Here is a 57,671-nt window from a genome sequence, read left to right as displayed (position 1 = left end):
ATATACTTCTCTCATAGTCTCTAGATTGTTTAAAATTCCTTTTATAAAATCTGAACTTATGCTGACAGAATCATGGTCATTTCCCCATATTACTTGAAAGTGTTCAGAAGAACTACGATTAATTGATGTATCATCTAAAGAATAGAAAAAATCTCTAGTTTTAAAAGAAACATTTTCAGTTTTAGAAGAATTAATATTATAAGTGGAAGTATTATTGTTAATAGTGTTATTAGCGATATTATTATTGCTAGAATTATTATTTAAAGAATTTTTTGTTTTTTCAATTTTTGTGGATATAATAGGTTTTTTATTAATAATAATTATAGAAAGCTTATAACTAAGAAGTATGTTGGATATTAATGCAATAGAAATTAATAGGTATTTTAATTTTCTCATAAATAAGCTCCTTTCTAATATACTGTTAAGTATTATATTCTACATTATATTACAAAATTCTTGCAATAAAGAGATGTATTTCCTAAAAGTATAATAATTTAATCATAAAATATGGAAAAATTCTTTTTCATAGATTAAAATATAAGTGGGGGGATATGGAATGATTAAAAAACTATGTATAATTATTGCTGTGATTTTATCATTTATTACAGGAAGATATATTGCTATTAATTATTTTAATAATAGTAATGATGAAAAAGTTAGTAATGTACATAAAGATAAAAAAGATGAATTTGAAACTAAGGTAGATAAGATGTCTTTATATGAAAAAATAGGACAACTTATTATTGCTGGTTTTGATGGTACAACAGCTGATGATGAAGTAAAGTCATTAATATCAGAAGTGAAAGTAGGGGGAGTAATACTTTTTAGTAGAAATGTTGAAAATGCTTCACAGGTTGTTAAACTTAATAATGATATAAAGGAAATGAATAAGGAAAATAAATATCCTATTTTTATATCGGTAGATGAAGAAGGTGGATTAGTATCTAGAATGCCATCGGAATTTAAGGATATTCCAACTAGTATGGATATTGCAAAGTTTAATGATGAAGATTTAAGTTATGATATAGGAAAAGTTATTGGAAAGGAAATAACTTCTTTAGGATTTAATATGGATTTTGCACCGGTTCTTGATATAAATAGCAATCCTGATAATCCTGTAATAGGGAAGAGATCTTTTGGTGATAATGAGGAGATAGTTTCAAAATTAGGTATTGCAACAATGCGTGGGTTAAAGGACAGCGATGTTATTGCAACAGTAAAACATTTTCCAGGTCATGGTGATACTGATGTGGATTCTCATGTAGGATTGCCAGTGGTAAAAAATGATTTAAAGAGACTAAAGTCGTTTGAGTTAGTACCTTTTAAAAAAGCAATAGATGCTGGTGTTGATATGGTAATGGTGTCCCATATTATGCTTCCTAAAGTAGATGAAAAGAATCCAGCGACATTATCAAAAACAATAGTTACTGATATATTACGTAAAGATATGAATTATGATGGGGTAGTTGTTACTGATGATATGACTATGGGTGCCATAATTAATAATTATGATATAGGCGATGCAGCAGTAAAATCTATAAATGCAGGGGCAGATATAGTTATGGTATGTCATAAGTTAGACAACGTAACAGTGGTTAGAGATGCTATAAAGGAAGCTGTGAAAAATGGCACTATTACAGAAAAAAGATTAAATAAAAGTGTTGAGAGAATATTGAAGTTAAAGAATAAGTATAATATACAAGATGGTGTAACAGAAGAACCAAATGTAAATGAAATAAATGATAAGATTTCTTCTGTATTAGAAAAAATGAAATAGCTAATAAAGATTGAGGTAAAAATTACTATTGATTAATTTTTACCTCTGTTGTACAATGATAATTGTCTAATAAAACTTAATATTTTAAAGGTGAATGCGTAAAGAACATACCACTAGTCAATGTCCTTATAATATGGGGGCGCAATGGTTTCGACGGGGGTATGGGATTCATGAGAAGCGAGCCGAGGGCCCTGGACCCGCGTTAAAAAACTGGGAATTAAAATTAATTGACGAAAATTACGCTTTAGCTGCTTAATTAACAGCAGCCGTCTTACCTGGAAGGCCTACGGTCCGGGATAAGGCGTCGATTTTGTAGGGAAACGAGCCGCTGAAAGCTTTGACAGCGGAACGGGATTTTATGAAGCTACTAAGGTAGAAGCCTGTTGATAGGCGCCTACTGAGGGAAATTTAAAATATCAACTGCGCTCGGAGATGCTTATGGGTGTCAGCTTTCGGACACGGGTTCGATTCCCGTCGCCTCCACCATTGATATGTACAATAAGAAGGTTAACTTCAACCTTCTCATCGTACACTAAAACAGATTCAACATAAGTGTTAATGATATTTTTGATGTCATCAACACTTTTATTTTTTAGTAGAGAAGCATCTTTTAATAGATATTGTCTAATTAGGTTTTCATCAAGTACTTTAGAATCTAGGCTACATTGTAGTTCACTTTTAAGAGTACTTAGGTGAATTTTCTTTTCTTCAAGATTATTAAGTTTATCTTTTATAGAAATGCTACTTATACCACTTGCAATAGCAGTAATCAGATTATCTATTTCTTTATTAATTTGTATAAGTTGCTTATCGATATTCTTAATTTCAGATTTATTATTTTGAAGTGATTTGTTATAACATTTTGTAAGTTCTTTTGTAAGCTTTTCTATTGATTTAGGAGAGAAGATATTTTTAGATAATTGTTTTATGACAATATCATCAATATAATCTCTGTTTATTGGTTTCATAGAACAGTCTTTATATCTATACCTTCTTCCACATCTGTAGGTAGAGTATTTGTTCTTACTTCTTCCACATTTACTAGTATGGCCAACCATTGCAGAACCACAGAGACCACATTTGATTTTGCCAGAAAGTACGTAAGGTTCTTTAGCTTTATTACAGGCATTACGTTTATTATTAGCAAGTCTTTCTTTAACTTTAAGGAATGTTTCATCATCAATAATTCTAGGCATTCCATCTTTTATTCTAATAATTTCTTCTTCAGGTTTAGTTACATGAGAATTTCTTTTCCCATTTATCTTTTTAGGTGTTTTATTAAAAACATATACACCGGTATACTTTTCATTTCTGATAATCTCTGAAATACTATTTCTACTGAATGAGTTGCCTAATTTAGTTTTAAAGTTTAAAGTATTCAGTTTGTCAACAATAGCCATATAGCCATTACCATTAGCATACATTTCAAATATTAATTTAACGGCTTTAGCTTCTGTTTCATTGATAAGATACTTTTTCGTTAGAGGATCTACATCATATCCAAGAGGAGGTTTTCCTCCTGTGTGCATAGCTTTATAGGCATTTTCTTTCATACCTTTCATAGTTTCACGAGCAAGGTTTTTTGAATAGTATTCGGACATTCCTTCAAGTAGTGACTCCATAATAGAACTTTCAGGACTATCGTCAAGCTTTTCAAGAACAGAAAATAAAGAAACGTTATTATTTCGTAGTTTTCTCTTATAAGTTACACTATCGTATTTATCTCTTGAGAATCTATCAAGTTTATGAACTATAACACAATCGAAAAGGTTAAGTTCACTATCTTTAATCATATTTTTAAAATTTGGTCTATTATCTGTAGTTGCAGATCTAGCTTCATCAATGTAAGTTTTGACAATAGAGTATCCATTACTATCGCAGTAATCTTTAATAGCTCTTATTTGAGCATCTATTGATTCCTCTCTTTGATTATTAGAACTGTATCTAGCATATATTGCAGCACGCATTTAACTCACTCTCCTAAGTATATTTAGTAAATACTAAGGTTAATTCTATACGTTAATTCCAAGGTTATATGTTAAGGTAGCGGTTGTTAAAATGCTGTTTTACAATGTGTTATCTTACCTATTATATGAACATCTTGTTTTTTAAAATCACTATTTAGATAAGCAAATGAATCAAAATTAGGATCATCAGATATAAATGATATTATATTATTGATTTTGCGATATCTTCTTATATAGCTTTCAGAGTTAATAAGGACAATGACTAAATCATTGTTTTCAGCATAATCTTGAGTAATAAAATGAACAATACTATCAGCAGTAATACCTGAATGAATCATACTATTATCTTTAGAGTATAGGTAATATGTTTTATTAGTATCATCATTTAAAGCAGCTGTATACTCATAATAAGCTAAGTATTCACCTATGTTTAAGTCCATCTTAGTGCTTTTTATATCAGATAAGACTGGAATCTTTTTAGGTGATATATTTGATATTAGCTCTTTATGGTTATTGCTTATATTTTCTTTAAAGTTAATTGTGGTATTAAACAAATCACCACCTTCGCTAAAGTTTTCTAAAGTAGACTCTATATAGTCATCATATGTTGTGTAACCAGCAGCAACTAGTAAATCGCATTCGCTAATGTTATTTCTGGCTTTAGAGGCAATTTTTGCAATTGCTTCTGGTGATGGTGGTGTATCTAATTTGCAATTAAGAAATTTTGAAAGATAAGGTCTAGCTAAAGTACATTCATTTGAAAACTCTGTAATTGTTCTGTTAGAGCCTATAGCATCTTTTAGTAATGAGCTAAATTTTTCTTTATTAAACATAAATCCTCCTTAGTTACGAAAAATATTTTTTTGTAATATACTTTACAAGATATACAATACTATGTTAATATCTCATTTGTCAAGATACAAAAAATATAATATTGTAACTTGGATTACTAATTGTCATTTTCGACAACAGACAAAGTAAGTTAACAAAGGAGGAAAATTATGGAAAGTAAAATTGTAAAATACACGTTTGATAGAAAATCAGGATTATTATTAGATAAAGAAGTAAATAACAATGAGATAAGGACTGTTTATTTAAATTCAGTTGTAGATATGTTCTGTAAGGGATTAATAGAATACATTGATAATAAAAAAGAAGTTGAAAGGGTATAATATATGAAATTTAGTGGAACTTTTTTATTAGTTTTATATAGCTTAACCCTTTTAAATAAAGGGTTAAGCTATAATATAGGAGTGAGAAAATGAGTAAAGATAAAATAGATATATCGATAGCAACCAATTTTAAAACCATCAATAAAAATATTAATTTATGGAATAGGAAGAGAGTTAAATTAGATACTAAAGATAGTGATAGTATAAACAGTAGAATAGATTATTGGATTATGAAAGAAAATATATATATTAAATATTATAATTTTAGTGTATTCAGTGGACGATTACTTATTAGTATAAATATGGACAAACTAATTAAAGAGACTGTAAATGGTTTAATGACTAATATAGATATAAATAACATTAAAGATTATTTAGAGGATAGAGTAGGTGATATACTAGATTTTAATAAAATAAGTGATGTGAATTCATGGGGTGTTACTAGAGAAGAAACTTATATAGATATAGTTGTTCCAGAAGATGTAGCTGAAGCTTTATATGACGTATTACTAAAAACAAAAAGTAATAGGAAGAAAATCGATGATGAATATGCTGATAAAGGAACAATATATTATTATAGTGGTACAGACAGAAAGAAAAGTAAGTGCTTATATAAAGTATATAACAAGAAAAAAGAATCAAAGTACAGAAATAAGAAAATAGATTGTCCTGTTAATAATACAGTGCTACGATTCGAAGCTAAAAATGGTAGAACAAAGATTGTAAGAGTGGTAAGAAATATAAGAAAAGATATAATTAATAAAAGCGTTAGGGCAGATAATTTATTTATTAATATTTGTTCAGATTTTAGTAACTACAAGTGCTTTAAGTTTAATAGTGGTAATGAGTATATTTTAAATGGGGCTACATGCATTTTATCTTATGGTGTGAATTTATGGAATACATATGGCAATGAATACAATGTATATAATAAGGAGCCTAGCTACAGTGTACTACTTAGAAATTTAAGTCCATATGCAACTTTAAGTGATACATGTGATATAAGATACCAGCAAAAATTATTAATTGATTTTATGAAGGATATGCAAATGGATAAAGAAAAGGTAACGAGGAAAGAGTTAATGAAGAAGATGGATTTAATATTTACAACTCCTAAAATGAGAGAAACATCAAAAAAGGTAATTAAGTATCTTAATGGAGAAATAAAGGTTTCACCTATAAGTGAAAAATCAATATTAAAATATAAGAAGAAAATTCTTGACTCAGGAGTACATTATATATATTCATCTATGTATATACCAGCAATAGATATTGATTGCTTAAGGCATTGTATTTATGTTAATAAGAGATTAGAATTAGTAGCATAAATTAATTCTAAAGAGGGTTAATAGCTAAATATATTAAATATTCATCTAATAGGTTTAATAAATCAGTGTAGGCTGCTTTAAGGATAGTATCATTAATTAGTGTTAAAGGATTTAAGGTATTATATGAGTCTGTGATTTGCAAGCTTATTATAGTATGTAGCCAATTTCTAATAGCTTTGATATTAATAGGTATAGAACTAAAACTAATAAGAAGTTTTGAACTTGCTATGTCTGATTGGAGTGAATTAATCCATACAGTAAAAGTAGTATTATAGGTACATAAGTTAACTGAATAGATATCATTGAAGAAGGATATAGTGTTAGTATGCTCGCTAATGGTATAGTCTTTTTCCTTTAGTAAATTTAATAAAGTGTTTTTCATTTGAATCATCCTTTCAAAATTATATATTTTAATTCAATAACACCCCGAAAGGGGAAATTATAAATATATGGACTAGATAATAGTGCCGAAGGCTATCAAGTAAGTTACAGAAATAGTATAGAGAGATGTATATTATGATGTTGATAAATAGCCAATAAGATGCTCAAAAATAAGCTAGAATATGCAAAAAAAGCACAAAACACCAGCTCGTAATTGCTAAAATTTATTTAAATAAGTGGATATTAAGGGAGAGAAGCATTTACTACAGAAATTATAACCAACAGGGGTGGGGCATGAAACGATTAATAGTGTTTTAATATTAATAGCTAGGTAGCAGGAGAAAATTTTATAAAAAAATTAGTGCTTAAAGGTAAAAAGATATATGAGATTATAGAAATGATTAAATAGATATTTAATAAAGTAATATTGATTTCTAATTTGTGTTAATATATACTATTAAGTATAAGTACAAACGTCATCCAAAAAAATATTTTTAAAGGATGATTTAGATTTTAAATAATTAAGGAGATGCTTTACGTGGGGGCATCTCCTTTGCTTTTGGTTGTCGAAAATGACAAGAAAGTAGATTCTTAAATGGATACAACACATTTAAAAATCTACTTTCTTGTTAATATAAATATTATCTATTTTTTATAAAGGTACGTTATTATATAAGTACCTATAAAAATACTTTGGTACTTGCACCCTTATATAATTCTCATCTTCTAGCACTTCATCAATTATGCTGAATTGTTCACCATTGTCTATAAATAAGCAATTTGCCAATTGATTTAATTCATTTCTATATTCAAATTTTTTATTAAACATCCTTTTCTTACGATTAAAGTCTTCTTTAATATTAATTTTTATTATTATATGCTCTTCCGTAGTTTCAGTTTGAAACTCTACTAAGCTTTCAAGAAACTCATATATATTTTTACTAATAGGTTCATTAGCTTTTAGCTCAAAACATTCCTCAGAAGATGTTTTTATAGATATCCTACTATAATTATTTTTAGAGCATATTTTTAAGAGCTTAAATAATTGGGATACATTATAGAATCCCATATTTGTATGCATGCTAAATTCCTCCTTGTATTATATTAACAAGAAATAGATTATAAGTATTATACATCTATGTAATTATAAAAAGCAATAGAGAATATTCAGTAATAAAATGTTATAATAATAGATGATTATATGCGAAAGTAAAGGTGAGACAGAAGTATTAATTATGGGGGGGAAGATATGTCTAATTTTGGATTTTTAAATAAAAAGTGGGCAACCTTAGCTAAATTAGGTGCTCAAGCAGAAAATTATCTTCATACAGACAGTAATGCATCAATGCTAAAAATGCGTATGTTTGGAGAACAAATTATAGATATTGTATTAGCAGCATTAAGGGTTGATGTTGATAGATTTGCCACACAGGATGATAAAATCAAAATTTTAAGAACTAGAAAAATAAATCAAGCTATACCAGATCTTTTTGATATTGTAAGAAGATACGGTAATAAGGCTAATCATGAAGGATATGAAAGTAAAAAAGATGCGTTAGAATGCTTGGTTGCCATGTATAAGGTTTCTGCTTGGTTTTATATTAGTGTAACAAAAGACACCTCAATAAAACCATTGAAATTTGATATACCTAAGGCTGTAGACTCTAAAGCTCCTGTATACAATATTGATGAATACATAAAGGAAAAAGAAGCTAACAAAGAAGAACATCATAAAACTATTGAAGAAGTTAAGAACGAAGTTGAAGCTAGAGTAGATGAAAAAGCTGATAAAAGAATTCAAGATGAAGTTGAAGAAACTTTAAATCTAAATGAAGAAGAAACAAGAAAGAAACTTATAGATTTAATGTTAAAGGATGCCGGATGGGATGTTAATAATACTGAGTTTGTTAAAGTAGAATTTCCTCTTGATAATCATAAAGAAGATGGCAAGAAGGGGTTTGTTGATTATGTGTTAGTTAATAAAAAAGGAAAGCCAGTTGCGGTTGTGGAAGCAAAGAAAACATCAGTAGATCCAATAATAGGACGTCAGCAAGCTGTTGAATATGCTAATACAATTGAAAGAGACTATGGAATAAGACCAATAATATTCTATACTAACGGATATGAAATATATATGTGGGATGATAAGTATAGTGAACCTAGACAGATATGGGGATTTTATACTTTAGAGGATTTAGAAGAATTATATTTTAAACATAAATATAAGAAAGACCTAAATAAGGTAGAAATAGATAAAAATATAGCAGGAAGACCTTATCAAATAGAAGGTATAAAGAGAGTATATGAGAGATACTCAAATGGATATAGAAGAGCTCTTTTAGTAATGGCAACAGGGACAGGTAAGACTAGAACAGTTATTGCTTTAACTAAAGGAATGATGGAAGCTAATTGGGCTAAAAGAGTATTATTCTTAGCAGACAGAGATGAACTTGTAAAACAGGCTAAGGAAGATGCTAATAGCTTCAAGACTTTTATGCCAGAACAAATATCTTGTAGGTTTACAGGAAAGAATGCAGACAATAGAGAAGCAACATTATATTTTTCAACATATCAAACAATGATAAATTACTATAGTAAATTTAGTGTTGGTTTCTTTGATTTAATAATATGTGATGAATCTCACAGAAGTATATATAAGACATATAGAGATATACTAGAGTATTTTGATTCTAATATTATTGGATTAACAGCAACACCTATTGATTTTATAGAACGTAATACCTTTGATTTATTTAATTGTGATACAGAGGATCCTACATTTAACTTTTCAGTAGATGAAGCTTGGAGCCATATACCACCTTATCTTATAGAGCCAAGGGTTAAAGATACAAGTACAAATTTCTTAAGAAAAGGAATTAAGTATAGTGAAATGACAGAGGAGCAAAGACATCAGGTAGATGAAGATGGATATAATGGGGATGAAATAGAGTTTACTAAAGATGAGTTAGAAAAGAAGGTTACTAATAAGGACACCAATAGATTTATATTAAAATCCCTTATGGAAGATGGCATAAAAGTAGGAGACCATTTAGGAAAAACAATTATATTTGCAAAATCAAAGAATCATGCTAACCTTCTGGATTCTTTGTTTAACGAATTATACCCTCAATACAAAGGTAAAATGACAGCTGTAATATACTCAGGAATAAAAGATAAGGATATCCTTATTGAAAAGTTTAAGACAGAAGATTTTCCTAGAATAGCAATATCAGTAGACTTGTTAGATACAGGTATTGATGTGCCTAGTATAGTTAACTTAGTATTTGCTAAACCTATTTATTCAAAGGTTAAGTTCTGGCAAATGATAGGTAGAGGAACAAGAAGATGTGATAACCTTTTTGGAGATGGAAGAGATAAAGATGAGTTTGTTATATTTGATTGTTACAAAAACTTTGAGTTTTTTGAAATGAATCCTAAAGGGTTTATACCAAAGCCTCAAAAGACATCAATGCAAGTTAGATTTGAATTAGAATGTAAATTGCTAGAATTATATAAAGAAAAGCGACAAGGTGATATAATAGAAGATTTCGTTAAAAAGCTGAAATCAGATATAGATGAACTTCCTACTGAAAGTATTGAAATAAAGAAGAATAGAAAAAGAATAGAGCAAGTAAAGAAAGAAGAATATTGGACACATTTAAGTGAAGATTTTATTAAAAAACTTAAATTGGAGATAGCTCCTTTAATTCAATGGATAGAAGCAAAGGATAGTACAGATGCATTAACTTTTGATAATTGTATTTACAGAATACTTTATTACTTTGAAAAAGATGATAAGGATGCAATGATTCGGGAAATTAACTCCACAATGGAGAGATTAGCAAAGCTTAAAATAAATCTTAGTCAGTTTGATGGCAAGAGGGAACTTGTAAAGTCACTATTAGAACCATCAGGATGGGAAGGATTGAGTTATGAAAAGTTAGAATCTATAAGAAGTGACTTACGAGATTTAATGAAGTATAAAGGTGCAAATTCAAGTACTTTCATTGTATTTGATATAAAGGACACTGGTGGAATTGTGAAAGAAGTTAGTGCGGGAACAGTTCTTTATGGTTCTAATATGGAACCTTATGATAAAAGAGTCAAGAAAGCTATAGAAGAAAAACTAAAGGATCAAATTATAATCCATAAGATTAGAAAAGGCGAGAAACTAACTGAAACTGAAATTAATGGTGTATATTCAATATTTGGAGATGACTTTGTTTATAGCATAGATGAATTATCTAGTAAAACTGATATCAGTAAAGATGATATAGTTGGTATAGTAAGGAAGTTTATTGGAATAGATGATGTTGAGCTAAATAAGATTTTTGAGGAGTTTATTCAAAATCATCATAATAAAATGAATGCAACACAAATTAAGACTTTAGAAATAATTAAGAATGATATTGCTAAAAATAAAGGGATATCAGTGAAAGCATTGTTTAGGGAACCATATACAACATTTAATCCAGATGGTGTTGAAGGTATATTTGGTAGAATGGCAGATGATGTTTTCGATTTGATAAAACCATTTAAGGTAACATATATTTCATAAATTTAGGAGGAACAACATATGTTAAGTGCAGAAATTAGGAGTAAAATAGATAGACTATGGAATAACTTTTGGTCAGGGGGAATATCAAACCCTCTGACTGTAATTGAACAAATATCATATCTTTTATTTATAAAGAGATTAGATGATATAGATAATGCTAAGGCAAAAAGAGCTAATAGAATGGAAGTGCCATATACTTCTTTATTTAAAGAGTTGAATGATAAGTTAATAGCAGATAATAAATCAACTGAGGACTTTAACTATGAATTATTAAAATGGTCTGAATTTCAACATTTAGATGTAAATGAAATGTTTGATGTAGTATCACAAAAGGTATTTCCTGCTATTAAGATGTTAGGAGGAGCTGAATCAAGTTTTACTGCTGAAATGAAAGATGCAGTATTTATGATTCCTAAACCATCGTTATTACAAGAGTCAGTTAGACTTATAGAAGGAATTAACATGGATGATTCAGATACAAAAGGTGATTTATATGAATACCTTTTATCAAAGCTTGCAACATCAGGAGTAAATGGTCAGTTTAGAACTCCTAGACACATAATAAGAATGATGGTTGAGTTAATGGATCCTACAGCAGAAGATAAGATATGCGATCCAGCATGTGGTACAGCAGGTTTCTTAATTAATTCATTAGAATATATACTTGAAAAATATACAAGGCCTGAAAGTGTATTTACAGATGAAGAAGGTAATCTTCATAACAGAATTGGAGATATGATGAGTAATGAGGAGTGGGAGCATTTTAGAACAGATATGTTTTATGGATTTGATTTTGACCCATCAATGGTTAGAATAGCATCAATGAACTTAATGCTTCATAGTATAGATAATCCTAATGTAAGACAAATGGATGCTATGTCAAAGGTTTATGATGAAGAAAATAAGTATACTCTAGTTTTAGCTAATCCACCATTTAAGGGAAGTATAGATGCTAATGATATAAATCCAACATTAACTAAGGGAGCAAAAACAACTAAAACAGAACTTTTATTTATGAAGCTTATAAATAGAATACTTGATTTAGGAGGAAGATGTGCAGTTATAGTACCAGATGGAGTATTATTTGGCTCAACAAAAGCTCATAAAGATATTAGAAAAGCATTAGTAGAAGAGAATGCTTTAGAAGGTGTAATATCAATGCCATCAGGAGTTTTTAAGCCATATGCAGGTGTATCAACTGCTATACTTATCTTTACTAAAGGTGGAGAAACAGATAAAGTTTGGTTTTATGATATGCAAAGTGATGGTTTCTCATTAGATGATAAGAGAAATAAGCTTAATAATGATGGAGATATTCCAGATATTATTGAGAAATGGAGATCAGTTAGGAAAGATAAAACTTTAGATCCAACTAAGGAAGATAAATGGTTCTGGGTTGAAAAAAAAGAAATAGCAGACAATGGGTATGATCTTTCTATTAATAAGTATAAAGAAGTTGAGTATGAAGATGTTGTATATGAAAAGCCGTCAGTTATATTAAGTAAACTTGAAGAGTTGGAAAACTCAATTTTACAAGACATAGAAAGTTTAAAAGGATTGGTGAAGTAGTATGTGGCAAGAAGAATTTAAGTTATATAAGTTAAAAGATGTCACAAAATTAAAAAATGGATATGCCTTTAAAAGTAATCAATTTACTGAAAATGAAGTACCTATAATAAGAATTAATAACTTACAAAATAATAAAGTTATAATTGATAAAAAAATATGTTATCCTAATGAATTCTTAGAAAACAATAAGCAGTATGAGGTTAAGATGGGTGATATACTTATATCAATGTCAGGGAGCATAGGGAAGATATCAAGATATTCATATACAGAAGCGTCATTATTAAATCAGCGCGTTGGAAAATTCGAAATAACAGAAGTGAATAAACTAGATAGAGAGTATCTATTTTACTTCTTAAGATCTGATGAGTTTCAAAGAGCTGTGATTAAAGATGCAAATGGTTGTGTAGTAAGTAATATAAGTGCTAAAAATATATCTAATTGCAGTATACCTGTGCCATCATTAGAAGCTCAAAAGAAAATAGTTAAAGTTTTAAAAAAAGCAGAAGATGTGGTAGAGAAAAGAAAACAAGCTATTAATCTATTAGATGAATTAGTTAAATCAAAATTTATCGAGATGTTTGGTGACCCAGTTACTAACCCAAAAGGATGGGAAAAGAAAAAGTTAAATGAGTTAGGTGAATTATCTAGAGGGAAGTCAAAACATAGACCAAGAAATGCACCTGAATTATTAGGTGGTCCATATCCTTTAGTACAAACTGGTGATATTGCAAATGCTGGTATATATTTAAAAGAGTACACACAGACTTATTCAGAGTTAGGTCTTAAGCAAAGTAAAATGTGGGATAAGGGAACCTTATGTATTACTATTGCTGCTAATATTGCAAAGACAAGTATATTAACATTTGATGCTTGTTTTCCAGACAGTGTAGTTGCATTTATACCAAATGATAAAACTAATAATATGTTTATTCAATTTTGGATGTTTTTCTTACAAAAAATATTAGAAGATTCAGCTCCTGAATCAGCACAAAAAAATATAAATCTTAAAATATTAAGTGAACAAAATGTTATTGTTCCACCAATAGAACTTCAAAATCAATTTGCTGACTTTGTTAATCAAGTCGACAAATTGAAATTTGAAATGGAAGAGAGTTTAAAAGAATTAGAGAATAATTTTAATTCATTAATGCAGAGAGCGTTCAAGGGAAAATTGTTTAATTAAATATAAAGGGGGATTAAGAATGGAGCAATTATACTTCGGTAGAGAAGAGGTAGATGATTCAGATATTAACTTAATTGATGAAGAAGAAGGAGAAATAGTTGAAATACCAGCGGAACAAAGAAAATTAAGGTTGCAAGCATATGATAAGAGTGTAAGTGATTTGGTAAATATGATAAGAAATGAGGATATTATTTTTAGTCCAGAATATCAAAGAAATTATATTTGGGATAATAAAAAAGCTTCATTATTAGTAGAATCCATTTTACTTAATATTCCGATACCGGTTATTTATGCTTCTGAAGAGGAAGATAGTGCTTGGAATATTGTTGATGGACTTCAAAGATTAAATGCATTGAAAAGATTTTATGATAATAATTTTAAATTAAGTGGGTTAGAAGTTTTAAAAGAATTAAATGGTCTTAAATATGAGGATTTGAATCCAAAAGCAAAAAGAATGCTTAACAATGGAAATTTAAGAGTTATTTTAATATTTAATGATTCTAATCCTGAAATAAAGTATGATATATTTATGAGATTAAATACTGGATCAGTTAAGTTAAATGAACAAGAATTAAGAAATTGCTTATATAGAGGGCCTTTAAATGACATGATTAAAGAGTTAAGAAAAAACAAAAAGTTTTTAAATATTTTAGGGTTAAAAGCTCCACATAAGAGAATGAATGATTGTGAATTAATATTAAGATATCTAGCATTTAGTGAAAACTATGATAAAGAGAGTAATAAGTTAATAGATTATAAGGGGAGTGTTAAGCCATATTTAAATTCATTTATGAAAAAGAATAGTGATGCTACAGATATATATGTTAATAATTTAAGAGAAAGGTTCAATAATACGATAGACAAGGTTTATGAAGTGTTTGGAGAAAATGCTTTTAGAAAATTAAATGATGAAGGTTATGAAAATAAACTAAATAGATCAATAATGGACGTAATAATGATTGGATTTGAGAAGTATTCATTAGATGAAATAAAGGATAATAAAATTGAGATATTAGATTTATATAAAAACATCTTGAAAGAACCTGATTTCAATATACTTGTTACACAAGCTACATCAGATACTAAAGTAATAGAGAAGAGAATGAAAAGTTGGACTGATAGGTTAGCACAGGTAATGAGAGGATAGTATATGAAAGTAAAGTTTGAATGTTTAGATAATTATTTGGATAGTTTAAAGGAGGTAGCGTTAATAGTAGATATGGCAAATAATAATATACAAAATAATGAAGAGTATGTAGCTCTCAATAAAAGTGCAATTCTACTATTAGCAGCAAAATTTGAAAACTTTATTGAAGCAATCGTTGAAGAGTTTGTATATTACATTAATGAATTAAATTTACCAAATGAACAAGTGCCTGAATGGATGAGGATAGGCTTCTCACTTGATGTTGTAAGTGATTTAATGAAAATAGTATCAAAAGAAGAAAATTCAAAGAAAATTACTTGCCTAAAAAACATAGCAGATATATGGAATGATGAAAAAACTACAAAAATGAAGGTGAACAATAAGTTTAATTATGGTAAACATGGGGCTAATGAATTAATAAAGCTATTTAACAAGATTGGAATAAAAGATATATTTAAGACTATTAAAGTATATTCATTAGAAGAAAGTCTTTTAGATGAAGTAGAAGAACATGATTTTAAGGGAACATTTAATAATATAACAAATCAGAGAAATTATATTACACATCAAGATGGAAGTCCTAGTATTACTCATAGTGAGATAAGTAGATATAAGGAATATTTTAAACAATTTGCTGAAAAGCTATCTGAATATTTAATATGTGAAATAGAAAAACTAAATAATTTAATGGTAGATACTCAAGAACAAATAGCAGCGACTTTAAGTTAATTAGTGTAGAGAATTAAACTCTACACTAATATTTATAAATGCCTATATTTATTAATATATATTGTACATTTCAAACGGTAAGGCTCGCCTCCACCAAATGAAAAACCCACGAAAATCTAATTGATTTTCGTGGGTTTATTTTAGTTAAAGAAAAATTTATGTGAAATAAGTAAAATTGATAGATACAATATTTTGCACAAAACGAATTGTCACTAAAAAAATATATAAGTTTAAGTATCAACATGGGGTACATTGTTTATTATTAATTTTATAAAAGTATCTGGAGATACAATTCTTACTTTTGAATTCTTATTTAATTTATTTACAACATTATTAACATTATCCATAGTATTACTCCATACGTGAACATATACAAATGTATAGGAATTTGGATCTTTAATATTGGTATAACCAGAGTTTATTTTAGTATAAATATTAGTAATAAGTTGATCCTCATCTTCTAATCCACTCCAAAGTAAATCACGACAGGAAATAATAGGTTTATTATTTGACCAGTTTTTCATGGTGAAATTGCTTCCAAGGAGCCATTGCATATTATCACCATCAGACATAATAAATGTAACATAATGAACACCATCTTCTTCTTTAAAATTATTATCAATCTTTTGACTTTGAGGACTACATTTATATGAACTTAATACAGAAAGATTGTAGGACCAGTCAGCAGCAATCATATCTATTCCATATTTTGAAGAAATCGATACATTTGTGTGTTCATCGGGTCCCCAGCCTAATATTCTTCCTCCTTCATCCATAGAGCTGAAAATCTTTTCTCTAAATGAACTATCGTTTACATCTTCTTCGTAAAATATTAATGATTTGGAGAGAATTGCATAATCTCTTAATGGCATAAATTTATCGCTAGGCAGTTCGATTACTGTAGAATGATTTAAGCCATATTTCATAATCAGGTTCACTAGGACTTAAAATATAAATCTGAGTTTCAGATTTTGAAGCTATACCTCCCTGAAGTGTTGCAATCATAGTCTTTTCTGCATTAGTCATATTATTTTCTGAAATCACATAAAGAGATTTAGGAACTATAGTGTTTTTTATATAAGAGTTATCGGTATTTGTAAAGTTGATATCAGAATCTGCCATAAGCTGCGCATTGGGTGAAGTATCTATTGGATAAGTAAGCAAAAGGATTATAGTAAATAATAAAATAGAATAAAATTTCATGATTTTTTTCATTTGTAATACCTCAGTGTTATTAATATTTTATTATGATAAGCAATTAATCATATAGTTATTCTAACCGATTTTTGATTAATTATTGTATTTGGAAAGGATTTAGAATTGTTTTGAAATTTGATTACAGAGAAGGGTTAGATGAGTTAGAAGAGGAAAATTTAGATATAAAGAAATAATTTTAAGAATTAGTTGATGAAATATAAATTTATATACAATGGAAATATTATTGTAGGTATAAAATTAAATTTATGTTAATAGGTATTAGTAAACACTATTAATGGGAGATATTATGTCTAGGAAAATATTTATTGGCAATTATAAAGGTGGTGTGGGTAAAACAACTTTTGCTTACAATATGGGATGTATATTAACAAAACGAGGGGAAAAAGTATTAATGATAGATTTAGATCCACAGTCTTCGTTATCGGAAATATGTTATAATGCAAAAACAAATGATGATTTTTCTAATTTGCCCAATGATGAGACACTAAACTATGTTGTTGACATATATTATAGAGCAGCAAGACAGGGTATTTTTGATGACTTGACTCTTGATGTTGATAAACTAATTAAAGACAATGGGGAAGTTAAGTTTATTCCGTCTAGTTATTTGTATGATAAAGGTGGATTAGATATTCAATGTTTGAATATGCGAAGAGAAGTACATGATGTGATGATGATGAAGAAGTTTATAGAACATAGCAAACTAGAAGAAAGGTTCGATTATATTATTTTTGACTGCCCACCAAGCAATAACATAATTACATTAGCATCTTTTCTTGTTTCTGATTATTATATAATACCAACAATAATGGATTCTATTAGTACTAATGGAATAAGTCATTATAAAGAACTTTTAGATAAGTTTTATAATAAGTATTTGAAAGGTGAAGATGATGTGGCAAAAGCTGCATTTGGAAAGCAACCAGAATTATTGGGAGTATTTGAATATAAGAAAAAAACTCAAGTGAATACAGATAAGTTTAGACAAAGAATCGGGGATAAGTATCATTTATTCAAGACAGTAATATTGGATTATAAAGAAATTTCTGATAGCTTAGAGGAAGGTAAGCCAAGTTGTAATAAAGAGTTTGCAAAGTTAGTTGATGAAATTGAAGATAGAATTAAGGATATTGAGGGGAAAAAAGAATGAAGAAAATTTCTAGTGATGAAATGATTGAAAGCTTAAATAAATATAAATCTATATGTGTACTTATAGGCAGCAAGAGGGATGTTGCAGTAATAAATAAGATTATAAAGAACTTAAACGAGTATGATAATAATGAAATTAAGGAGAAAAAAGAAAATGATAATGATAAGTTAGAAAATATATTGAGGGATATAAATAAAGGCAATGATATAAAAAAATATGAACTTTCCTTTGTAAAACCTAGTATAAATGTTGAAGAAGAATGGGACAAGCTATCTAGTAATAAAAAGGAAAAGTTAACGAAGCTGGAGCTTAATGTGATATATAATATTTTGTATAAACCAGAAGAAGTAAAATACATTAACAAAACTAAAAAAGAAATAGTTAAGGATATTAATTATTTTGTGAAAGCTGAAAAAAGGGATAAGGCGTTGAAAAGTAGTAATTTGGTATAGGGTTTAATAAGTATAAAGAATTTTTATAAACCCATTAAGATTATTTTTGATTTTAGTGGGTTTATTTTAATACACTTAGTTTTTAGCAAATTTGCATGACATTATTATATGACATCTAATAGTTAGACAAATTATTTGTTTAAGTTTGAAAATTTGCTACAGAATTCATTTTTATTGATAATATTTATAAAAAATTAAATCAATTTTATAAAAATATAAAGTTAACTTATAAAAATACGAAAAATATAGTAATTATAGACTTCTTTTAGATTATAAAAATATGTATATTTAATTGGAAGCATATGGTTTTAATGATTTTAAAATAAATGTAATCTCTTAGATATAATGAAAGACTTGAAGCTATATAAAGAAAGGAATAATGAGATGAAAAAACTATTACAAAAGAAGAATGAAAAAAGAGTTATAAAGTATGCTCTTAGAAAAACTACAATGGGATTAGTATCAGTAGTACTTTCGGTGTCATTAGTTTCACCAGTAGTAGTATCTGCAGCATCTGCAGTTCAAAGTTTTAAGGAAGTATCTAATTATGAAAATTCTATGGAGGAATTTTCAAATGAATTATCAGAAGATACAAAGATAAATACAGTGAATGTAGATGCATTGGTTACGCCAGAGGAAGCCGATAAAATAATAGATGAAATTTTTGATGAGTTGAATGATATTAAATACGAAGATTTGTATGATAGCTTAAACGCTTATGAAAGATCTGATGATATATACAATATTACTAATAAGTTAAGAAATGAATATAAAAGAGAGCCAAAACAAGAAGAAATAAAAAGTGCACTTAGAACATTATATATGACTAGACTTGATTTAGAGTCAAGTTTTGATAAAGTAAAGGCTGATTTAAGACCAACTTTAAAAAAAATAATTACTAACTCAACATATGCTGAAGCAAAATATGTTCGTAGATATAAAACTAATATATTATTAGCATTAACTTATTTAGAAAAACAATATAGCTTTACTTTTGGAAATGAAAGTGCAAAAGATTTAATATTATATAATGCAGGGGTTCAAGGTATAACTTATAGTACATTAGATTCTGTAATAGGTATAGGAAACTTAAGTTATTCAGATTTAGAACTTAAAAATAATATAAGAACATATACTAATCAAATTGCCCCTATTACAGGTGAAAAGAATATATTAGATTTTATTAATAAGGCAGTAGAAAAATATACAACAGAAAAATCTGCATCTGATTGGTTTAAGAAAACAAGTAAAGCATGGATAGTTGAAGGTAATAGCAACTTTGGAGAAACTTCTATATATAATAAGATGGTAAATGATGATAGACTAAAGTCGCACTTAATCCCATTGCTAGCAGTTAGTGATAAGAGTATTTATGCAATTAGTACTATGAGTACTGTTACATATGGTTTAGTAGATACATATTTTGAAAATAAAGATAATATAACAATGGAAGATTTAAGAGGAGATTTAGAGAAAACAGCTAAAAAGCAAGAAGCCTTTATAGATTTTTGGTATAGAATAAGTAAGGTTAATAATAAGTTTTCAGAAATAAGAAACATAATTGTAATTGATAGTTTATTAAACTATGGTAAAGCTGATATTATGGAAAAGCTATGGTCAGAGGAAACAGGAAGTAAGGCATTACTTGGGGTTCGTGAGTTTATTACACCTTTAGGTTTTTATTCACAATATATGATGGCAGAGGGACAAGCAGGAACAAATGATTGTATTAACCTGTTTTTATCTAAATCATTAACTGATAGAGGACAAGAAACTTATACTCATGAAGTAACACATATTTTAGATAACAAAATTTGGCTAAATGGATATGATAGAAGAACAGGAAAAGGTGCGGAAACCTATGCTAGAGGTTTATTTGAAACTATAAATAACAATGGAGGTTCTTTAATAACAGAACCAATATTTAATTTAAATTTGTCTTATGAACTAGGGGATGAAAGAATACAAAATAAATCACCAGAAAGATTTAAGACAGAGGATGATATGCAGCAGTACATGAAAGGATTAATGGATGTTATATATACATTAGATTATGTAGAAGCTTTGAGTTCATTAAAACAAAGTGCAGAAGACAAGGCTATATTATATAATCAAATAACTTTAACACAAGATTCTAAAAAAACTGGTATAGTTAATGATACTTTCAAAAATATAAGTAAAGAAACAGCAGAAAGATTAAATACTATTGATGATTTAATTGATAATAACATAGTATCAGGAAGAACTAAGGTTAATGGAATATTAACAACAGGAACAGTAACGGATAATGGATATTATGTAGTACCTTTATTTAATCCAATTTATGCAGCTATGCAAAATAATTCAGGTGCTGTTGGGGAAATAACATTTAAGAGAAATGCTTATGAAATATTAGCACAATATGGTTATAGCAATGGTATGGTAGCTTATATTTCTAATCAATATAAGAATGATGAAGAAGCATTAAATAAAATTTTAAATGAGTACAATGGCAATTTAGCTTCATTTAAAAAGGATATGTTTGCAATTAGAAAAAACAAAATATCGAAGTTAAAAAAGACAGATATTTTTTCTGACTATAAAGAGTTACAAGAGAAGATGGATGTTGCAGTTGAAGCAGATTTAGCTACAATGAAAATTAATAAAAAGTATAATATAAATGATATAAATCAAGGGGTAAATAAGGTAGAAACATTAAAGAAAGAGATATTACAGTATTATTTAAAAAGTACCGATGATTTTAGAAGCTCTATTTATAAAGATGTAGTTATTGGTGAAAAGAAAGAAGTAACAGAAAATAAGATTTCTTCAACTACCATAAGTAAAACTGATGATAAGTTATGGGAAGATGAAACTCGTATTGAAAAAGGAATTGAAGGTATCGAAAGAGTTACTAAGATTTGGAGAACAGAAGATGGTGTTGTAGTAGGAGAACCTAAAGTTACAATAGAGAAGATACAAGAGATGAAACCAACAATCATCTACAAAGGAACCAAGAAAATAGAAGGTGAAATAGTAACAGTAGATGATAATGTAAAGATTCCAGTAAAGGTTATAGAGAAAGAAGATAAAAATCTGTACATAGGTGAAACTAGAACAGAAAAAGGACAAGAAGGAATTAAGAAAGTAACAACAATTCAAAAAACAGAAAAGGGAAACCCAGTAGGAGATCCAATTGTAAAAGAAGAAATAATAAAGGAAATGAAGCCAACAATCATCTACAAAGGAACCAAGAAAATAGAAGGTGAAATAGTAACAGTAGATGATAATGTAAAGATTCCAGTAAAGGTTATAGAGAAAGAAGATGCAAATCTGTATATAGGAGAAACTAGAACAGAAAAAGGACAGGCAGGAGTAAAGAAGGTAACAACAATTCAGAAAACTGAAAAAGGTAATCCAGTAGGAGATCCAATTGTAAAAGAAGAAGTTATAAAGGAAATGAAACCAACAGTTATCTATAAAGGTACAAAGAAAATAGAAGGTGAAATTGTAACAGTAGATGATAATGTTAAGATTCCAATAAAAGTTATAGAAAAAGAAGATGCAAATTTGTATATAGGAGAAACTAGAACAGAGTTAGGACAAGCAGGAGTAAAGAAGGTAACAACAATTCAGAAAACTGAAAAAGGTAATCCAGTAGGAGATCCAATTGTAAAAGAAGATGTTATAAAAGAAATGAAGCCAACAATTATCTATAAGGGTACAAAGAAAATAGAAGGTGAAATTGTAACAGTAGATGATAATGTTAAGATTCCAATAAAGGTTATAGAAAAAGAAGATGCAAATCTGTATATAGGAGAAACTAGAACAGAAAAAGGGCAGGCAGGAGTAAAGAAGGTAACAACAATTCAGAAAACTGAAAAAGGTAACCCAGTAGGAGATCCAATTGTAAAAGAAGAAGTTATAAAGGAAATGAAACCAACAGTTATTTATAAAGGTACAAAGAAAAAACCTGAAGTAAATCTTTCTCAAAATACTTTTGTTTATGATAAAAATTCAACTGATATTGAATCAATGATTTTGAATAGTATTGTACTAGAGGACGATTCATTATACATAGGTAGACAAATCATAGGAGAAGTACCAACTACTCCAGGAAGACATGCTATTACTGTAAGATTATTACGTAGAGATGGTGTTGCTTGTGATGTTGAAGTTAATATTACAATAGTAAGTGCTCCAGTAACTGCACCGGAAATATCAAAACCAGATAGAAATGAAACAAATAAACCTAATGATAATGAAAGCAATAAGCCTAATGGTAATATATTAGATAAAGATAAAGTATCTAATACTGTTGTAAATAGTGAAGTAAAAAATACAATAGTTAATACAGTGGCTAACAAAGAAAATAAAGTTGATACTAATAAAAATGCTGTTAATGAAAGTGCTAATATTGCTAGTGATATAAATGTAGATGAAGAAAAAGATATATCAAATGATGTAGAAGTAAATGAATCTATAACTTATTCTGAAAACAATGATAATGAAAATTCATTTAAAGAAAATGATACAAGGGAAGATAAAGAATCCAGTAAAACGTTAATATATGTAGGTATTGGATTAATTGTATCATTATTATTGGGAAGCTTAATTAAGATATTTAAAAGAAATGGTAAGTAAAAAATAATTTTTATGGTGGTTTTTTAAAAGATCATGTTTTGATTTTACTATGAAACCCTCGACAATGATAATTTGTATTGTCGAGGGTTATTATTTTATTTTTTAATTATCAGAAAGATTATTTGCCTAAAAGGCGTTAGATTTTTTTAAGTTTCGTTATTATTAAAGTCAATATTTAGTAAGTTATCGAAAAGATAATTATCGAGAATAGATATATTAGCTAAACTACCATTCTTAATAACTGTATAAGAAGCTACTACTTTAGATACATTATCTAAATTAGCAATATTGCAAGTAGTTTTAAAATTTATACATATATTACAAAATTATACAAATAAGGTTAATTATATGATGTAATTAATTGTATTATAAATAAAAATAAATCAATAGTGGAGGGAATGGGTTGAGAGATTTTTATCTTGATGAGGAGGTAATACAAACAAAAGCAAATATGGCTCGAGAGAAAATAACAAACACTGTTTGGAATTTAATTCAAGCCGAGAAGATAATAGAAAAAGCTATAGATGAGATAGATAAACATTCAGAATTAGCAGGTCTTGCATATACTCCAATGAAAAGAGAATTTGAAAAGTTGCGTGAAGTAGCGCAAGACTACAATGAGTTTGGAAACTTAGTATATGAATATTATGATGCTGTAGATAGTCATTTTTATAGAGAAGAGGAAAAGATACTAGAAAGACTAGGAAAATTAAAAGTAGAAGATTTTAAAGTGCCAAACACATTAGGAATAACAGAAGAAGTAACAATATATGATAATGGTATACAACACAAGTACGACATTGTAAAAAGTAAAATAGGTTTTGAGGATTTGCTTTCTTATGGTACTGTTTCAGAGGTAATACAAACACAGTATGATGGATTTAAGGAACTTTGTAAAGAACAAGGGGTAGAATATAACGAAGAAGTAACCGATTACATAAAGATAATAGTGGAAAATGGACAGTTTGACTACGAAGTAGGATGGAAGAAAGGCACATCATTATTAATAGATATAATTCCAGTAGTGGGAGATGCAAAGGGAATAATAGAATGTATAGTAGGAGAAGATCTAATAACGGGCAGAAGATTAAGCGGGTTAGAAAGAGGGTTATGTGCTATATCAGTAATACCTTTTGTAGGAGATGGAACAAAAATAGGAGGTAAGTTAGTAAAAGAAGGCCTGGGAGAAGCAACAAAGATATTGGCAAAGGAAACAGCAGTAAATGCAGTAAGCTATGGCGCAAGCTTAGCAATGGAAGAAGCGGGGGTAAATCCTTTAGTAGCATTAGCATTTTATCAAGGTGGAAGAATTACATATTCAAAAGGAAAGAATTTAGCTAAGGGTATAAGAAATATAAGTGATGAAATAGATAATGTAAAGCGGTATAATAAGTATTGGAAAGATGTAGCAAGTGGAAAATATGATATACCATATGGAATGACTAAAGAGGAATATAGTAATTACTTAAAAGGTTTAGATAAAGTACAGTATGGAAAAGTATTGAAAAATGTAAATTATGATGAAATACTGGATATAAGGGAAAATGATAAGTTCACGCAGTGGATAAGTGCTACTGACATAGGAGATGTTAGTAAGAGTACTGCGATGAAGGAGCAAATACTTAAAAATATTGAAGAAAGTAGGATAGCTAGGGAAGCTTCTGGATATAAGAGTTTTGTTGAGTTTGAGAGTGGGGTAGCTGAGGGGATAAGTAATCCTAACTTTGCATCAAAAGAAAAATTAGTTGGCCATTTTGAAAAGCATGGAAATGAGTTTAAAGGTATATATTCCAATGCTGATGAATATTTAGATGGCGCAAGAAGTGTAATCAATGATGGTTATAAAATTAAATATGAGTATAAAGGTGAGATAAGAACAGGATATATTGAGTTTATGGGGAATACAAGTAAAGGAAAGCCAAAGTTTGCATTTGTTGATACTAATAATGATGGGTTTATTACTACTTTTCATACTGAAAGTGGCAAAGATTTCTGGAAAATGATTAATGGTAAAAATATACCTGTAATTAATCCAGTTGATTAACAGAATAGGAGGAATTTTATGATATATAATGGAGTTATAGAAAAAATAGATGAAGATGGTGAAGAAGTTACAATAAAAACGAATGATACAATGATTACGGGATTTGTGAATTGTGGTGTGCAAAAGGAAATTGGGGATACCTGTAATTTTGAAATTGAATTATATGACGATTTAGAAATGCAAGAAATAGTAGAAAATAAAAAAGAACTTTATAGAATAGGAAATAGTTATTCATATTATATTAGAGGTATATTGGATGTTGATGCGCTAAAAATTCATTCAATCTTAGATATTGATTTAGAAAAAGAAGATATTTATGATTATGCATATCTTGATGGAAAGTATATAGAAATTAAAGTTCAAAGACTAAATATAAATTTTAATATATAATTTAAGTAACACTTCTGATTAAATTCAGAAGTGTTTTTTCTTGAAAAGTATAATAATCTTTAAATAAAATATATGAAGATAACTGGTGTTAATAATTATATATGGATTAGTTTGACAGCATGGAATTTTTAATAAGTTTACTAAGGAATTAATAAGAAAAATAATTAAACGAAATAAGAATGTCAGACTATAGGACAGCAATATTTTGCTAAGGCATTACTGCTACAGAAATTTTAATTTCACCTAAAATCTGGAGATTAAGTAATTATGCCTTATTAGGTTTTGGAATGGAGATAATTAGATTAGCATATAATTTTGAGGAAAATAAAGAATACAGTGCCAGAAAGGATAATAATCTAGGAATCTATCTTACTAATAATAGACAGAACTAATAGTGAGATGTAAAACCTCTACTTAAAAATATTGAAGAAAGTAGGATAGATAGGGGAGCTTCAGGGTATAAGAGTTTTATTGAGTTTGAGAGTGGGTTAGCTAAGGGGTCTAGTAAAGCTAAAATTGAAATTGGAGATATTACTCATTCAACTAAAGGAGACTTTACTTACAATCCTAAGACTGGAAAAGTATCAAGAATGAAAGGTGGAGGACATGGACAAGATAATATAGATTTTTTAATCGAAAATAATATTGAATTCAATATAGAAAAAACTTATTCAAATGGGGTAAGAGTAGGTAATATACCAAAACATAAGACTCCGTCCAAAAGAACTGGAACTGGGCAGGCATGGTTTCCTGAAAATTGGGGGAAGGATAAGATAAAAGATGCTGGAGAATATGTTATCAATTTACCTGAAAATATAAATGCTGTTGATGGAAACATTATATTTGGAGAGTATGATGGAGTAAGAGTTGGTGTAATAAAAACTGATGGTAAGATAGGAACAATATTTCCAGATGCAGATATGCAACCATAAATAAATGGAGGTGAAAGTATGATTAATAAAGTAAAATTGATTATTTCGGATAGAAGTAAATTACATGATGAAGATGATTATAATATAGAAGTATGTCGAGAAAGATTGATAGAAATTTTAAGTAAAGATGAGGAAGACACTATTTTAATTTTAAATCAATTAAATGAAAAGGAGATATTACTTGCTAGTGAAGTTTTTGAAGAAGTAGCATACAATCTTCAAAGTAATAGATATATAGATTGTTTAAAAAGTATTTCTCAGAAGTATCCTAATTTAGATTTAGAAGATAGTATTGAAGTTGCAGAAGAATATATGGATTAATATTAGCTGCATAATAAAGAATAGATTAACTGCATAAAAAATAGTAACAATAGAATGTATTTAAATCAATATATGTAACAAAAAGTTAAACCACATAATTTTAATAATGCAGTGAAAGAAAAAAGGAGATTAATGTTTCAGTAATAGAGCATTAATCTTTTTTTCATTTATCGAAATATTTATAAAATCTAAGATAACTAGGAGTGAAAACTACCGTAAGGTGATAAGCGGAGCAAGTTAGCAAGAGTACTGCGATGAAGGAGCAAATACTTAAAAATATTGAAGAAAGTAGAATAGTTAGGAAAGCTTCAGGGTATATAAGAAATAAACAAATCCCGATAGTGTTTTAAATCGTCTTATCGGGATATTTTTTTTATTGATAAAAGGCACCAAAATTTTGACAGTTGCGTTATTGTAATTGTATACGGTTTCGTATGAGAAATCTTTCATTTTTTTCGCAGAAGTTTAAATACTGGATGCTCCTTATCATTTACACTCATTAGTTCCATTCAAGAAAGAGCTCCATTACTTGCTATATCTTCTGCATCCAGCTTCTCCTTTTGAACAATATCAAAGAAATTGCAAGACGTACACATTCTTCTAATGATAAGATAAAATACACATAAGTAATTGGTAGCTTTAGTACAAAAGCAGATAATAATCCAAGTGGCACACCAAATCCCCAGGTTCCAATTATATCAATCCACATGATGTAGTTTGTTTTTCCTCCACTTTTTATAATACCTCCACCCAAAATCATATTCTGCACCTTAACTGGAGATACGATTGCAAATACTACTAGCAATGCATATGCAGTCTGCTTCACTTCTGCATCCACATTATAGATTCCAGTATAGACTTTGCCTAATAGGATTAACAGGATTGATAATGCAATAGATACAATCAAACCATACTTCATCAATTTTTTTGAATCATTATATGCTTTTTCATAATTTTGATTACCAAGAGACTTACCTACCATGATTCCGGCAGCTTGTGATAATCCACATAATGCACCTATCATCAAACCTTGTATTGGTGAAGTCATTGTCATAGCTGCACAATCATTAGTGCTTATATTTCCATAAATAGCAGAATATACATTTTCTCCAAGGCTCCACATAAATTCGCATATAAGAAGTGGAGTAAGAATTTTTATATATGAAATGTATTCGTTTCCATTGAAGGTGATATCAAAAGATAAATTCATCTTTTTCTTTCTTAATTGCCATAATAAAAATACTAAAGTTAGCATACAGGCAATGATATATGCTACAACACTTCCTATTGCGGCTCCTTTAACGCCCAGTTCAGGTAATCCAAATTTTCCAAAAATCAAAATATAGTTAAGCGCTGTATTAACAAACAAAGATGAAACGATAGATACCAATGGGAATACTGCCATCTCCATACAACATAACATTGCTTCTGCCATACCGGATAATGCTATTGGTAAAAATGACCATGCATATATCTGTAAATAAGATTTACCTAATTCTTTAGTCACAGAGTCCTTTGTGTAAAAGGAAAAAATCTGTTCTGTAAATAAAAGTGAGGCAAATGTAAATAAAACTGTAATGAAAAGAGCAACCAATAGATTCACATGAAAACTTCTTCGTACATTTTTTACATTTTTCTGTCCCATGTATTGAGAAATCATAATAGCTGCAGTTGCTGTAATTGCGCCAAGAACAACACTATAAATAGATGCAAATTTACCTCCTAGACCAATTCCTGCAATACTTTCACTGCCAAGCTGACCAATCATAACCTGATCAATAATGCTAAAAGAAGCCCTAATCATGCTTTGTAATGTAATTGGTAATGCAATTCTTATAATACTTTTTGAAAAGGAACTTTCTGATATTGTATTCTCCATAACAACTCCCCCATGCTTGTGAAATATATAATTACCATCGTTGGTATTTCTATATTTGAATTATAATCTTATTATAGTTGTACTTCTACTACTATAATATTATAATATTAGCATAATCCTACGATTTTGGAGGTAATTTCTATGAACACACTACGATTATTGAGTTCAACCAATGAGCCATTGATTCTTCCTGATGGTTTGGAAGTAAAAACACATGGAACAACTAACATTCCTTATACTGTCTATCGTGGCAGTATCCCTGACTATCTGCCTTCATATCCCCTTCATTATCATGATGAGTTGGAGATTATTTACTGTGTTTCAGGGAGTGGGTGTATTTTGATAAGCGGAGAAAGTTATGTGATTACTTCTGAGGATTTTGTAATCATATTGCCGGATCAGGTTCATTCAATAGAATCCATTACAGAACCATTTGAATATTTTAACATACTCTTTAAGTTTTCCATCATTGAATCAGAACGAGAAGATAATTTCATCTATCAGCAATATATGGCTCCTTTTGCAAAAGGATCTGTTGCAGTTCCATCTATTATAAAAAGAGACAGTTCTCTTTCTGAGCAACTATCTCCTCATATTATTCCATTGATTGATGAAGGGAAAAAAATAAGTATTCTACTGGTTAAATCCCATCTATATGCCATCATGGATATATTAAATAGTACTGCAGTGCCAATTGATAAGAAATCTGCTTCTAATCATAAAACCAATGAATTTCTTCGCCAAGCAGTACAGTATATTAATGATTACTACTCTGAAAAAGTTCAGATTTCTGAAGTCTCTGCATTTTGCGGATATAGTAAAAGCCATTTTATGAAGCTTTTTAAAGATTTAACCGGTACAAGTTTTTCTCAATATCTTGTTCGTTTTCGTTTGGAAAAAGCAGCGGGATTGTTACGAAGTACTGACAAGTCCATCATAAATATTGCAACACTCTGTGGTTTTTTCAATGCCTCTTACTTTACAAGGGCCTTTATAAAACAATACAAGAGTACACCTTCTGTATATCGTTCCTCTTGGAATGATTAACAGTTTTATAGTTTCACCGATAGTAAGATTTCTATTTTGTAAAGTATTAAAGTTTGAATAAAAACATATATTATATAATTTATTTCAGTTTAGGAGAATATCTAGTTAGCAATTAAAAATTGCTAATGATATCTTCTTTTTACATTTTTAAATTATAGTGGAGAAACTGTTAAATATATTTAGCAAGTGAAATCTTGTATAAATGTATTTAACATTTTTTTATATTAATTTTCTAAAATTACGTATTTTAATTTAAAGATTACAAACAATATAGTATTTGATAAAGGTATAAAAAAGGAGGAAAAATGAATTGCATTTAACAGATAGGGAAAGAGAAAAACTTATGATTGTTGTTGCAGCAGATGTTGCAAGGAGAAGAAAAAAGAAAGGCTTAAAACTAAATTATCCTGAATCTGTAGCATTAATCACTGATGAGCTTTTAGAAGGAGCTAGAGAAGGCAGAACAGTAGAAGATTTAATGGATTATGGTACAAAGATTTTAAGCAAAGATGATGTGATGGAAGGAATACCGGAAATGATTCACGTAGTTCAAGTGGAAGCAACATTTCCAGATGGAACTAAATTAGTTACAGTACATGATCCAATACGTTAATAAGGAGGTTTAATCATTGATACCAGGAGAAATAATAGTAAAAGAAGGAACTATAGAATATAACAAAGGAAAAGAAGCAATAAAACTTGAGGTGGTAAATACTGGAGATAGACCTGTGCAAATAGGTTCTCACTATCATTTTTATGAAGTTAATGACTTTTTAAAGTTTGATAGGGAAAAAGCTTATGGAAAGAGATTAGATATTCCATCAGGTACAGCAGTTAGATTTGAACCAGGAGATAAGAAAGAAATAAATTTAATAGATATCGGTGGAGTTAGAAGAGTTTATGGCTTACGTAATTTAGTTGATGGATATTTAGATGGAAGAGGGTGCAAGGAATAATGAGTTTTGAAATAGATAAACATCGTTATGTAGAATTATTTGGTCCAACAAAGGGAGATAAAGTAAGATTAGGTGATACAGATTTATTTATTGAAATCGAAAAGGACTATACAGGATATGGTGATGAATGTAAGTTTGGAGGCGGTAAGGTTTTAAGAGATGGAATGGGGCAAAATGCTATTGAAAGTAGAAAAAACCCTATGGTTGCAGACCTTATTATTACAGGAGCTACTATTGTAGATTACACAGGGATATATAAAGCAGATATTGGTATCCGTGATGGGAAGATTTTAGCTATTGGTAAAGGTGGAAATCCTTATACTATGGATGATGTAGATTTTATAGTAGCACCAAGTACAGAAGCTTTAGCAGGAGAAGGAAGAATTGTAACTGCAGGGGGAATAGATACTCATGTACATTTCATAAGTCCAAATCTTGTTAATGCTGCATTAGAAGGTGGAATAACAACACTTATAGGTGGAGGAACAGGTCCTGTTGATGGAACTAATGCTGTTACATCAACACCAGGGAAATGGGCTATTCATCGTATGTTACAATCAGCAGAAGCTTTTCCTATAAATCTTGGCTTTTTAGGAAAAGGTAGTGGTGCCAATATGGAAGTAACAGCTGAACAAGTTGAAGCTGGTGCTTGTGGTCTTAAAGTACATGAAGATTGGGGTGCAACAAGATCTGCCATAGATTATTCACTAAAGACAGCAGATAAATATGATGTTCAAGTTGCAGTACATACTGATACTTTAAATGAAGGTGGATTTGTAGAACATACAATTGAAGCATTTGCTGGAAGAACAATTCACACATATCATACTGAAGGAGCAGGGGGCGGTCATGCACCAGATTTATTAAAGGTAGCATCTAAACTTAATGTAATACCTGCATCAACCAATCCAACAAAGCCTTTTACTGTAAATACAATTGCAGAACATTTAGATATGCTTATGGTGTGTCACCACTTAGATCCTAAAGTTCCAGAAGATATTGCTTTTGCAGATTCTAGAATAAGACATCAAACAATAGCGGCTGAAGATATACTACAAGATATGGGCGTATTTAGTATTATGAGTTCTGATTCTATGGCTATGGGAAGAATTGGTGAAGTAATAACTAGAACATGGCAAACTGCAAGTAAAATGAAAAAGCAAAGAGGAATATTAGAAGGCGATTCAGAAGAAAACGATAACAATAGAGTAAGAAGATATGTGGCTAAATATACTATAAATCCTGCATTAGCACAAGGAATTGCAAATTATGTGGGATCTATAGAAGTAGGTAAGATGGCAGATTTAGTACTTTGGGATCCACAATTCTTCGGTGTAAAACCACATTTAGTAATTAAAGGTGGTATGGTAAATAAATCAATAATAGGGGAAGCAAATGCATCTATTCCAACATGTCAACCAGAATATTATAGAGATTGTTTTGGTGCATATGGCAAAGCAATATATCCAACTTCTGCAACTTTTGTTTCTAAATATGCATATGAACATGGTGTAAAAGAAGAATTAGGATTACAAAAACTCGTATTACCAGTAGGTGGTATAAGAAATTTAACAAAGAAAGATATGAAGTTAAATAATGCCACTCCAAAACTTGGTGTAGATCCAGAAACATATGATGTTACTGTAGATGGAGAGTTAATAACTTGCGAGCCAGCAAAAGAATTACCTTTAGCACAAAGATACTTCTTATTTTAACATAGTATATATTTGGGGTTGTCATATAGCAAATTATTGATATGACACCCTAAATTAGGAGGTAATAATTATGATTTTTAACGAGGTAATAGGAAATATTAAAGATATAGATAATTTAGACGGATATCACGTTGAAACAATATATTTAAATAGTGAAGATATGCTTAAAAGAATTCTTAGAGTAAGTTCAGATCAGAATAGGGAATACGGAATAACATTAGAAAACAATGAAAAGTTGAAAGATGGAGATATTTTATATAACAAAGATAAAAACATTATAGTTGTAAAAGTTAATAGTGAAGATGTTTTAATTATTACCCCATCAACTATAACTGAAATGGGAATAATAGCACATAGTTTAGGAAATAGACATCTACAAGCACAATTTGAAAATGATAAGATGATAATCCAATATGATAGGTTGGTAGAAGAAGAATTAAAAAAAGATAATATAAATTATGAAAGAAAAAATATAGTTTTGAAAAAGGCATTTAAACATGTTGAATTTGCTCATAGACACTAAAAGAGATGTTACCAATATGTTAAGGATTATACAAATATGTGATTCTAACTTTCCTATAGGTTCTTTTAATCATTCATATGGTATGGAGAGTTATCTTAGAAATAATAAAATTACTTGTGCTGAAGGATTAAAAGAATATCTTGATGTGTTTTTAAATAATGTTTTTGTTTATAGTGATGGATTAGCAATAAAGATGTTATATCAATATATGGATGAAAATCAATTTGAAAAGATTATAGATCTAGATAGAAGCCTTATAGTGCAAACTGTAGCTAAAGAAACTAGAAATGGTTCAAAGCTTGTAGCGAGCAGAATGATAAGACTTTTTCTTGATTTATATGATTGTGATATTTTAAAGGAATATGAAAGGAAAATTAGAGAAAAAGAAGCATTTGGACACCCAGCTATAGTTTTTGGGTTGCTTATGTATACTTTAAATTTTTCTAAAGAGGAAGCTATAAGTTTTCATATGTATAGTACTATTTCTACACTTATTCAAAATGGTGTCAGGGCTATACCATTAGGGCAAAAAGATGGTCAGATAATTCTTAAAAATTGTAGTGAAAAGTTTAAAGATTTATATGAAAAGATTGAAACTTTAGATTACAGTTTTTTTGGTGGATGTGTTCCTGGTATAGAATTAGCTCAAATAAATCATGAAGTATTGGAGTTTAGATTATTTATGTCTTAGAGTTTTGGAAAGGGTGAGATATATGAATAAACCAGTAATAATAGGGGTAGGAGGTCCCGTTGGAAGCGGGAAAACATTATTAATAGAGAGAATAACTAGGATGGTAAAAGATCAATATAATTGTGCAGTTATTACAAATGATATTTATACAAAAGAAGATGCTAAGTTTTTAGTAAAGAATTCTGTACTAGATGAGAATAAAGTAATTGGAGTAGAGACTGGCGGATGTCCACATACAGCAATAAGAGAAGATGCATCAATGAATTTTGCTGCTATAGAAGAAATGAAAAGTAGATTTAATAATTTAGATATTATTTTTCTTGAAAGTGGCGGAGATAATTTAGCAGCAACATTTAGCCCAGACTTAGTGGACTTTTCCATTTATATTATTGATGTAGCACAAGGAGAAAAAATACCAAGAAAAGCAGGGCAAGGAATGATAAAAAGCGATCTTTTTGTTATTAATAAAATAGATTTAGCTCCTTATGTTGGAGCTGATTTAGAAGTTATGAGAAAAGATACCTTGGCATTTAGGAAAGAAAAAACCTTCATATTTACTAATCTAAAAAAAGATGAAGGTGTAAAAGAAGTATTAAATTGGATTAAAAAGAATTGTTTATTAGAAGGAATTAACTAGTATGGGTAAAGGTAAATATGCTGGAGAATTTGACATAGTACTAGAGAAAAAGAATGAAAGTACTGTTATAAGTGGAAAAAGATTTGATGGTCTTATAAAATTATCTCCAACAATTCATCTTGATAGTGAAAAGATATCAACATATTTTATTCTTGGACTTGGTGGTGGATATGTTGAAGGAGAAAAATATAAGTACAGCATAAGTCTAAAAGAAGGTGCAAGATCAATAATAACAACGCAAGCTGCAACCAAAGTATACAAATGTGAGCATGGAAAGAAAACAGAGCAGGAAACTTTAATAAATTTGGATAAGAACAGTATTTTAGAATATATAACTGATAGTGTGATCTTATATAAAGATGCAATTTATAAACAAGTTAATAATATTTATATGGATGAAAGTGCTACGCTTATATATAGTGATGGAATAACATCAGGATGGTCAAAGGAAGGCGATGGATTTCAATATAGCAATGTACAGTTAAAAACAAGTATATATATGAATAATAAAATAGTTTTATTAGACAATTTATTAATTAATCCGAGAGAAGATGATGTTAGTAGTTTAGGTTTTTTTGAAGGATATGAGAATTTCGGAACATTAATAGTAATAAATAAAAATATTAACAGTGAAGTTATTGAAGATATAAGAGAAAGTATAAATAGTTTAAATTTACCTATTTATTTTGGAATATCAGAAATAGAAGTAAGTGGTTTTGTGCTAAGAGTATTAGGTAATCTAACTCAAAATATAGAGGCGGCAATAAAGTTAGCTAATAACTACATAAGAAAAAAGTTTTTGAATTCAAAAGAGTTATTTATACGTAAATATTAAAAAGATAAGGTTGTGAAAGTAAATGTTAGGAATAGTATTATTATATGTTGGAATAGTTCTAATAAATAATGGTATAAGTAGATTGTGTAATATAGATGATAGGTCGGCGGCAGTAATGAATATATTTGCAGGAGGCTTAGCAGTAATAATTGATACTATATCTGTAATTCAAGAAGAATATTATGCTGTGGGAACAGGATTATTATTTGGATTTACTTATTTATTTGTAGCAATTAACGGTATATTTAAATTAGATAAGCGACCTTATGGTTGGTATAGCTTATTTGTAGCTATAAATACTATACCATGTTCATATTTAAGTTTTACACAAGATCTAGACTGGAGAATGGGAACTATATGGATATTGTGGGGAATACTATGGATTACAGCTTTTATAGAAATTGTTCTTAAGAAAAACCTAGGAAAATTTGTGCCATATTTGGCTATATTTGAAGGAATTATAACTGCTTGGATACCAGGATTTTTGATGCTTGTTGATAAGTGGTAATATTATTAGTTTATGATGAAGCAGTATAAAATTATCCTAAATAGGTTATGGTAATTTTGATAAAAGTTTTACTATAGGAGTGAAGAAAAAATGTGCACAGCATTAACTTTAAAAACAAAAGATGGTTATAGTTTATTTGGAAGAAATATGGATTTGTCATATTCATTTAATCAAGCTGTTACTTTATTACCTAGAAATTATGAATATAGAGATAGAGTTACTGGTAATATGAAAAAAACTAAATTTGCAATAATAGGTATGGCAAGTGTTATAGATGATTATCCTGCTTTTGCAGATGCTATGAATGAAAAGGGCCTAGGTTGTGCTGGACTTAACTTTCCAGGTTATTGCTATTTAGAAAAAGATAGAGTTGAAGGTAAAAACAACTTAGCTCCATATGATTTTATTATATGGGTATTGTCAAATTTTGAAACTGTAGATGAAGTCCTAAAAGAAATAGGAAATATAGAATTAGTTGCAGTGCCAATTAATGAAAAGACTCCGCTACCAACACTACATTGGATAATTGCTGATAAATATGGGAAATCTATAGTAATAGAAAAAACAAAAGAAGGGTTAAAAGTTCATGAGAATCCTATTGGAGTTATGACAAATTCTCCAACATTTGATTGGCATTTGACTAATTTAAATGAATATATGAAAACTACTCCTATTCAACCAGAACCTATAAAGTGGAAAGATAAAAAGTTAGAACCACTAGGAGTAGGATTGGGAACTAATGGACTACCAGGAGGATGTTCAGGAGTAGATAGATTTGTAAGAATAGCATATTTAAAAGCAATGCTTTCTGAAACAGAAGATCTAATGACTGGAATAAGCCAATTTTTTCATATGCTAAATAATGTAGCAATGCCTAAAGGCGCTGTTATAACTAATAATCTAGATGATATAACATTATATACTTCATGCATGTGTCAACAAAAAGGTATTTATTATTATTCAACATATAATAACAATGGAATAAGTGCTATCGATATGAACAAAGAAGATTTAGATGCAAAAGAAATTAAGAGATTTGAATATTTAGATAAGTTACATATTACATATCAAAATTAATATTTAAATTTGTATTCTAATGGCAAAAATAAATAAAAATTGGTGTCTTGCTAAAAGTATTTTATAATACCAAAACTTCAACGTATTACTTTGTAGTAAAAATAATTTATAAGGAAATAATATTTGATGTAAGGGTGAAAAAACTCTGATATTCTAGAGAACATAGGAGGAAATGTTATGAGCGTTAAGGAAAGAATTGATGAAATGAAAATTCACCATGAAGAAAGAAAAGAAGAAAGACATGAGAGACATGAAGAAAGAAAATTTGCTCATGAATTAAAGCATCAAATGAAAAAAGAAGAGAAATATGAACATAAACTAGAAAGAGACGCCGAAAAAATTGAAAGAGATGTTGAAAAGGCAAAACACAAGATTCTTGGAGAATAGTAGAAAGTAATAAAAAGTCTATCGATAACAAATTTCGATAGACTTTTTTTATATGTCACAAGTTGTGTTATATTAGAAGTTCTATACTAATCTAAATTTTTACCTGTAAAAGCTAAAGGTAAAAGTTCTTCTAATGTATACTCTAAATATTCTTCTGTACTTTTTGCAATTATTATTTTAAAAGTTTTTAAGTCACAAAATTCAGCCATGACTTGTCTACATACAGCACAAGGGGCACAGAAGTCACCTTCGCCTTGCTTAACACCTTCTTTATTGCCTACTACAGCAATAGCTGTAAAGTCTTTTTTGCCTTCAGAAATTGCTTTGAAGAAAGCTGTTCTTTCCGCACAGTTTGTTGGTGTATATGCAGCGTTTTCGATATTGCATCCTTGATAAATTTCACCATCAGCACAAAGTAAAGCTGCACCTACATTGAAATTTGAATATGGTGTATAACAAAATTTTTGAGCTTCAAAAGCTTTTTCTATTAATAATTTTTTATTAATCATAACTTTCCTCCGGAATTTTTATTATAAATGTCTAATTTGATTTTGTATAAGAATTTTATCAAAAGTATTAAAATTTATATTTATAAATTCAACTTATAGTATATGTAAATAAAACAAATAAGATACATAGTAAAGTAGAACTATTTAGTAGAAGTCATCTCTAAAGCATTTATACCATTAAGAATGAATGATTCTGTAAGTGAAGCTATTTCATAAGGAGATTCCTTTAAGCCATTATTAAGCCATGATTCAAATATACCTATGCATCCAGATACTATAAAAGTATAGAAATAGTCAAAAGCATTAGTTTTGGGGAATTTGAACATAACAGTCCAAACAGAAAAACATTTTACTCGAATAACTTCTTTTATTTTATTTATAAAATTTCTATCACCATTATTGCTTAATAATACAGTACATATTGATGAATTAGCTTTTAAGTAATTAAAAATATCTACTAATAGAGATATAAGAGTACAGTCTAATTGATCTTTGGAATGTGAAAACATAATTTGATTAAAGTCTTGTAGAAATTCATCTTCAATTTGATCTAATAAATCATATATATCTTTATAATGTAAGTAAAAAGTTCCTCTATTCAAATCAATCTTTTCAGTAAGTTCTTTTACAGAAATATCATTAATACTTTTTTCAAGCATCAATTCTATAAGCCCATCTTTTAAAAATTTTTTTGTTTTTCTAATACGTCTATCTGTATTTTTATTATCCATTTTGAACATCTCCATCTAAAACTATTGTTTTTATAAATGAACACAATATAAAATTTTGTCCATTAATATGCAAATAATTAAAAAACAGTTGAATTATTAACAGAAAATAGAAAATTGGTCATTGATACAAGTGTTTTGGTTAATTATAATCTAATAAGAAAAGAAAATCAACACAGTGTATAGTAATGAAAAGTTGTTAATGAAAAGTAGGTGAATATATGAAGGAAAAATTTTTTAAGGCTGTTGTAAAGTATAAGAAATTTATTGTGATTAGTTTCTTGATTTTTGCTTTAATCTCAATGTTATGTAAACGACTTGTTTCAGTAAATTATGATATGAATGCATATCTTCCAGATAATACTGCATCAACAGTTTCAATAGAAGTAATGGAGAAGGAATTTGGTGGGGGAATTCCTAATGCTAGGGTTATGGTATCTAATGTTACTATACCTGAAGCAATGGAATTAAAAGAAAAAATAAAAGACATTGATGGTGTTGATGATGTAACTTGGTTAGATGATGAAGCAGATATTACTATTCCTATTGAAACTTTAGATAAAGACGTAGTAGATACGTATTACAAAAATAGTAGTGCTTTATTTTCAGTTACCATAAATGAAGATAAGACAATAAAAGCAGTCTTATCAAGTGGAGTTACTACAGTAATAGGATTTTTAGCATTAGCAGTTATGAAATTTAAGATAGGACCAGATCTTGGGTTAGCATTGGCTAAAGGAATAGCACTAAGTCTTGTAACAGTATTTGTTTTTGCACCAGGAGTAATTTTATATTGTAATAATTTAATAAATAAAACTGAACATAAAAGTTTTATGCCATCATTTGATGGTGTTGGAAAACTAGTTGAAAAACTTATTATTCCGTCCGTAGTTATATTTACAATTATGATCATACCATCGTATCTGGCCTCAATAAATAATGAGTATTATTATGGATCATCGAAGATATTTGGATTGGAAACTAAATTAGGACAAGATACAAAGAGAATTGAAGATGAGTTTGGCAAATTTAATAACTATGTTTTGATGGTGCCAAGAGGTGATTTTGAAACAGAAGAAAATCTTTCTAATAAACTGAAAGATCTTAAAGAGGTAACTTCTATCATATCTTATGTGGATAAAGCAGGAGCAGAAGTTCCAATGGAATATGTTGATAAAGATGTATTATCAAAATTAATTAGTGACAATTACAGTAGAATGATAATTAATGTTAAAACAGATTATGAAGGGAAAGAAGCTTTTGATGTAGTAGAAAAAATTCGTTCTACTGCTAAAGAATATTATGGTGATAAATATTATTTGGCTGGACAAACTGTCAGTACCTATGATTTGATGGATACAATAACAGAAGATATGATCAGTGTAAATTTATTATCAATTGGTGCTGTATTTATAGTACTAGTAATATCTATGAGATCAATATCTATACCAGCAATTCTTGTATTAGCGATAGAAACAGCAATATGGTTTAATTTATCAATACCATATTATAGAGGAACGCCGTTATTTTATATTGCTTATTTAATTATCAGTTCAATTCAACTTGGAGCAACAGTAGATTATGCAATTTTAATGACTGAAAGATATATTGATTTTAGAAAAAAACTTTATAAAAAAGATGCAATTAAGAAAACAGTATCAGTAGTGATGGTATCAATTCTTACATCAGGGACAGTTATGACTGGAGTAGGATTCTTTTTAGGATATGTGTCAAGTCATGGTATTTTATCTCAATTGGGAATGTTACTAGGGCGAGGAACAATATGTTCTTTAGGTATTGTTGTTTTTGTTGTACCAGGATTATTGTATGTTTTTGATAGTTTTATTCTAAGAAAAAAAGAAGTAGTTTTTTCAAAGAAAGAAGATATTAATTTAGAGGGAGAGGAAGCGGTATAGATGAATAAGAATTGCAAATGGCTAAAAAGAGTAACAGCGACATCTATGATGTCCGTATTTATAATTTCAAGTATGATACCAACAGTAGTTCAAGGGTCTCCAATATCTACTGCAAAAGAAGAAGTAGTATATGTAAACTTAGATTCCAATGGAAAGTTAATTGGAACTTATGTAGTAAATATTTTTAATGATGCCGATATAGTCGATTATGGAGATTATAGTAAAGTAAGAAATATGAATACTAACGATAATATTAAATATAAAGATGGTGTAGTGAATATAAAAAATTCTAAGGATAAGTTATATTATGAAGGCACTATGGAAAATGCAGAAATACCTTGGGATGTTAGTATAACTTATAAAATGGATGGCAAAGAATATTCTGCAGAGGATATTGCAGGACGTAGTGGTAAACTTGCTATGGAAATTAAGATATCAGAAAATAAAAAAGCAACATCGGGATTTTTTGAAAATTATGCAATACAAACAACAGTACAGTTAAGCAGTAAAAAGTGCAAAAATATAAAAAGTGATGATGCAACTGTAGCTAATGTTGGAAAGTTAAAACAACTTACTTATACTACAATGCCAGGTAATGAAAAAGATATTAATATAACAGCTGATGTGAAAAACTTTGAAGTTGGAAGTATAGCTATAAATGGTATAAAACTTAATTTAGGTATTAATAAGGATAGCATTGATACTAGCAATCTTACAAATGAAATAGGAAAATTACAATCAGCAGTTAAAGCAGTTGATAATGGTGCTAATAATTTAAATGATGGAGCTGAAAGTCTTGAAAGTGGAACAGTAAAATTAGATGAAGGAATAGAAACTATAAACAAAGCTTTGAAAACTTTAAACGGAAAATCTTCATCTTTAAATGATGGATCTACTGAAGTGAAAAATGCATTAAAAACTATTGAAACATCATTGAATAAGGTAAATGCTTCTTCTGAAGAATTTGTAAAGTTAAGAGCTGCATCAACTGAAATAAAAGACGGAATTTCAAAACTTGTTAATGGCTTGTCAGCAGTGGATAATTCTATAAATGATTATTATAATGGCTTGTCATCAGCTGGATTAAAAGATACAAATGAATTTGTAAATAATCATAATAAGGCTGTTGAGGCATTAGCAATAACAAATACTGAAAGAGAAATTTATGAAGCATATGTTTCTAATGGGATAAATGGTGTACAAGTTAAGTTATCAACTTTAGCGGCATCAGGAGATAAGGAATCTATTGAACTTTTAAAGAAGTATACTTCTGGAGATACTAATGCAATAGTAGATTATATTACAAGTGCCGGGAAGAGAATATCTTTAGAAACACTTTTAAAAGCAGATATTTCATATATTCAAGGTAGTAATAAGTTAATAAATGGCATAGATTCGGTGCTAGATAAAGAAAATGGTGAACTTATGAAAGGAGCACTTACTCTTAAAGAAAACTATGAGATTTTTGATAAGAGTATTGAAGAATTAGTAACATCATTAAGTAATCTTATGGTAAATATCAATGAGTTAAAGAATGGGATTACATTACTTAATGAAAATTATAGTACATTACATTCTGGAACAAAAGATTATACAGATGCCGTAGATAGTATAACTACAGGATATCAATCAATATCTTCAGGAGCTAGTGAATTAGTGAAGGGAACTTCTCAATTGCATAGTGGTACTAAAACGATGGTGTCTGGAACAGGACAGTTTGTAGAAGAAACAAGTGGATTGCAAAGTAATGTAGATAATGAAATTGATTCAATGTTAAAAAACTTTACAGGATCAGATTCAGAAATTAAATCATTTGTATCTGATAAGAATAAAAATGTTAATTCAGTGCAATTTGTAATTCAAGCAGATGGTGTAAAAAAAGAAAGTATTAAAATAGAAGAAGATAAGAAAACAGAAAAGCTAAATATATGGCAAAAGTTTTTAAACTTATTTAAGCTATAATTGTTTTTTAGATGGAATGGGATTCAATTAATTTTGAATCCTATTTTTTTCAGAAATAAATGCAATGGTGCAATTTATCATTATTTACAGAAGAGTTCTTATAGTTTAAAAATTGCGTATAGTATATATAGTTATTATTTTTGAAGTGGGAAATTACTAAGAAATATACAGATGGATTAGTTGATAAAGGAGGCGTATCTACTAATGTTTTTAAGGCTATCATGGGTAGTGATGTAACTAAAGAATTTTTCAATAAAGTGTTTTTTGGAACAAGCAATATAATAGACTTATAAATTTATTTAAAGTAGGTGTCGCATTAAAGTGAAAAGTTGTTAGCAACACTTAACCTGTGCCTTGTGCCATCATACCTGTGTCCTATGATTCTATTTTGCTAAAAAAACTGCCGCACTCTTATACCTAACTCCTTTGTGCAACAGCTCATTTAAATAATAAAATATTAATTAAGTTTTCCTTCTTGGTTTAACTTATCGATTTTCTTTATCTTATCAAATAGAATGGGGTTTTCATTTTGAATTTGATTTTTATGTGATAAAATTACTTTCCATATATTTTTAGGAACCTCGAATTGACTAAAGTTCCCGCAAATCGGTGTACCTTCAAGCAAAGAAAACATATAGTCAAGTTCTTCATCAGAGTACTTTGGTCTCATAGCTAAACTGCTATATAGATTAACGAATTCGAAAGGATCAGTATGGTTGAAATCAAATGATTTATTCCACCAGTTTGTATATTTCTCAAAACCATTTATACCCATAAGTTCATCTTTTATAGCATTAGCTGCATGATAACCACACATTAAGGCACCTTGAACAATAACTTCTACGTGAGCTGCACTATCACCAATTACAAGTACATTATCAATGTATGGTTTTTTAAGTGAATCATAAGATTTAAGGGAGCAACCTCTTTTTTCTATGATATGAGAGTTAGTAAAGTTATGTTTCATTGGACTGTTTTTAATAAATTTTTTAAAAAGAACATCAGGTCTTAAAGCTTTAGTACCCATAATTGTAATTTCAATAGCATCAGTGCCTTCAATAGCAGATTCGATGATTACTTCTGCAAAAGGGTGATATTTGCTGCCATAAAATTGATTCCAGCTTTGTGGTTCAAATCCAGTGGCACCTTCTACAATGCAACTGAAGACAAGGGGGGTGCCGTGGAGAACACGTCCTTTATTAAGACCAAATAATCCAGTTAACTTTGCATTTGCACCTTCAGCAATGACAACTTTTTTAGCATTTAAAGTATAAGTTGTATTTCCTTTAAGATCTACACTTACATAATTACCTTTGTCAGAACCGCCACATGCCAAAGTTGACATTCTAACATCAACACCTAAATTTACACATTCATTATATAAGTCATAAAGAAGTTTTTGCTTATCAAACTTTACGGCAAATGCTTTTGGATTAGGAAGAGCAAAATGAATTCTGTGACCTTTTGGAGATGTATAATATTTATTTTTTACTTTAACTAGTTTTCCAGTATAAGTAACTTCAAAATTATTTTTTGTAAACAATATTTTTTCATCTTTTAAATTAATAAATTCATTTTCATATCCATCGTTAAGAATAAATTGAGCAGAACATGCTCTTCGTAATTGTTGAAAGTCCTTATTTTTCTCAACAAGTGTAACTTTTAACCCTAATTCAATTGCAGTTTTTGCAGTCATAAGTCCTGCTGGACCTCCTCCAATAATTAATAAATCAATAATATTATTCATAAAACCAGCTCCACACTTTTATATCCATCTTAAAATATATTTTAGGATGGATATAAATATAATAATTTTATTAAAATATTAAAAAGGATTGATACATTTAAATGTTTATTAGTTAGTTTTATAAAAATCTCTAATAATTTTCAATAAGTCCATTAAAACAGAATCTAAAAATAAATCTTTTCTATAAATTAGATTAATAGTTTGTATAGGTGCATAATCTTCAATGGATATTGATTTAAAATTAATATTGTCTATAGAGTTTAAAAATGATTTTGGCAATATACTGACATTATCTGATTTTTCAACTAATGCAATACAGGAAGTTAAATTTGCTACTTGAATAATTGGTGTACATGTATGATTTATCACACTAAAAGCTTTATCAATATTTTTTCTTGATGCAGAAAATTTAGGTAACAAAACTAGAGGTTCAGAGGTTAAATCTTTTAGCTTTATGGAGTCATAATTTGAAAGTTTTGACTCTAGTGGTACAGTAGCTAAATATGGGTCTATGCTCAGAACTTCTGAATGAATTGAAGAATCTTCAATAGAAGAATAGATAATACCTATATCTAACTTTCCATTTCTAACATCATCTACAATAGTTTGGCTACTATGTTCTTCCATAGTTAATAATATATTTTTATGTAGTTTATTAAAATTTGAGCATGGAACTAATATTAAATGGCATCCTGAAGCGCCAATTTTTATTTGTGTTCTTGATTTACCAGCATAATTTTTTATATCTGATTTTGTTTGCTCAATATCAAATAATATCTTATAGGCATGGTCTTGTAGAATTTTCCCTTCTTCTGTTAAAACAGTTTTTTTAGAAACATATTTAAAAAGTTTAGCTCCCATGATATTTTCTAATATTTTTATTTGATTGCTTAGTGTTGGTTGAGATATATGTAGACGTTCTGCTGCCTTTGTATAATGAAGCTCTTCAGAAAGTACAAGGAAATAGTTTAATAATCTAAGTTCTAACAAAATAATACCCCCTAATTTAATCATAGATAGAAACTATAATTATCATATTAAATATAGTATTGATGAATATATGATAAACGATTACAATAAAAATGTAAACAATATCATTAGCAAAAGATAAAAGTTTTAAGGAGGATGGGTAAAATGAATTACAGGAACTTGGCAGTAGAAATTATAAAAAATGTTGGCGGAAAAGAAAATATTTTATCATTAACTAATTGTGCTACAAGATTAAGATTTAATCTTAAAGATGATAGTAAAGCCAATAGTGATATATTGAAAAAGACAAAAGGTGTTATGGGAGTTGTTAATAAAGGTGGGCAATATCAAGTTATTATAGGTAGTGATGTTGCTAACGTATGCAAGGAAATAAATGATTTAGCTAATCTACAGGATAATACAGCAGCTGTAGAGGAAGATAATAAAAATGCAGTAGTAAAAGTATTAGATACAATAGCAGGTATATTTACACCGATTATACCAGCAATAACTGGTGCAGGAATGTTAAAAGCTGTTATGGCTTTACTAGTAAGTTTTAAAGTGATTAGTACAAGCAGTCAGACTTATTCAATTTTAAATTTCATGGCAGATGCAGCATTTTATTTCTTACCATTCTTGCTTGCAAACTCTGCAGCAAAGAAGTTTAAATGTAACACTTATATGGCAATGACACTAGCAGCAGTATTACTTCATCCTAATTTTTCAGCTATGGTGGATGTAGCAAAAACAACAGGAGAAGGAATTAAATTTTTAGGAATTCCTGTGACAATAGCAACATATTCTTCATCTGTTATTCCAATAATTTTAGGTGTATGGTTAATGTCTTTTGTTGAACCAATAGCAGATAAAGTTTCACCAAAGGCAATAAAGTTTTTTACAAAACCATTAATTACATTAGTAGTTGCTGGACTTGGAACATTAATAGTACTAGGACCTATTGGTAATGTTTGTGGTAATGGAATCTCAGCTGGAATAGAATTTTTAAATAAGTATGCAAATTGGTTAGTTCCATTTATCGTAGGTACATTTTCACCATTATTAGTAATGACAGGTATGCATTATGGATTAATTCCTATTGGTATAAATAATTTAGCTACAGCTGGATTTGATACAGTAGTAGGACCTGGTATGCTTGGGTCTAATATCGCACAAGGAGCAGCATCTCTTGCAGTAGCTTGTAAAACAAAGAATTCAGAACTTAAACAATTAGCAACATCAGCAGGTATTACAGGTGTTTGCGGTATTACAGAACCAGCTATGTATGGTGTTACACTTAAGTTAAAGAGACCATTAATTGGTGTTATGATTGGTGGGGGAGTATCAGGATTATTCTTAGGAATCTTTGGTGTAGGTAGATATACATCAGGTTCACCAGGACTTTTAGCTCTTCCAGGATATATTGGTACTGACGGATTTAGAAATATAATATTTGCATGTATCGGAGCAGCTATAGCATTTGTAGTTTCATTTGTAGTTACATATTTTGTTGGATTTGAAGATGTAGTGGAGGAAAATAGTGAAGAAAAAGTAGTAGAATCTACTACTAAAGATACAGCAGTACATTCTCCACTAAGTGGAAGATGTGTGCAATTAAGTGAAGTTAGTGATCCAATGTTTGCAGAAGGCATGATGGGAAACGGCATTGCTATAATACCACAAGAAGGAAGAGTTGTTTCACCAGTAGATGGAGTGATTTCAGCTATCTTTGATACAAAACATGCTATCGGAATTAAGTCAAATGATGGAGCAGAAATTTTAATTCATGTGGGAATAGATACTGTAAATTTAAAAGGAAAACATTTTAATGCAAAAGTTAAAGCTGGAGATTCTATTAAAAAAGGAGATTTGCTATTAGAATTTGATATTAATGCAATAAAGAAAGCAGGATATGATGTTATTACACCAGTTATAATAACTAATACCGGAGATTATTCTGATATAATAGGCTCAGAAAAAGTTGGATTAGAAGTAAAAGAAAGAGAACAATTAATAACACTTGTTAAGTAATAGATTTTGGAGGTATATATTATGAATTTAGGTTTTCCAGAAGGATTTTTATGGGGTGGAGCATTAGCAGCCAATCAATGTGAAGGTGGATACAGAGAAGGAGGTAAAGGGTTAACAACAGTTGACCTTTGCCCCGCTGGTAAAAATAGATTAGATGTTATGAAAGGAAATATTGGTGAATTAAAAATCAGGGAAGATGAGTTTTATCCTTCACATGAAGCAATAGATTTTTATCACAAATATAAGGAGGACATTGCATTATTTTCAGAAATGGGCTTTAAATGTCTTAGAATATCTATAGCATGGTCAAGAATTTTCCCAAATGGAGATGAAGAAATACCAAATGAAGAGGGGTTAAAATTTTATGATTCAATGTTTGATGAAATGATTAAATATGGTATTGAACCTATAGTAACGATATGTCATTTTGATACTCCTATTGGGATAATAGAAAAATTCGGAGGATGGAAAAATAGAAAATTTGTAGATTTCTATTTAAATTATTGCAAAGTAATATTTGAAAGATATAAGGATAAAGTTAAGTACTGGATGACTTTTAATGAAATAAATATGATATTACATTTACCATTCTTAGGCGCTGGTGTTAGATTTGAAGAGGGAGATAATAGACTTCAAGTTATGTATCAATCAGCACATCATGAATTAATAGCAAGTGCACTAGCTACAAAACTTGCTCATGAGATGATGCCGAATTCTATGGTAGGATGTATGCTTGCAGCAGGAGAGTTTTATCCATATTCATGTAATCCAAAAGATGTAATGGAAGCAAAGAGACAAGATAGAAAAAATCTTTTATTTATAGATGTTCAGTCAAGGGGAGAATATCCAGGATATGCAAAGAGATTTTTTAGAGAAAACAATATTGAAATAGTAATGGAACCAGAAGATGAAAAGATTCTAAAAGAGAATACTGTTGATTTTATTGGATTTAGTTATTATTCAAGTAGATGTGCTTCTGTTGATCCAGAAATATTAAATGGTAAGACATCAGGAAATGCATTTAAATCTGTAAGAAATCCATATCTAAATGTTTCAGAATGGGGTTGGCAAATAGATCCAGAAGGACTAAGAATAACTTGCAATAGTCTTCATGATAGATATCAAAAACCGTTATTTATTGTTGAAAATGGATTAGGTGCTAATGATATAGTAAAAGAAGATGGTTCAATAGATGATGATTATAGAATTCAATACTTAAAAGAACATGTATTAGCTATGAAAGAGTCTATTTTAGATGGTGTAAATATAATAGGGTATACACCATGGGGATGTATAGATATTGTTTCAGCATCTACAGGTGAAATGAAAAAGCGTTATGGATTTATATATGTTGATAAAGATAATGAAGGTAATGGAACTTTAGAAAGAAGAAAGAAGAAAAGTTTTAATTGGTATAAAGAAGTTATAAAATCTAACGGTGAAAATTTATAAAAGCATAAGTGAATTAATTCCGTAATAAGTATTAATTAAAATCTCTCTTGTTATAATAATAAAAGAAAGAACTGCTACAAGAAAAATGATTGTGGTAGTTCTTTTTTTGTAAGAAGGTGCTATAAATTAGAATATAATTTTAAGTTTTAGATATAGAATAAGTTGTTTTAGTAATCTTAAATCAACACTTAAGTATAATAGTTTTATATAGGTAATAAAGATATTTTACCTATTCAAAAATATTGATAAAAAATGTAATTAATTTCAAAAATAATAAAAGTATTGTCACAATATGACTACTTTGGTAAATGGACTTCATAGCAGAAAAAAATGGTGGTATAATAAAAAAATGTATGAGGAAAATCGACACTCCTGCCGGTTTTAAATATTTTGAAAAACAAAGGAGAATTATATCATGAATGAAGTAATTATGTTCTTTCTTGCTATTTTACCAATTATATGGCTTATAATAGCACTTACTGGTTTAAAAATGCCAGGTCACATTGCATGTCCTATTACTCTTGTTATTTCTGCAATTCTTGCAGCAATAGTATGGCACATGGATTCTGTTAATATGCTTACTGCAGGATTGGAAGGTATCGTAATGGCATTATGGCCGATTTCCCTAGTTATCATCGCAGCCATTTTCACTTACAACTTATGCCTTCATACAGGAGCTATGGAAGTAATTAAGCGTATGCTTACTACTGTATCTTGCGATAAGCGTATTTTAGTATTAATTATTGCTTGGGGATTCGGTGGTTTCATGGAAGGTATGGCAGGTTTCGGAACTGCAGTTGCAATCCCAGCAGGTATTCTTTGTGGATTAGGATTTGAACCAATATTTGCTGCAGTTGTTTGCTTAGTTGCTAATGCTACTCCAACTGCTTTTGGGTCAATAGGTATTCCAACTATTACTTTAGCTAATATTACTGAACTTGATGTAATGAAAGTTGCATTTGCTACTACTGTACAAATAGCACCATTAGTTATATTAACACCATTCCTTATGGTTATTCTAACAGGTAAATCTGTAAAAGCATTAAAGGGAGTGTTACCTGCTACCCTTGCAAGTGGACTTGCTTTTTCAATTCCACAAATGTTAGCAGCTAAATTTATGGGAGCTGAACTTGCTAATATTTTAGGTTCTATTTGTGCTATGGCAGTTATAATCTTAATTAGTAAATTAAGCAAGAAGGAAGTTCCAGCTGAATATAAGATGGATCTTCCAGAAGAGATGACTAATACAAAGACTACACTTAAGGAAGCTCTTTGTGCATGGAGTCCATTTATTTTAATATTTGTATTATTAGTTATTACATCTAAGGCTGTTCCAATTGTTCATAATACTTTAGGAGCTGTTAAGACTTCTGTACGTATCTATCAAGGTAAAGGTGGTTCAGATACAGTATTTAGTTGGATTGTAACACCAGGTATTCTAATTTTCTTAGCAGCTATTATTGGTGGTAAGATCCAAAAGGCTTCTTTTAAAGAAATTGGTGGTGTATTTGTAGCTAGTGTTAAACAAATGTCTAAAACAGTTCTTACTATAGCATCTATTATGGCTGCTGCTAAGATTATGGGTTATAGTGGAATGATTGATAGTATAGCTAGTATAATTGTTTCTATTACAGGAGGACTTTATCCATTAGTAGCACCATTAATTGGTTCTGTGGGAAGTTTTGTTACTGGAAGTGGTACTTCATCAAGTGTACTTTTCGGTGGTTTACAATTACACACTGCTCAAACATTAAATATGGATCCAACATGGCTTTGTGCTGCTAACTCTGCAGGTGCTGATGCTGGTAAGATGATTTCACCACAAAGTATAGCCATTGCTATTGCTGCAATTAATAAACCAGGTTTAGAAAGCAAAATTATGTCTAAAGCTATTCGTTTCTATTTATTATTTGTTGTGTTAATGGGTATTATTTGTTATGCAGGCTTAATGTTATTCTAATAGAAAAATTATAATAGTATTTTATATAAGTATAGCGGTAGCATTCTTGAAAAGAAGTATAGTTTCGTTTTGAGGATATTACCGCTTTCCTTTTATTTATTAATTTATAGAGAGGTTATGGTAGTAATGTTTTATTTTATAGATAGAGATTTAGAAAAGATGGCGTCTGACATTTCAACAAGCTGGGAAAACACAGTGGCAGTATTTACTGAAAAAGAGATTTGTAAATATACTTTTCCAGATGAAATAAAGTCAGCAAAGATTTTTCCAAGCAATAATAATAGGTTTTGTAAAGTTGAGGTTTATGAAAAGTATATAAGTGGAACATTTTCTATACCAAATAAAAAAAAGAAAAAACAAAAGCATAGTTTTTCTTTTTTGATTTGGAATAAAGGTATTGTATTTATAGATGATAATAATTTTATTAATAGGTGTATTGGAAAGATGCAAGGAAAGAAAACTTATAATTCTAACAAAATAGGAAGAGTATTTGTATCTTTCCTAGAACATTTTATATACAATGACTTGTTATATATAGATAAGTTGGAAGATTATATTTCAAATTTAGAGGCGTTAGTGCTAGATGGAAAAATAGAAGATTTCAATAAAAAGATAATTGATTTCAGAAATAAGACAACGCCTTTTACATATTATTATAGTCAGCTAGAAGATGTAGTTACTACATTACAAACAAATGAGTATAAGTTATTTGATGAAGAAGAAGAAAGACTGTTTGATCTTTTTGGTGCTAGAGTAGGAAGATTAAAAAACGAAGTGCATATTTTAAGAGAATATTCTGTTCAAGTAAGAGAAATATATCAATCACAGCTAAGTGCTAAGCAAAATGAAACTATGATGATCATAACAATTATAACAGCGATATTTTTCCCGTTGTCACTTATTACAGGATGGTATGGTATGAATTTTGTAAATATGCCGGAGTTACACTGGAAATATGGGTATCCTGTTATAATAATTATCAGTTCAATTATAGTAATATTTTGTATATGGATTTTTAAAAGAAAAAAATATTTATAATTTGTTAAATAAAAGTTATTAATGGATATATAGAAACATTTTTAAAACATATATATAATTAAATATGTAAATAATAGATTTAAATCTAAAGATAAATGAGGTGAAATTATGAATAAGTTTATGGAACAAGCTACATCAATAAAGGATGATATAATTAATTATAGAAGAACTCTTCATAGTAATCCTGAAGTAGGAGATACTCTTCCTAAAACAAAAGCTTATGTTATGGAAGAGTTAAGAAAATTAGGATATGATCCTAAGGAAATATGTGAAAGTGGAATAGTAGCTACAATAGAAGGAAAAAAGCCTGGTAAGACATTTTTATTAAGAGCAGATATGGATGCATTACCAGTAAAGGAAGCTACTGAATGTGAATTCAAGTCAAATAATGGATGTATGCATGCTTGTGGTCATGATATGCATACAGCTATGCTTTTAGGCGCAGCTAAGCTATTAAGAGAAAATCAAGATGATATAGAAGGTACTGTTAAGTTAGTATTTCAACCGGATGAGGAAGGATTTACTGGAGCTAAAAAGATGCTGAAAGCAGGAGTGCTTGAAAATCCTAAGGTTGATGCAGCAATGGCAATGCATGTACATTCAGGAACACCTTCCAATGTAGTATTATGTGGATTAGGAACTAGTATTGCAGGATGTAACAAGTTTAGAATAGTTGTAAAGGGAGCTGGTTGTCATGGTGCTATGCCAGAAACTGGTGTAGATCCGATAAATATAGCAGCACATATATACATAGCGCTTCAAGAAATAACAAGTAGAGAAATATCTGCAACTAATTCTGCAGTGGTAACAATAGGTAAGTTCTCTGGAGGAGATGCAGCAAACATAATACCAGGTGAAGTTATTATGGAAGGTACTATTAGAAGTTTAAACAAAGAAGTGGGAGAGTTTATATTTAACAGAATTAATGATATAGTTACTGCTACTGCTAAGATGTTTAGAGGCGAGGCAGAACTAATTGAATTAGCTTCAGTGCCACCACTAGCTAATGATAATAAGTTAGCTCATGAAGTTACTAATTATATGAAAGATCTAGTGGGAGAAAGAGCAGTTGTTTTATTTGAAGCTGGGGGAATGGGTTCAGAAGATTTTGCTTCTTATTCATATGAAGTACCAAGCTTATATGTTATGTTAGGTGCAGGGACAAAACAGGAAAATACTTTGTATGGAGAACCAATGCATAGCAAACAAGTTGTTTTTAATGAAGATATATTACCAACAGGAGCAGCTATCCATGCATATAGTGCTATTATGTGGTTGAAAAATAATAAGTAACTATTAAAAAAGTGTTTGAAAAATATTGAAAAATTAATATATAATATAAATGTAACGAGTAGTTATAATAACGTAAATCCAGTTATTATAACTGCTCGTTTTTTTATTAACATAAAGAGGAGGATTTTTTGTGGAAAGTATTAAAAAACCAATAGTGAAAGATAATACGAAAATAATTTTATCAGTATTAGTATTTAGTGCTTTTATAGGAGTATTTAATGAAACTATATTAAACGTTGCATTAAATACTCTTATGGATGAAATGAAAGTAACAGCAGCGACAATACAATGGATTGTTACTGGTTATATGATAGTAGTTTCAGTAATGGTTCCAGTTACAGCATTTCTAATACAATCTTTTGAAACTAAAAAATTATATCTTGGAGCTATGGCATTTCTTTTAATTGGGACTATATCGGCGGCTTGTTCAAAGGTATTTTTTATGTTGCTTATATCAAGAATGGTACAAGCAATAGGGACAGGAATGATGATTCCTATTATGATGAATTCAATTTTAATGGTAACACCACCAGAAAAACATGGTTCAGTGATGGGGGTAGGTGTTTGTGCAGTGCAACTTGGACCAGCCCTTGGACCAACAATATCAGGATATTTATTGCAATATTTTAGTTGGCATGTACTATTTATAATATTAATTCCAATTATAGTGATTTGCATGATATTGGGATATGTATATCTTGTAAACTTATCAGAACTTACAAAACCTAAACTGGATATTTTATCAATTATATTATCAACATTAGGTGTTGGGGGAATTATATATGGACTAAGCACTTTTAGTGGAGGTGAAAATATAATTTCTACTGTTTTAATATTTGCTGTTGGCATTATTGCATTTACAGTATTTTGTTTCCGTCAATTATCATTGAAAGAACCTATGCTTGAAATACGCACGTTTAAATTTCCGTTATTCTCTATTGGGGTTATTCTTGTAATGATTTCTATGATGACTGTATTTACTATGAATGTTATGCTTCCGATATTTCTTCAAGGTGCCTTAAAAACTACTACTTTTTTAGCTGCTTTAGTGTTACTTCCAGCAACATTATGTAATGGATGTGTATCACTTATTGGAGGAAGGTTATATGATAAAATTGGTTCACGAATTCTTATACCTACAGGTTTTGCTATAATCACAGTTGCTTTATTTATTTTATCAACAGTAGGGACTGAAACAGGATTATTAAAGATTGTGATTACATACGCTATAGTTTGTATTGGAATTGGATGCACTTTATCTATTTCTCAAACAAGTGCTTTAAATATATTACCAAAACAGTATTATCCACATGGAGTAGCAATTCTAAATACACTTCAACAAGTAGCAGCAGCGATAGGTTCTGCAGTATTTATTGGGATAATGTCATCATCTCAGAGCAAAGTATTAGCAACATTAGGATCTGTAGAAGGTTCAGTAGCTTATGGATTTAGAACTGCAGTTTTAGCTTTAAATCTGTTTGCTTTTATTGGATTGTGCCTATCAATTATTATGTCTATAAAAAATAAAAAGAAATAATATTGTTTATGAAACATGAATTAGAAGCTATTGCCAATAAATAAAATTTGTTAGCAATAGTTTCTTTTTATTATAGTATAATGTGGAATATGAGCTCTTTTGTTGTTATTGACAGAAACTATTCAATTACGTATGATATAAGATATTTAAAGACAGCATTAATGATAGGAGATATCTATGAAAAGATTCAAAAGAATTTATATAGAAATAACAAATGTATGTAATTTAAGTTGTAACTTTTGTCCGAAGACTAAAAGACAGTTAAAATTTATGGATGAAGAAACTTTTTCACATATTTTAAAGGAAATAAAACCTTATACAGATTATATATATTTTCATCTTATGGGAGAACCACTTTTAAATCCTAATATAGAAAAATTTTTAGAACTTAGTAGAGAAGCAGGATTTAAGGTGAATATAACAACAAATGGGACACTACTTAATAAAGTAAAAACGATATTATACAAAGCAAAGGCTTTAAGACAAGTTAATATATCATTGCACAGTTTTGAAGCTAATGATGTAGCAGTAAATTTTAATGAATATGTGGAAGAGGTACTTAATTTTGCTGAGTATTGTAGTGACAATACTAATATAATTTCAGCATTAAGACTATGGAATTTAGATAGTGTTGATTTGAAAGGAGAAAACGATAGAAATATCGAGATTTTTAGAATAATAGAAGAAAAGTTTAATCTTAATTATGACTTAAAAGAAAAAATAGATAAAGATAAAAAAGCCAAAATTGGAGATCGAATATATTTACATGCAGCAGAAAAGTTTAGCTGGCCAAGTACTGATGCAAATATTATAGGAGATAAAGGTTTTTGTTATGGATTAAGGGATCAACTAGGAGTATTGGTAGATGGTACTGTTGTACCTTGTTGTTTAGATAGTGAAGGAAATATAAAATTAGGAAATATATTAGAAGATACTTTAGATGAAATACTAGAAGGTGAAAGAGCTGTAAAGTTGTATGATGGATTTTCAAATAGAACAGCCGTTGAAGATTTATGCAAAAGATGTGGCTATAGAAGAAGATTTTAGAATTCACTTTTATAGAAATAGTATTATAATGGATTTAAAGAGGTGATGTTATGATTAATTTTGCTCATAGAGGAGCTAGCAATGATTACCCAGAAAATACATTATTAGCTTTTGAAAATGCTATTAAGATAGGGGCTACAGGAATAGAACTAGATGTTCATAAGACAAAAGACAATATTCTTGTTGTTATACATGATGAGGATGTGGAACGAACTTTTTTAGGAAAAGGACTAATAAAGGACTTTAATTTTAATGATCTTTTGAAGTTGAGAAATAGAAGAAAGCTTTTTGAAGATAATGAGAAATGTAGGATACCAACATTAGAAGAAGTATTAAAGTTAGTTAAAGAAAGTGATGTATTATTAAATATAGAGATAAAAAATGATGAAGTAGACTATCTTAATATAGAAGAAGATACTATTAAATTAGTAAAAAAGTATAATTTGCAAGAGAGAGTTATTTTATCTAGTTTTAATCATAAAGCTGTAAAGAGATGCAAGGAAATTGATGAAACTATAAAGACTGGAATTTTGTATGATGAAGATATCGAAAATGTTATTGAATATGCAAAGTGCCTTAAAGCTGATGCAATTCATCCTAGCATAAGACTGGTTACAGAAGATTTAATAAAAGAAGCAAAAGAAAATCATATTGCTGTTAATATATATACAGTAAATAATCCTGTCCATATGAGAAAGTTAATATCCTTAAAAGTAGATGGCTTATTTACTGATTATCCAGAGTTATTAAGAGATATAATGCAGAATAAATAATGGATATTTTCGATTAAGATGGAGACTGCCGCGGAAAAGACTGTGGCAGTTTTTTTATGAAGAAGATACGATAATGCACAGATATAAAAGTATTGATAGTTATGAATTATTAGTTACTAATACAACATTGTGAAATGAATAATTGTAAATTGTAATTTTAAGATGTAGTATATATAATAGTGTTACGTAAAAAAATAATAAGGTGTGGTAAAATGTCAGTTTTAGCAGAGGCAATTAAAGAAATATTAGAAGAAAATATTATTAAGGTCGTTATAAGCAATAAGGCAAATAAAGATGTTAAATATAATAAAATAAACATTGCTCTTAAAGAAAAAAATAATAAACAATATTATCAAATAGAGAAGTTTACAGATAAACAAGTGTTTCATGAAAATATAGATAAATCACAATTAGAAGAGAAATTAATAGAAAAAATAGAAAATAACTATAAACAAGTTTCAGCATGGTCAGAAACTACTACTTTTGATTTGAAAATATCTAAAAAAGGAAAGGTTCATCTAAGCAAAAGAAAAAGTGACAATGCAAAGATGGTAAATAAAAGTCATAATAAAGAAAAAAATTATATCCTTAAAGAAGGAATGATAATAGAACCATTAATAGACTTAGGAGTATTTACAAAGGAAGGAAAAGTAGTAAAATCTAAATACGATAAATATAAGCAAATAAACAGATTCGTTGAGATAATAGATGATGAAATAAAGAAAAATGATTATAAAGAACTTACTATTTTAGACTTTGGATGTGGTAAATCATATTTAACTTTTGTACTATATTATTATTTTGTGAAAATTAAAAATATAAAAGTAAAGATGATAGGGTTAGATCTTAAAAAAGATGTTATTAAGAAATGCAATGATATAGCAAAATCATATAATTATGAAAATCTGCATTTTGAACTTGGAGATATAAATGGTTTCAAATATAATAACAAAGTTGATATGGTAATAACTCTTCATGCCTGTGATACAGCTACAGATTATGCATTATATAATGCTATAAAGTGGAATAGTAAAATGATTTTCTCAGTGCCTTGCTGTCAACATGAATTTAACAGAGACATGAAATCTGATAATTTTTCTATATTAACTAAATACGGAATAATACAAGAAAGAATAGCAGCATTGATGACTGATTCTGTAAGAGGAAACTTATTAGAAGCAGTAGGGTATAAAACGCAATTATTAGAATTTATTGATATAGCACATTCACCAAAAAATATTTTAATAAGAGCATCAAAGGGAAATGTATCTAAAGAAAAAAGAGAAAAAGCAATAGAAGAAGTTAATAGATTGATAAAAGAGTTTAATTTTAATCCTACATTATATAAGTTACTTAAAGAAGACTCTTTAATATAATTTCAGTTTGGCAGTGCACAGTCAATGTCGTCAACTTTAGAAAAAACAAGAGCTAGGAAATATATTCCGGTATATAATAGGATGATCCTTATGATAAAATATCTTTTTATCATAAGGAGATTTTTATATGAACAAAACGA

The 57,671-nt window shown here is 29.0% G+C and carries 49 protein-coding genes, 1 other RNA gene and 1 pseudogene (1 of these 51 running past the window's edge); 39 read left to right on the top strand and 12 right to left on the bottom strand.

Annotated elements, in window-relative coordinates; genetic code table 11:
* Window positions 1–396, bottom strand: the 5' end (the start) of a protein-coding gene (locus KQI30_RS04400; protein ID WP_216462020.1) for a DUF6055 domain-containing protein. Its footprint begins 1,044 nt before the window's first position; 396 of the gene's 1,440 nt are visible here — the first part of the coding sequence; the start codon lies at window positions 394–396; its stop codon lies off the left edge, out of view.
* A 160-nt stretch (window positions 397–556) separates the two neighbouring features.
* Between KQI30_RS04400 and nagZ the strand changes: the two genes are divergently transcribed.
* Complete coding sequence (nagZ, locus tag KQI30_RS04395; RefSeq protein ID WP_253287382.1) at window positions 557–1,777, top strand: beta-N-acetylhexosaminidase; 1,221 nt, start codon at window positions 557–559, stop codon at window positions 1,775–1,777.
* Between the two features lie 135 nt (window positions 1,778–1,912).
* Window positions 1,913–2,263: a transfer-messenger RNA gene (gene ssrA, locus KQI30_RS04390) on the top strand.
* A 443-nt stretch (window positions 2,264–2,706) separates the two neighbouring features.
* On the opposite strand, the pseudogene KQI30_RS04385 reads toward ssrA, so the two are convergent.
* Window positions 2,707–3,744, bottom strand: a pseudogene (locus tag KQI30_RS04385) (recombinase family protein); the annotation flags it as partial.
* Window positions 3,745–3,830: 86 nt separating this feature from the next.
* Window positions 3,831–4,577 (bottom strand): S24 family peptidase, encoded by a 747-nt coding sequence (locus KQI30_RS04380; RefSeq protein ID WP_216462019.1) that lies wholly within the window; start codon window positions 4,575–4,577, stop codon window positions 3,831–3,833.
* Window positions 4,578–4,745: 168 nt separating this feature from the next.
* On the opposite strand from KQI30_RS04380, the gene KQI30_RS04375 reads away from it, so the two are divergent.
* Together KQI30_RS04375 and KQI30_RS04370 are read left to right on the top strand one after the other, a co-directional pair.
* Window positions 4,746–4,916 (top strand): hypothetical protein, encoded by a 171-nt coding sequence (locus tag KQI30_RS04375; RefSeq protein WP_216462018.1) that lies wholly within the window; start codon window positions 4,746–4,748, stop codon window positions 4,914–4,916.
* A gap of 89 nt (window positions 4,917–5,005) precedes the next feature.
* A complete protein-coding gene (locus KQI30_RS04370) occupies window positions 5,006–6,244 on the top strand; it encodes a hypothetical protein (protein ID WP_216462016.1) in 1,239 nt (412 codons plus the stop codon).
* 7 nt (window positions 6,245–6,251) lie between these two features.
* Here the strand turns inward: KQI30_RS04370 and KQI30_RS04365 are convergent, their stop codons facing one another.
* Both KQI30_RS04365 and KQI30_RS04360 read right to left on the bottom strand, forming a co-directional pair.
* Window positions 6,252–6,626, bottom strand: a complete 375-nt coding sequence (locus KQI30_RS04365) for a hypothetical protein (RefSeq protein ID WP_216462015.1) — start codon at window positions 6,624–6,626, stop codon at window positions 6,252–6,254.
* Window positions 6,627–7,277: 651 nt separating this feature from the next.
* Window positions 7,278–7,706 carry a hypothetical protein gene (locus KQI30_RS04360; protein WP_216462014.1) on the bottom strand — a complete coding sequence of 143 codons (429 nt, stop codon included), beginning with the start codon at window positions 7,704–7,706 and terminating at the stop codon, window positions 7,278–7,280.
* 168 nt (window positions 7,707–7,874) lie between these two features.
* Here KQI30_RS04360 and KQI30_RS04355 point away from each other — a divergent pair, with 168 nt between their 5' ends.
* Genes KQI30_RS04355 through KQI30_RS04335 form a run of 5 tightly spaced genes read left to right on the top strand, consistent with a single transcriptional unit; the run spans window position 7,875 to window position 15,811 of the window.
* Window positions 7,875–11,183 (top strand): type I restriction endonuclease subunit R, encoded by a 3,309-nt coding sequence (locus tag KQI30_RS04355; protein WP_216462013.1) that lies wholly within the window; start codon window positions 7,875–7,877, stop codon window positions 11,181–11,183.
* Between the two features lie 18 nt (window positions 11,184–11,201).
* Window positions 11,202–12,752 (top strand): HsdM family class I SAM-dependent methyltransferase, encoded by a 1,551-nt coding sequence (locus KQI30_RS04350; protein WP_216462012.1) that lies wholly within the window; start codon window positions 11,202–11,204, stop codon window positions 12,750–12,752.
* A gap of 1 nt (window position 12,753) precedes the next feature.
* Window positions 12,754–13,935, top strand: coding sequence for a restriction endonuclease subunit S (locus KQI30_RS04345; protein WP_216462011.1), 1,182 nt, complete (start codon window positions 12,754–12,756; stop codon window positions 13,933–13,935).
* A 19-nt stretch (window positions 13,936–13,954) separates the two neighbouring features.
* Window positions 13,955–15,082, top strand: a complete 1,128-nt coding sequence (locus KQI30_RS04340; RefSeq protein WP_216462010.1) for a DUF262 domain-containing protein — start codon at window positions 13,955–13,957, stop codon at window positions 15,080–15,082.
* A 3-nt stretch (window positions 15,083–15,085) separates the two neighbouring features.
* Entirely contained in the window at window positions 15,086–15,811 is a 726-nt protein-coding gene (locus KQI30_RS04335; RefSeq protein WP_216462009.1) for an MAE_28990/MAE_18760 family HEPN-like nuclease, read from the top strand.
* A 230-nt stretch (window positions 15,812–16,041) separates the two neighbouring features.
* Here KQI30_RS04335 and KQI30_RS04330 read toward each other — a convergent pair whose 3' ends face one another.
* Together KQI30_RS04330 and KQI30_RS17020 are read right to left on the bottom strand one after the other, a co-directional pair.
* Complete coding sequence (locus KQI30_RS04330) at window positions 16,042–16,737, bottom strand: GxGYxYP domain-containing protein (protein ID WP_253287381.1); 696 nt, start codon at window positions 16,735–16,737, stop codon at window positions 16,042–16,044.
* Complete coding sequence (locus KQI30_RS17020; protein WP_253287380.1) at window positions 16,694–17,026, bottom strand: GxGYxYP domain-containing protein; 333 nt, start codon at window positions 17,024–17,026, stop codon at window positions 16,694–16,696. Before KQI30_RS17020 ends, KQI30_RS04330 begins: the two co-directional genes overlap by 44 nt.
* 289 nt (window positions 17,027–17,315) lie before the next feature.
* Between KQI30_RS17020 and KQI30_RS04325 the strand changes: the two genes are divergently transcribed.
* The 7 genes from KQI30_RS04325 (at window position 17,316) to KQI30_RS04295 (ending at window position 26,941) form a co-directional block, all read left to right on the top strand.
* The gene (locus KQI30_RS04325; RefSeq protein WP_216462008.1) at window positions 17,316–18,179 is read left to right on the top strand and encodes a ParA family protein; all 864 of its coding nucleotides are present in this window, start codon (window positions 17,316–17,318) and stop codon (window positions 18,177–18,179) included.
* Complete coding sequence (locus KQI30_RS04320; protein ID WP_216462007.1) at window positions 18,176–18,631, top strand: hypothetical protein; 456 nt, start codon at window positions 18,176–18,178, stop codon at window positions 18,629–18,631. The genes KQI30_RS04325 and KQI30_RS04320 overlap by 4 nt, the downstream gene beginning before the upstream one ends.
* 384 nt (window positions 18,632–19,015) lie before the next feature.
* Window positions 19,016–23,254 (top strand): ZmpA/ZmpB/ZmpC family metallo-endopeptidase, encoded by a 4,239-nt coding sequence (locus KQI30_RS04315; protein ID WP_216462006.1) that lies wholly within the window; start codon window positions 19,016–19,018, stop codon window positions 23,252–23,254.
* Between the two features lie 403 nt (window positions 23,255–23,657).
* Window positions 23,658–25,298, top strand: coding sequence for a pre-toxin TG domain-containing protein (locus tag KQI30_RS04310; protein ID WP_216462005.1), 1,641 nt, complete (start codon window positions 23,658–23,660; stop codon window positions 25,296–25,298).
* 18 nt (window positions 25,299–25,316) lie between these two features.
* Window positions 25,317–25,688: a hypothetical protein gene (locus KQI30_RS04305; protein WP_216462004.1), complete on the top strand. Its 372-nt coding sequence runs from the start codon at window positions 25,317–25,319 to the stop codon at window positions 25,686–25,688.
* A 422-nt stretch (window positions 25,689–26,110) separates the two neighbouring features.
* Window positions 26,111–26,620 (top strand): EndoU domain-containing protein, encoded by a 510-nt coding sequence (locus tag KQI30_RS04300; protein WP_216462067.1) that lies wholly within the window; start codon window positions 26,111–26,113, stop codon window positions 26,618–26,620.
* An 18-nt stretch (window positions 26,621–26,638) separates the two neighbouring features.
* Window positions 26,639–26,941, top strand: coding sequence for a hypothetical protein (locus tag KQI30_RS04295; protein ID WP_216462003.1), 303 nt, complete (start codon window positions 26,639–26,641; stop codon window positions 26,939–26,941).
* 532 nt (window positions 26,942–27,473) lie between these two features.
* On the opposite strand, the gene KQI30_RS04290 is transcribed toward KQI30_RS04295, so the two are convergent.
* Window positions 27,474–28,820: an MATE family efflux transporter gene (locus KQI30_RS04290; RefSeq protein ID WP_216462001.1), complete on the bottom strand. Its 1,347-nt coding sequence runs from the start codon at window positions 28,818–28,820 to the stop codon at window positions 27,474–27,476.
* A gap of 141 nt (window positions 28,821–28,961) precedes the next feature.
* Between KQI30_RS04290 and KQI30_RS04285 the strand changes: the two genes are divergently transcribed.
* From KQI30_RS04285 to KQI30_RS04235, 11 genes are all read left to right on the top strand, one after another.
* Window positions 28,962–29,867 carry an AraC family transcriptional regulator gene (locus KQI30_RS04285; protein WP_216461999.1) on the top strand — a complete coding sequence of 302 codons (906 nt, stop codon included), beginning with the start codon at window positions 28,962–28,964 and terminating at the stop codon, window positions 29,865–29,867.
* A gap of 310 nt (window positions 29,868–30,177) precedes the next feature.
* Window positions 30,178–30,480 (top strand): urease subunit gamma, encoded by a 303-nt coding sequence (locus KQI30_RS04280; protein ID WP_216461997.1) that lies wholly within the window; start codon window positions 30,178–30,180, stop codon window positions 30,478–30,480.
* A 16-nt stretch (window positions 30,481–30,496) separates the two neighbouring features.
* A complete protein-coding gene (gene ureB, locus KQI30_RS04275; RefSeq protein ID WP_216461996.1) occupies window positions 30,497–30,823 on the top strand; it encodes an urease subunit beta in 327 nt (108 codons plus the stop codon).
* Window positions 30,823–32,538, top strand: coding sequence for an urease subunit alpha (gene ureC, locus KQI30_RS04270; RefSeq protein ID WP_216461995.1), 1,716 nt, complete (start codon window positions 30,823–30,825; stop codon window positions 32,536–32,538). The genes ureB and ureC overlap by 1 nt, the downstream gene beginning before the upstream one ends.
* Window positions 32,539–32,608: 70 nt before the next feature.
* Window positions 32,609–33,061, top strand: coding sequence for an urease accessory protein UreE (locus tag KQI30_RS04265; protein WP_216461994.1), 453 nt, complete (start codon window positions 32,609–32,611; stop codon window positions 33,059–33,061).
* 16 nt (window positions 33,062–33,077) lie between these two features.
* Window positions 33,078–33,752: an urease accessory protein UreF gene (locus KQI30_RS04260; protein ID WP_253287378.1), complete on the top strand. Its 675-nt coding sequence runs from the start codon at window positions 33,078–33,080 to the stop codon at window positions 33,750–33,752.
* Window positions 33,753–33,774: 22 nt separating this feature from the next.
* A complete protein-coding gene (gene ureG / locus KQI30_RS04255; protein ID WP_216461990.1) occupies window positions 33,775–34,389 on the top strand; it encodes an urease accessory protein UreG in 615 nt (204 codons plus the stop codon).
* Window position 34,390: 1 nt separating this feature from the next.
* Entirely contained in the window at window positions 34,391–35,224 is an 834-nt protein-coding gene (locus tag KQI30_RS04250) for an urease accessory protein UreD (protein WP_216461988.1), read from the top strand.
* Window positions 35,225–35,246: 22 nt separating this feature from the next.
* Window positions 35,247–35,732 carry an AmiS/UreI family transporter gene (locus KQI30_RS04245; protein ID WP_216461987.1) on the top strand — a complete coding sequence of 162 codons (486 nt, stop codon included), beginning with the start codon at window positions 35,247–35,249 and terminating at the stop codon, window positions 35,730–35,732.
* A gap of 90 nt (window positions 35,733–35,822) precedes the next feature.
* Window positions 35,823–36,809, top strand: coding sequence for a choloylglycine hydrolase (gene bsh / locus KQI30_RS04240; RefSeq protein WP_216461986.1), 987 nt, complete (start codon window positions 35,823–35,825; stop codon window positions 36,807–36,809).
* A 177-nt stretch (window positions 36,810–36,986) separates the two neighbouring features.
* On the top strand, window positions 36,987–37,196 hold the full coding sequence (locus KQI30_RS04235; RefSeq protein WP_216461985.1) for a hypothetical protein: 210 nt from the start codon (window positions 36,987–36,989) through the stop codon (window positions 37,194–37,196).
* 86 nt (window positions 37,197–37,282) lie between these two features.
* On the opposite strand, the gene KQI30_RS04230 is transcribed toward KQI30_RS04235, so the two are convergent.
* Both KQI30_RS04230 and KQI30_RS04225 read right to left on the bottom strand, forming a co-directional pair.
* A complete protein-coding gene (locus tag KQI30_RS04230) occupies window positions 37,283–37,705 on the bottom strand; it encodes a cytidine deaminase (RefSeq protein WP_216461984.1) in 423 nt (140 codons plus the stop codon).
* Between the two features lie 140 nt (window positions 37,706–37,845).
* Window positions 37,846–38,436 (bottom strand): TetR/AcrR family transcriptional regulator, encoded by a 591-nt coding sequence (locus KQI30_RS04225; RefSeq protein WP_216461983.1) that lies wholly within the window; start codon window positions 38,434–38,436, stop codon window positions 37,846–37,848.
* A 218-nt stretch (window positions 38,437–38,654) separates the two neighbouring features.
* On the opposite strand from KQI30_RS04225, the gene KQI30_RS04220 reads away from it, so the two are divergent.
* From KQI30_RS04220 to KQI30_RS04210, 3 genes are all read left to right on the top strand, one after another.
* Window positions 38,655–40,349 carry an efflux RND transporter permease subunit gene (locus KQI30_RS04220; protein WP_216461982.1) on the top strand — a complete coding sequence of 565 codons (1,695 nt, stop codon included), beginning with the start codon at window positions 38,655–38,657 and terminating at the stop codon, window positions 40,347–40,349.
* Complete coding sequence (locus KQI30_RS04215; RefSeq protein WP_216461981.1) at window positions 40,350–42,311, top strand: hypothetical protein; 1,962 nt, start codon at window positions 40,350–40,352, stop codon at window positions 42,309–42,311.
* Window positions 42,312–42,451: 140 nt separating this feature from the next.
* Window positions 42,452–42,604, top strand: a complete 153-nt coding sequence (locus KQI30_RS04210; RefSeq protein WP_253287377.1) for a hypothetical protein — start codon at window positions 42,452–42,454, stop codon at window positions 42,602–42,604.
* A 164-nt stretch (window positions 42,605–42,768) separates the two neighbouring features.
* On the opposite strand, the gene KQI30_RS04205 is transcribed toward KQI30_RS04210, so the two are convergent.
* Together KQI30_RS04205 and KQI30_RS04200 are read right to left on the bottom strand one after the other, a co-directional pair.
* A complete protein-coding gene (locus KQI30_RS04205) occupies window positions 42,769–44,058 on the bottom strand; it encodes an NAD(P)/FAD-dependent oxidoreductase (protein WP_216461979.1) in 1,290 nt (429 codons plus the stop codon).
* 108 nt (window positions 44,059–44,166) lie between these two features.
* The gene (locus KQI30_RS04200) at window positions 44,167–45,048 is read right to left on the bottom strand and encodes a LysR family transcriptional regulator (protein ID WP_216461978.1); all 882 of its coding nucleotides are present in this window, start codon (window positions 45,046–45,048) and stop codon (window positions 44,167–44,169) included.
* A 144-nt stretch (window positions 45,049–45,192) separates the two neighbouring features.
* Between KQI30_RS04200 and KQI30_RS04195 the strand changes: the two genes are divergently transcribed.
* From KQI30_RS04195 to KQI30_RS04155, 9 genes are all read left to right on the top strand, one after another.
* Window positions 45,193–47,055, top strand: a complete 1,863-nt coding sequence (locus KQI30_RS04195) for a beta-glucoside-specific PTS transporter subunit IIABC (RefSeq protein WP_216461977.1) — start codon at window positions 45,193–45,195, stop codon at window positions 47,053–47,055.
* Window positions 47,056–47,076: 21 nt separating this feature from the next.
* Window positions 47,077–48,507, top strand: coding sequence for a 6-phospho-beta-glucosidase (locus KQI30_RS04190; RefSeq protein ID WP_216461975.1), 1,431 nt, complete (start codon window positions 47,077–47,079; stop codon window positions 48,505–48,507).
* A gap of 415 nt (window positions 48,508–48,922) precedes the next feature.
* Window positions 48,923–50,467, top strand: a complete 1,545-nt coding sequence (locus tag KQI30_RS04185; RefSeq protein WP_216461974.1) for an L-lactate permease — start codon at window positions 48,923–48,925, stop codon at window positions 50,465–50,467.
* Between the two features lie 126 nt (window positions 50,468–50,593).
* On the top strand, window positions 50,594–51,505 hold the full coding sequence (locus tag KQI30_RS04180; protein ID WP_216461972.1) for a magnesium transporter CorA family protein: 912 nt from the start codon (window positions 50,594–50,596) through the stop codon (window positions 51,503–51,505).
* Between the two features lie 108 nt (window positions 51,506–51,613).
* The gene (locus tag KQI30_RS04175; RefSeq protein WP_216461971.1) at window positions 51,614–52,798 is read left to right on the top strand and encodes a M20 metallopeptidase family protein; all 1,185 of its coding nucleotides are present in this window, start codon (window positions 51,614–51,616) and stop codon (window positions 52,796–52,798) included.
* A gap of 130 nt (window positions 52,799–52,928) precedes the next feature.
* Window positions 52,929–54,335 carry a DHA2 family efflux MFS transporter permease subunit gene (locus KQI30_RS04170; RefSeq protein ID WP_216461969.1) on the top strand — a complete coding sequence of 469 codons (1,407 nt, stop codon included), beginning with the start codon at window positions 52,929–52,931 and terminating at the stop codon, window positions 54,333–54,335.
* Window positions 54,336–54,512: 177 nt separating this feature from the next.
* Window positions 54,513–55,382 carry a radical SAM/SPASM domain-containing protein gene (locus KQI30_RS04165; protein ID WP_216461967.1) on the top strand — a complete coding sequence of 290 codons (870 nt, stop codon included), beginning with the start codon at window positions 54,513–54,515 and terminating at the stop codon, window positions 55,380–55,382.
* Between the two features lie 50 nt (window positions 55,383–55,432).
* Window positions 55,433–56,155: a glycerophosphodiester phosphodiesterase gene (locus KQI30_RS04160; RefSeq protein ID WP_216461965.1), complete on the top strand. Its 723-nt coding sequence runs from the start codon at window positions 55,433–55,435 to the stop codon at window positions 56,153–56,155.
* Between the two features lie 212 nt (window positions 56,156–56,367).
* Window positions 56,368–57,531, top strand: a complete 1,164-nt coding sequence (locus KQI30_RS04155) for a class I SAM-dependent methyltransferase (RefSeq protein ID WP_216461964.1) — start codon at window positions 56,368–56,370, stop codon at window positions 57,529–57,531.
* The last annotated feature ends 140 nt before the right edge of the window (window positions 57,532–57,671 follow it).

The sequence above is a fragment of the Clostridium bornimense genome, from assembly GCF_018917145.1.
Lineage (GTDB): Bacteria > Bacillota > Clostridia > Clostridiales > Clostridiaceae > Clostridium_AN > Clostridium_AN bornimense_A.
This window is presented reverse-complemented; position numbering and strand designations above follow the sequence as displayed.

Bases quoted from the DNA above. Each gene is read 5' to 3' on its own strand.
- KQI30_RS04320 (WP_216462007.1), top strand. From the start codon at position 18,176: ATGAAGAAAATTTCTAGTGATGAAATGATTGAAAGCTTAAATAAATAT.
- KQI30_RS04350 (WP_216462012.1), top strand. From the start codon at position 11,202: ATGTTAAGTGCAGAAATTAGGAGTAAAATAGATAGACTATGGAATAAC.
- KQI30_RS04220 (WP_216461982.1), top strand. From the start codon at position 38,655: ATGAAGGAAAAATTTTTTAAGGCTGTTGTAAAGTATAAGAAATTTATT.
- KQI30_RS04345 (WP_216462011.1), top strand. From the start codon at position 12,754: ATGTGGCAAGAAGAATTTAAGTTATATAAGTTAAAAGATGTCACAAAA.
- KQI30_RS04370 (WP_216462016.1), top strand. From the start codon at position 5,006: ATGAGTAAAGATAAAATAGATATATCGATAGCAACCAATTTTAAAACC.
- KQI30_RS04265 (WP_216461994.1), top strand. From the start codon at position 32,609: ATGATTTTTAACGAGGTAATAGGAAATATTAAAGATATAGATAATTTA.
- KQI30_RS04225 (WP_216461983.1), bottom strand. From the start codon at position 38,436: ATGGATAATAAAAATACAGATAGACGTATTAGAAAAACAAAAAAATTT.
- KQI30_RS04160 (WP_216461965.1), top strand. From the start codon at position 55,433: ATGATTAATTTTGCTCATAGAGGAGCTAGCAATGATTACCCAGAAAAT.
- KQI30_RS04245 (WP_216461987.1), top strand. From the start codon at position 35,247: ATGTTAGGAATAGTATTATTATATGTTGGAATAGTTCTAATAAATAAT.
- ureG (WP_216461990.1), top strand. From the start codon at position 33,775: ATGAATAAACCAGTAATAATAGGGGTAGGAGGTCCCGTTGGAAGCGGG.
- KQI30_RS04165 (WP_216461967.1), top strand. From the start codon at position 54,513: ATGAAAAGATTCAAAAGAATTTATATAGAAATAACAAATGTATGTAAT.
- KQI30_RS04175 (WP_216461971.1), top strand. From the start codon at position 51,614: ATGAATAAGTTTATGGAACAAGCTACATCAATAAAGGATGATATAATT.
- KQI30_RS04365 (WP_216462015.1), bottom strand. From the start codon at position 6,626: ATGAAAAACACTTTATTAAATTTACTAAAGGAAAAAGACTATACCATT.
- nagZ (WP_253287382.1), top strand. From the start codon at position 557: ATGATTAAAAAACTATGTATAATTATTGCTGTGATTTTATCATTTATT.
- KQI30_RS04285 (WP_216461999.1), top strand. From the start codon at position 28,962: ATGAACACACTACGATTATTGAGTTCAACCAATGAGCCATTGATTCTT.
- KQI30_RS04190 (WP_216461975.1), top strand. From the start codon at position 47,077: ATGAATTTAGGTTTTCCAGAAGGATTTTTATGGGGTGGAGCATTAGCA.
- KQI30_RS04205 (WP_216461979.1), bottom strand. From the start codon at position 44,058: ATGAATAATATTATTGATTTATTAATTATTGGAGGAGGTCCAGCAGGA.
- KQI30_RS04295 (WP_216462003.1), top strand. From the start codon at position 26,639: ATGATTAATAAAGTAAAATTGATTATTTCGGATAGAAGTAAATTACAT.
- KQI30_RS04235 (WP_216461985.1), top strand. From the start codon at position 36,987: ATGAGCGTTAAGGAAAGAATTGATGAAATGAAAATTCACCATGAAGAA.
- KQI30_RS04185 (WP_216461974.1), top strand. From the start codon at position 48,923: ATGAATGAAGTAATTATGTTCTTTCTTGCTATTTTACCAATTATATGG.
- KQI30_RS04360 (WP_216462014.1), bottom strand. From the start codon at position 7,706: ATGCATACAAATATGGGATTCTATAATGTATCCCAATTATTTAAGCTC.
- KQI30_RS04230 (WP_216461984.1), bottom strand. From the start codon at position 37,705: ATGATTAATAAAAAATTATTAATAGAAAAAGCTTTTGAAGCTCAAAAA.
- KQI30_RS04335 (WP_216462009.1), top strand. From the start codon at position 15,086: ATGAAAGTAAAGTTTGAATGTTTAGATAATTATTTGGATAGTTTAAAG.
- KQI30_RS04355 (WP_216462013.1), top strand. From the start codon at position 7,875: ATGTCTAATTTTGGATTTTTAAATAAAAAGTGGGCAACCTTAGCTAAA.
- KQI30_RS04180 (WP_216461972.1), top strand. From the start codon at position 50,594: ATGTTTTATTTTATAGATAGAGATTTAGAAAAGATGGCGTCTGACATT.
- KQI30_RS04290 (WP_216462001.1), bottom strand. From the start codon at position 28,820: ATGGAGAATACAATATCAGAAAGTTCCTTTTCAAAAAGTATTATAAGA.
- KQI30_RS04325 (WP_216462008.1), top strand. From the start codon at position 17,316: ATGTCTAGGAAAATATTTATTGGCAATTATAAAGGTGGTGTGGGTAAA.
- KQI30_RS04155 (WP_216461964.1), top strand. From the start codon at position 56,368: ATGTCAGTTTTAGCAGAGGCAATTAAAGAAATATTAGAAGAAAATATT.
- KQI30_RS04375 (WP_216462018.1), top strand. From the start codon at position 4,746: ATGGAAAGTAAAATTGTAAAATACACGTTTGATAGAAAATCAGGATTA.
- KQI30_RS04340 (WP_216462010.1), top strand. From the start codon at position 13,955: ATGGAGCAATTATACTTCGGTAGAGAAGAGGTAGATGATTCAGATATT.
- KQI30_RS04215 (WP_216461981.1), top strand. From the start codon at position 40,350: ATGAATAAGAATTGCAAATGGCTAAAAAGAGTAACAGCGACATCTATG.
- KQI30_RS04250 (WP_216461988.1), top strand. From the start codon at position 34,391: ATGGGTAAAGGTAAATATGCTGGAGAATTTGACATAGTACTAGAGAAA.
- bsh (WP_216461986.1), top strand. From the start codon at position 35,823: ATGTGCACAGCATTAACTTTAAAAACAAAAGATGGTTATAGTTTATTT.
- ureC (WP_216461995.1), top strand. From the start codon at position 30,823: ATGAGTTTTGAAATAGATAAACATCGTTATGTAGAATTATTTGGTCCA.
- KQI30_RS04260 (WP_253287378.1), top strand. From the start codon at position 33,078: ATGTTAAGGATTATACAAATATGTGATTCTAACTTTCCTATAGGTTCT.
- KQI30_RS17020 (WP_253287380.1), bottom strand. From the start codon at position 17,026: ATGAAAAAAATCATGAAATTTTATTCTATTTTATTATTTACTATAATC.
- KQI30_RS04380 (WP_216462019.1), bottom strand. From the start codon at position 4,577: ATGTTTAATAAAGAAAAATTTAGCTCATTACTAAAAGATGCTATAGGC.
- KQI30_RS04305 (WP_216462004.1), top strand. From the start codon at position 25,317: ATGATATATAATGGAGTTATAGAAAAAATAGATGAAGATGGTGAAGAA.
- KQI30_RS04195 (WP_216461977.1), top strand. From the start codon at position 45,193: ATGAATTACAGGAACTTGGCAGTAGAAATTATAAAAAATGTTGGCGGA.
- KQI30_RS04315 (WP_216462006.1), top strand. From the start codon at position 19,016: ATGAAAAAACTATTACAAAAGAAGAATGAAAAAAGAGTTATAAAGTAT.
- KQI30_RS04330 (WP_253287381.1), bottom strand. From the start codon at position 16,737: ATGAAATATGGCTTAAATCATTCTACAGTAATCGAACTGCCTAGCGAT.